Origin of the sequence: Pseudomonas sp. PSB18, assembly GCF_014596565.1 — a bacterium.
Taxonomy (GTDB): Bacteria; Pseudomonadota; Gammaproteobacteria; order Pseudomonadales; family Pseudomonadaceae; genus Aquipseudomonas.
This window is the reverse complement of record NZ_NOIN01000002.1, coordinates 114,145-171,815: the sequence shown is the minus strand read 5'-3', so window position 1 is coordinate 171,815 and position 57,671 is coordinate 114,145. Positions and strand designations below refer to the sequence as shown.

Here is a 57,671-nt window from a genome sequence, read left to right as displayed (position 1 = left end):
ACCAGCCGGGCGTTGGCCGTGCCCTTGGCGATCAGCGTCAGGTCGTCGCGCGGATAACCTTCATCGGAAAACGCCGGGCTCAAGGAACCGCTTACCTGCTCGCTCAGCCCCACGGCGGGGCTGAAGGTGGACTCGTCGGCGTAGAATTTCTGCAACGGGCTCTGTTTGCTGGCAATCGCCCGGGCCGAGAACCCGCCCCAACTGAGCATGCCCATGATCTCTTCCAGCGCGGCCGGTGCCAGGTAGGCGCGATACTCACCGGGTGGCAGTGTGCGCAGCGGCCGGCCGAGAAACGCCAGTTGCTCGCGGGCCTGGGCAAAGCGCTTGGCAAATCCTTCGCTGCTCCACTCATGGCCGGCGTAGCTGGCTTTCACCGCCTGGCCGTTTTCGTGGAACAGGCTGAAGTCGAAGTTGAAGCTGTTGGCCTGATGCCAGCCAAACGCCCCCGAAGAACTGGCGAAACCGCGGCTGATGGGGCCGGCGGCGTAGATCCCCACCAGGTCCAGGCCTTCGGCGGCCCGGGTGATTTCGGCCACGGCCTGTTCGGTCTCCGGCAGCGGGTGGTCCTGTACATTGTTGCTCTGCCAGTGATTGTGGTTGAGCAGCAGATAAGGATCCCGCGGCAACAGCGGCAGGGTATCGCGCAGTTGTTGCAGGCCTTCGCTCAAGCGTTGCAGGTCGGTATCGATCTCGCCGGACAGGGTGATCTGCAGATCGGCATGGCGCCCGTCATTGATCAGCTTGAAGCTCACATTGGCCTGCTGCACCTGACCGGCCTGGCGCACCTTGCCATGGTTGAAGCGCACGAAGGCCGAGGATTCCGCGGCGTAGCCCAGGGTGAATTGTTCGGTCCCCTGCAACGCAGCGTGTAACCAGTCGACCAGTGTCTTGAACGCCCCGGCCTGATTGTTGACAGTACTCATCAAGCGTCCCCCCCAAACACATCAACCTTGCTGAACACGCAGGCCGGCGACGCATGGCCGACGCGGATGACCTGGTTCGGCTCGCCCTTGCCACAGTTCGGCGTGCCCAGCACCTGGGAGGTACTGGCATCGCCCACGGCCCGCAGGCTCTTCCAGAATTGCGCGGAAATGCCGCGGTAGTTGGGATTCTTCACCACGCCCTTGAGCTCGCCGTTCTCGATCAACTGGCCCCATTCGCAGCCGAACTGGAATTTGTTGCGGGCATCGTCGATGGACCAGGAGCGGTTGGTGCGCATCAGCACGCCGTGCTCGATGCCCTGGATCAACTGTTCCAGGGATTGATCGCCCGGCTCGATGTTCAGGTTCGCCATGCGGTCGATGGGAGGGCGGTTCCAACCGCAGGCGCGGCTGTTGGCGACACCGTCCAGGCCTGCGCGAAACTGTGACAGCGCACCGCCCAATGGGCGCAGCAGCAAACCTTCGCGAATGAGGAACTGCTTGCTGGCGGCGCTGCCGTCGTCGTCATGGCTGTAGCTCGCCAGTTCCTCGGGAATGTCCGGGTCGAACGTCACGTTCAGCAGCTTGGAGCCGTACTGCAAATGGCCGAAGTCGCTGGTCTTGACGAAGCTGGTGCCGGCGTAGTTGCGCTCGTCCCCCAGGATGCGGTCCAGCTCCAGCGGGTGGCCGATGGACTCGTGGATCTGCAGCATCATCTGGTCGGGCATCAACAGCAGGTCCCGCGGGCCTTGCGGTGTGTTTGGCGCCATCAGCAATTGCAGGGCCTGATCGGCGATTTTCGGCCCGGCACCGATGAGGCCGCAACGGCGGATCACATCGAAGCCACCTTGCTGGCCGAAGTTCTCGCGGCCCAGGGTGCGGGTCTGGCTGTCATGACCGTCGAAAGCGGTGACGTCCAATGCCGGGTAGACGAAGCGTTGGGCTTGGCGCAATTCGGCACCGGCACTGTTGAGGTAGATCTGTTCGACCTGGGTCAGGCCGATACTGACCTGCCAGTTCACCAGGCGCTCGTCCTGTGGCACCGCCGCCGATTCGTCGCCGAGTAATTGATAGCAATCGCTCAGGGAGGGGAACGCCTGGTCGAAGTGCGGCGAGAAATAGTCGGCTCGATCGCTGGCAACCGCCTGTTCGCGCAGGTCGAGCAGGGCGTGGGGCTTGAGTCTGCGGGCTTGTTGCTCGGCCCGTTCCAGGGCCGCTTGCAGACCGGCCTGGGACAGGTCATTGGTGGCCGCATAGGCTTCGACACCGTTGACCCGCACGGTGAGCATCGCTCCCTCGTCACGGCCCAGGCTGGGCGGTTCGGCGATGTTCTTGCGCACCGACAGGTGCTGGCCGGACTCGCGCACGTAACGCAGGGAAAAGAATTCAGCGCCCGTGCGCAAGGCAGCAAAACGCTGCTTGAGCTGGGGGTGGAAGTCGAACATGAAACCTCCTTGTCTGGAGTGGCGGTGCAACGAGGTGCGGCGCATTGACGCAGCGGCTCTAGAGTAGGCCTGAGCGGGGGAGGGATCAAGGTAGAGAGGGATACTGAGTGTCAGGGCTACCGCCATCGCGAGCAGGCTCGCTCCCACACTGGATCTTAGTGGTCACAAGAGTTGTGTCCTTCGGAGATCCCTGTGGGAGCGAGCCTGCTCGCGATAGCCGCGCTGCGGTGTTACTGCGCGGCCGGCGCCACTTCACGCACTGGCTTGCCCTTGACCGGTGCATCGCCGGCCACATAGTACGGCGCGGTACTGCGGGGCAGTGGCTTGCGGCCGCGGATCTTGTCGGCGATTTTCTCGGCGATCATGATTGTCGGCGCGTTCAGGTTGCCGGTGGTGATGATCGGCATGATCGAGGCATCCACCACTCGCAGGCCTTGCATGCCATGCACGCGGCCTTCACCGTCCACCACCGCCATGTCGTCGGTACCCATCTTGCACGAGCAGGATGGGTGGAAGGCGGTTTCGGCGTGCTCGCGAATGAACTGGTCCAGTTGCTCATCGGTCTGCACCTCGATGCCCGGGCTGATCTCGCGCCCACGGAACGGATCGAGTGCCGGCTGCTGCATGATCTCGCGGGTCAGGCGGATGCCGTCGCGGAATTCCTGCCAGTCCTGCTCGGTGGCCATGTAGTTGAACAGGATGCTCGGGTGTTGGCGGGGATCCTTGGATTTCGCCTGGATCCGGCCCCGGCTTGGCGAGCGCATGGAACCCATGTGCGCCTGGAAACCGTGCTCCTTCACACCGTTGCTGCCGTTGTAGTTGATCGCCACCGGCAGGAAGTGATACTGGATGTTCGGCCATTCGAATTCCGGACGGCTGCGGATGAACCCGCCGGCCTCGAACTGGTTGCTGGCACCGATGCCGGTGCCGTTGAACAGCCATTCGGCACCGATGGCCGGCTGGTTGTACCAGAGCAGCGACGGGTACAGCGAGACCGGTTGGGTGCAGGCATATTGCAGGTAAAGCTCCAGGTGGTCCTGGAGGTTTTCGCCGACGCCCGGCAGGTCGTGGACTACCGGGATGTCGAGGCTTTCCAGCAGTTTGGCCGGGCCGACTCCGGAGCGTTGCAGGATCTGCGGCGAGGCGATGGCGCCGGAGCACAGCAGCACTTCCTTGCGGGCCCGGGCCTCGACGCGCTCCTCAGCGGCGCCCACCAGGTAACGCACGCCCACGGCACGCTTGCCTTCGAACAGGATCTTGTCGGTCAGGGCATGGGTGACGATGGTCAGGGTCGAACGCTTCTTGGCCACGTCGAGGTACCCGCGCGCGGTGCTGGCGCGTCGGCCATTCGGCGTGACGGTGCGGTCCATCGGGCCGAAACCTTCCTGCTGGTAGCCGTTGAGGTCTTCGGTACGGGGGTAACCGGCCTGCACGCCCGCCTCGACCATGGCGTGGAACAGCGGGTTGTTACCGGGCTTGGGCGTGGTCACGCTGACCGGGCCGTCGCCGCCGTGGTAATCGTTCGGGCCGATGTCCCTGGTTTCGGCTTTCCTGAAATAGGGCAGGCAGTCCAGGTACGTCCAGTCCTCGAGGCCGGGTAGTTTTGCCCAGTTGTCGTAGTCCAGGGCGTTGCCACGGATGTAGCACATGCCGTTGATCAGCGAAGAACCGCCCAGGCCCTTGCCACGACCGCATTCCATGCGGCGGCCGTTCATGTGTGGCTCGGGATCGGTTTCGTAGGCCCAGTTGTAGCGGCGGCCTTGCAGCGGAAACGCCAGGGCGGCGGGCATCTGCGTGCGAAAGTCCAGGCGATAGTCCGGGCCGCCGGCTTCGAGCAGCAGGACGGTGACGCCTTCGTCTTCGGTCAGGCGGGTGGCCAGGGTGTTACCGGCAGAGCCGGCACCAATGATGATGTAATCGAATTCTTGGGACATGAAATGCACCCTCTCTAATTGGGTTCAGGTCAGGGCCGGGGAGTGCTTTGCACTCCATCGCGAGCAAGCTTTGCTCCCACAGGTTTCTGATAGACACAGCAGTTGTGTTACAGCAGATTCCTTGTGGGAGCATGGCTTGCCCGCGATGACGGCCTCGCAGGCACCGCAGAAGCCGGGCTTTAGAACACCGACGCGTAATCGCCCAACTCAACCTGTACCGATTTGATGCGCGTGAAGTTGTTCAGCGAACTGATCCCGTTCTCGCGGCCCACGCCCGATTGCTTGTAGCCACCGACCGGCATCTTCGCGTCGGACTCGCCCCAGGCGTTGATCCAGCAGATACCGGCTTCCAGCTGATGGATGATGCGGTGGGCGCGGTTCAGGTCGCGGGTCACGACGCCGGCGGCCAGGCCGAACTCGGTGTCGTTGGCGCGGCGGATCACTTCTTCCTCGGTTTCATAGGTGAGGATGCTCATCACCGGGCCGAAGATTTCCTCACGCACGATGGTCATCTCGTCGGTGCAATCGGTGAATACGGTCGGAGCGACGAACGCGCCCTTGGCGAACTCGCCGTCGGTCAGGCGCTTGCCGCCACACAGCAGGCGTGCGCCTTCAGCCTTGCCCTTCTCGATATAGCCCAGCACGCTCTCCATGTGGGCGAAACTCACCAGCGGGCCGAAGTTGGTATTTTCGTCCTCAGGGTTGCCGATGCGGATGCGCGCTACGCGCTCGGCGATCTTGGCTTCGAACGCAGCCTTGAGATGGCTTGGCACGAACACGCGGGTACCGTTGGTGCAGACCTGGCCGGAGCTGTAGAAGTTGGCCATCATCGCGGTGTCGGCGGCGCGATCCAGGTCGGCGTCGTCGCAGATGATCAGGGGCGACTTGCCGCCCAGTTCCATGGTCACGTCCTTGAGCGACGAGCTCGAGGCGCTGGCCATGACTTTCTTGCCGGTGTCGGTGCCCCCGGTGAACGAGACTTTCTCGATGCGCGGGTGCTCGGTCAGCCAGGTGCCGACTTCACGGCCGCTGCCGGTCAACACGTTGAAGACCCCAGGTGGGACGCCGGCTTCGGTGTAGATCTCGGCCAGCTTCAGGGTGGTCAGCGAAGTGACTTCGCTTGGCTTGAAGATCATTGCGTTGCCGGCAGCCAAGGCCGGTGCGGACTTCCACAGCGCGATCTGGATCGGGTAGTTCCACGCGCCGATCCCGGCCACGATGCCCAGGGGCTCGCGACGGGTGTAGACGAACGAGGTATCGCGCAACGGGATCTGCTCGCCTTCGATGGCGGGCACCAGGCCGGCGTAGTATTCCAGCACGTCAGCGCCGGTGACGATGTCGACGTAGCGGGTTTCGGAGTAGGCCTTGCCAGTGTCCAGGGTTTCCAGGGCGGCCAGCTCATCGTTGCGCTCGCGCAGGATGTCCACGGCGCGGCGCAGGATCCGCGAGCGCTGCATGGCGGTCATGGCGGCCCAGATTTTCTGGCCCTTTTCGGCACTGATCACGGCGCGTTCGACGTCTTCTTTCGTCGCACGCTGCACTTGGGCAAGCACTTCACCGTTGGCAGGGTTGATGGCTTCGAAAGTGGCGTCGCCGCTGGCATCGCTGTACGCGCCATCGATGTAGAGTTTTTGCAGTTCGAAACGGGCCATAAAGTCCTCGCAAGTGCATAAGTGGTTGGCTGCCCCCGGGCGCGTCTTCTAAAGCTGACTACGCGGTTCGGCGGCGGTTCAGGAGTCGAGCGGTTCTGTGTGCTCTGGTGCCCCTGCCTTGCCCAGTTGGAAATCCATGTATTCGTAAGCGATCCGGTGTGCCTGGGCGGTGTCGAACGCGTCGCCCGACAGCGCCCCACGCAGCCACAAGCCGTCAATCAGCGCAGCCAGGCCCCGTGCCGCACTGCGTGCCTCGTCAAGAGGCAGGACGCGACGGAACTGGCAACACAGGTTGGAATACAGACGGTGATCGTTGATCCGCTGCAACCTGTGCAATGACGGGTGATGCATGCTGGTGGCCCAGAAGGCCAGCCAGGTTTTCATTGCCGGGCCATTGACCTGGCTGGCGTCGAAGTTGCCTTCGATGATCACCTTCAGATGAGCCCGTGGGCTCGAATCCTCAAGTGCCTGACGGCGCGCGGTGACGTTCTCGCTCAGCACCGTCATCAAGTACTGGGCCGTAGCCGCGATCAGGCCGTTCTTGTCCTGAAAGTAGTGACTGATGATGCCGTTCGAGACACCGGCCAAACGGGCGATCAACGCAATGCTGGCGTCCCCCATGCCGACCTGATCGACGGCCTGCAACGTGGCTTCGATCAATTGCTGGCGGCGGATGGGTTGCATACCGACCTTGGGCATTGGGTGCATTTCCTCGGATCATTCGGCGGACGGAGGTTGTCCGGCGGAGCGAGAAACAGTCTATTTTGTTTTGATTGAACGTTCAATCAATAAAAAATCGGACGTACTTCAAGGTTCAAAGATCGCTTTCCGGGAATGCAAAACCCTGTGGAAGCGAGCCCTGTGGGAGCCGAGCTTGCTCGCGATGGAGTCGACACGGTTCAACTGCAAACCGCGTCATCGTTCATCGCGAGCAAGCTCGGCTCCCACAGGCTCGCTCCCACAGGGTTGAGGTTTAGCCCAGGTTCTTGCCGAGCAGCGCGTGGTACAGCTCGCTGTCGCCGAGGATCCCGACCACTTTCTGGTTATCGTGGAGCACCAGTTTGTTACCGGTCTGGTAGCGGATCTGCAACGCGTCGCGCATGCCGATGTTGGAGTCCACCAGCGTCGGGCGACGGCCCAGGCCTTCGACGGGTTGCCCCTGGACCCAGTTCTGCAGGTCCAGTGCCGCGCCGTTCTGGCGTGCACCCTTGATGGTGTTGCCTTCGGCCAGGTCGAGCCAGGAGTCGCCACCCGGATCCAGGCACACCGAACCGTTGATGCGCTTGCAGTTGTCCAGGGTGCGCATCAGGCTGCGGCCGCACAGGACGTTGAGCGGGTTGGTATGGGCGACGAAGGTGCGCACATAGTCGTCCGCCGGGTTCAACACGATTTCTTCCGGCTTGCTGTACTGGATGATCCGGCCATCTTTCATGATCGCGATCCGGCTGCCCAGCTTCAGGGCTTCGTCGAGGTCATGGCTGACGAACACGATGGTCTTGCTCAACTTGCGTTGCAGCTCCAGCAGTTCATCCTGCAGGCCTTGGCGGATCAGCGGGTCGAGGGCCGAGAACGGTTCGTCCATCAACAGGATGTCGGCATCCATCGCCAGGGCGCGGGCCAGACCGACCCGTTGCTGCATACCACCGGACAATTCGTCGGGCTTCTTGTTACGCCACTGGGCCAGGCCCACCAGCTCAAGTTTCTCGTCCACCAGCTTGCGCCGTTCCTTTTCCGGACGGCCCTGCATTTCCAGGCCGAAGCTGATGTTCTCGCGCACCGTCAGCCAAGGCATCAGGGCGAATTTCTGGAACACCATGGCGATGCGTTTGGTGCGCATCATCTTCAGTTCGGCGGGGCTGCAGGAGGCGATGTCGATCTGCCGGCCTTCATGCTCGACGAACAACTTGCCACGGCTCACGGTGTTCAAACCGTTGATGCAGCGCAGCAGGCTGGATTTGCCGGAGCCGGACAGGCCCATCAATACGCAGATTTCGCCTTTCTCGATGTCCAGGCTGGCTTTTTCCACGCCGACGATTTGCCCGGTTTTCTTCAGGATTTCGTTGCGGGTCATGCCCTGGTCGAGCAGTTTGAGGGCCTCGCGTGGATCTTTGGCGAAGATCACATCGACCTGATCGAAGCGGATTATGCTCATGCGTCACCCCCTGCTTTTGCGTCGGGTTGTTTGCAGATACGGTCGAGCATGATCGCCAGCAGTACGATCGCCAGGCCGGCTTCGAAGCCCAGGGCGATATCGGCGGTGTTCAGTGCGTTGACCACGGGTTTGCCCAGGCCGTCGGCGCCTACCAGTGCGGCGATCACCACCATCGACAACGACAGCATGATGCATTGGGTGACACCGGCCGCGATGCTTGGCATCGCATGGGGCAGTTCGATACGCGACAGGAGCTGGCGACGGGAGCAGCCAAAGGCTTTGCCGGCGTCCATCAGTTCTTCCGGAACGTCGCAGATGCCCAGGTAAGTCAGACGGATAGGCGCGGCAATCGCGAACACCACCGTGGAGATCAGGCCCGGGACCACACCCAGACCGAAGAGGGTCAGGGTAGGAATGAGGTAGACGAAGGTCGGTACGGTCTGCATCAGATCGAGTACCGGACGCATCATGGTGTAGAACATCGGCTTGTGCGCGGCAACAATGCCCAGCGGCACGCCGATCACGACGCAGACCAGGGTGGCGAACATCACCTGGGCCAGGGTTTCCATGGTTTCCTGCCAGTAACCCAGGTTGAGGATCAGCAGGAATGAGGCAATGACGAATACGGTGAGGCCCCATTTGCGCTGGATGAAATGTGCCAGCAGGGCAATGAGGCCAATCAAGGCCAACGGGTTGAACCAGGTCAGCGCAAATGTCACGCCGTGAATCATCGTTTCCAGGAACAGTGCGATTGCGTCAAAGGTGCTGGCGCCATGTTGCGTCAACCATTCGACGAAGCCCGCAATGTACTGGCCCAAGGGTATTTTCTGATCAATCAGCATGGTAGTGAACGTCCGCATGCAAGGGATAAACAGCCCGGGCGGGTGAACCCGCCCGGCATAACTATTACTGTGCGAGCTTGGCTTTCACGGCTTCCAGGCCAGGTTTACCGTCAATGGTGGTCACGCCAGCGAGCCAGGTATCGAGTACCTGTGGGTTTTTCTGCAGCCACGCCTTGGCGGCAGCTTCAGGCTTCATCTTGTCGTCCAGGACGTTGCCCATCAGTTTGCTTTCCATGTCGACCGTGAACTCGAGGTTCTTCAACAGCTGGCCAACGTTGCTGCATTCCTGGGTGTAACCCTTGCGGGTGTTCGTCGCCACGGTGGCGGCGCCGAAGTCCGGACCGAAGAACTCGTCGCCGCCGGTCAGGTATTCAATGCTGAAGCGGGTGTTCATCGGGTGTGGTGCCCAGCCGAGGAACACCACGTCGGTGCCGCGCTTGGAGGCCCGGTCGACCTGGGACAGCATGCCCGCTTCGCTCGACTCGACGACCTTGAAGCCGGCGTCCTTCAGGCCGAAGGCGTTTTTGTCGATCATGCTCTGAATCAGGCGATTGCCGTCGTTGCCCGGCTCGATGCCGTAGATCTTGCCGTCGAGTTCCTTCTTGAACTTGGCAATGTCGGAGAAGTCATGCAGGCCTTTGTCGTACAGGGCCTTGGGCACCGCCAGGGTGTACTTGGCGCCCTTGAGGTTGGTGCGCACGGTTTCCACGGTGCCGGCGTCGCGGTAGGCCTTGATGTCGTTTTCCATGGTCGGCATCCAGTTGCCGAGGAATACGTCCATGTTCTTGCCGTCGGCCAGGGACTTGTAGGTCACCGGCACGGAAATCATGGTGGTCTTGGTCTTGTAGCCGAGGGCGTCAAGAATCACGCTGGTGGTAGCGGTGGTCACGGTGATGTCGGTCCAGCCGACGTCGGAGAAGTTAACAGTGCTGCACTGTGCGGGTTCAGCAGCGTTGGCCAGCATGGGAAGACTCAGCATGGCGGCCAACAACAACGACTTGGAACCTTTCATGAGTGGACTCCTGGTGTTTTATCGGCGGTGTCCGGTCGGATAACCGCGCTTTGTATTGGGTGTTGCGGTTGGGGCGCGTGAACACTGTCTTGACACGCGGCCTTGAAAACGAGCCGTAACCGATCATGTACCAGTGCAAATCTGTCGCCTACAGGGTGAGTCGTATCCAGTACAGGGAGGGTCGCATCCAGTGTTGGTGACGTCGTTTACAGATTTTTTCCGCCTCCGGCAGGTCTCTGACACGCAAAAAAACGGCGTAAAACCCCGTCATGAGACCGACGGCGTTGGTGGGCATAATTGCGTCGGTGTCAGACGTCGACCCTTCAGGCAAAAACCGGATGATGCGGCCATCCCGGCGTTGAGCGTAGCAGCTCCGTCACCGGACGCTCCTGCGCCCGGATATGCCCGTTCTGGAGGTTCTAGGCAATGGCAATCAGTGTGTTCGACCTGTTCAAAATCGGTATTGGCCCGTCCAGTTCTCACACGGTCGGCCCGATGCGCGCCGCGGCGCTGTTTGTCGAGGCGTTGCGGGCAAAGGCACTGCTGAACGACGTGTGCCGGGTCGAGGTGCAGCTCTATGGTTCGCTGTCGGCCACTGGCATCGGCCACGGTAGCGATACCGCCGTCATCATGGGCCTGATGGGCGAATGGCCAGATGCGATCGATCCGTCGCAGATTGCTCCGCGCATCGCACTGTTGCGCGAAACCGAAACCCTGCAATTGGACGGTCGCTTGCCGGTGCCTTTCGTATGGGCCCGGGACATGCGCCTGATCGACGAAAACCTGCCGTTCCACCCCAATGCCATGACGCTGGTGGCCGAAGGCGCCAGCGGTGAGCTGTTCCGCGACACCTATTATTCGGTCGGCGGCGGCTTTGTCGTCGATGAGGCCCAGGCCTCCAGCGGCGTAGCGGATCTGGACACCACCCAGCTACCTTACGATTTCTCCAGTGCCGAAGAACTGCTCACACTGTGTCGCACCCACAACCTGCGCGTAGCCGAACTGATGATGGCCAACGAGAAGGCCTGGCGCTCTGAGGAAGAAATCCGCAGCGGGCTGATGAAGCTCTGGCGGGCCATGCAGGAATGTGTCGAGCAGGGTCTCAAGCATGAAGGCATCCTGCCTGGCGGCCTGAACGTGCGCCGGCGTGCGGCCAAGTTGCACCGCAGCCTGCAAGAGTTGAACAAGCCGAATGTCATCGGTTCGACCCTGAGCGCGATGGAGTGGGTCAACCTCTTCGCCTTGGCGGTCAACGAGGAAAACGCCGCCGGCGGGCGCATGGTGACGGCGCCGACCAACGGCGCGGCGGGGATCATTCCGGCGGTACTGCACTATTTCATGAAGTTCAGCGAGGCCGTTACCGACGCCAACGTCGTGGATTATTTCCTCGGTGCGGCGGCGGTGGGCATCCTGTGCAAGAAGAACGCTTCGATTTCCGGTGCCGAAGTCGGTTGTCAGGGCGAAGTGGGCTCGGCCTGTGCCATGGCGGCAGCGGGCCTGGCGGAGATCCTGGGGGCCACGCCGGAGCAACTGTGCAACGCGGCGGAAATCGGCCTGGAACACAACCTCGGCCTGACCTGTGACCCGGTGGGCGGTCTGGTCCAGGTGCCCTGCATCGAGCGCAACGCAATCGCTGCGGTAAAAGCGATCAATGCGGCGCAGATGGCGCTGCGCGGTGATGGCCAGCATTTCATCTCCCTCGACCGGGTGATTCGCACGATGCGCGATACCGGCGCCGACATGCACGACAAGTATAAAGAGACGTCGCGCGGTGGGTTGGCGGTCAGTGCCGTGGAGTGCTGATAGAAGCGTTGTGGCGAGGGGATAAATCCCCTCTCCACAAAAGCCCCCGAAACTGCTCAATAAATGAACATTACGCCGTAAACCCGCCACTTTTTAGCGCGTCGCAATCAGATAAGACTCGTTCGTCGGGTTAGCCGTTGCGCAGCTATCAACCGTTCGTCCACCGCGCTTGGGGTGACACTGTTCCGAAAGTGGCGCAGCCCAGTTCCCACAAGTGCTACCGAAGTGCTCACTGCCCGCAGTGACAGGCGCCAGCCGCCCTTGATGACCCCGATAATCCACACTCGATATGCGCCTTATATAGACGGCTCGGCATGTCGTTTTCAGGATTTATTGAATACGTATTCAAGTTTAGGCATGGCAATTGCTCTATCAATATAAAGCCCGTCTCCTGTGTAGAGACCGAGGGCAATCACCAATAAAAAGAGCCTCCGCCTGAGGCCATCACCCGCTTTGTGTGAGGAGATACCGCGATGACGTCGACCCACTCCGGGGCTCAACCCCAGAACCGTGCGCCTCAGTCCATCGGCTTTTTGCTGCTGGACAATTTCACGCTGATTTCCCTGGCGTCCGCAGTGGAACCTCTGCGCATGGCTAACCAGCTATCCGGTCGCGAGCTGTATCGCTGGACCACCCTCACCGTGGATGGCGGGCAGGTCTGGGCCAGTGACGGTCTGCAGATCACCCCGGACGCTTCCATGCACAAGGCGCCTGCCCTGGATACTGTCATCGTCTGTGGCGGCATCGGCATCCAGCGCACCGTTACCCGTGAACACGTGTCCTGGCTGCAAGGCCAGGCCCGCCAGTCCCGTCGCCTTGGCGCGGTCTGCACCGGCAGTTGGGCACTGGCCTGCGCCGGCCTGCTCGATGGATTCGATTGCAGTGTGCACTGGGAATGCCTGGCAGCGATGCAGGAAGCCTTCCCGCGGGTGTCGATGAGCACCCGCCTGTTCACCCTCGACCGCAACCGTTTCACCAGCTCCGGCGGCACCGCGCCGCTGGACATGATGCTGCACCTGATCAGTCGCGATCACGGTCGTGAACTGTCGGCGGCCATCTCGGAAATGTTTGTCTATGAGCGCATTCGCAACGAGCAGGATCACCAGCGTGTGCCGCTCAAGCACATGCTCGGCACCAACCAGCCGAAGTTGCAGGAGATCGTCGCGCTGATGGAGGCCAACCTCGAAGAGCCGATCGACCTGGACGAACTGGCGGTGTACGTCGCCGTGTCCCGGCGCCAGTTGGAGCGGCTGTTCCAGAAATACCTGCACTGCTCGCCATCGCGCTATTACCTCAAGCTGCGACTGATCCGTGCACGGCAACTGCTCAAGCAGACGCCGATGTCGATCATCGAAGTGGCATCGGTGTGCGGCTTCGTCTCCACGCCGCACTTCTCCAAGTGCTACCGCGAATACTTCGGCATTCCACCGCGTGACGAGCGCGTCGGTTCCAACACCACGCAACAAGTGGCGATGATGCCGCTGCCGCAGGCCCTGGTACTGTCGCCGTTGTCCGGTCCGCTGTCGGCGTTGAGCCAGGCGCGTAACGAGTCGACGTTTGCCAGCGTGAGGCTGTAAACCGAGGCGTCCTCATCGCGAGCAAGCTTTGCTCCCACAGGCATGTCGATAAACCTGTGGGAGCAAAGCTTGCTCGCGATAGATTTTTTCAGGCGCTGTGGTTCTGCTGGTATTGCGCCAGTGCCGGCAACAGCTGCTTATCGATCGCCTGGCGCACGGCCGGCAGGATGGTGGCGCTGCTGGTGTACATCTCCTTGACCATCCGCCGCAGCTCATTGGCGCGAGCCTTGTCCAGGCCGCGCACCGCACATTCGCAGGCCTGTTCGGCGGTAGAACCGCTGGGTATCTGAAGGCCGAGAGCCTTGAGCTGGCCCAGCAGGTCTTCCTGGTCGATCAAATCGGCGTGCATCATGACGCTTTTCCTTGTTCATGGATGAGGGCGTGATCCGATTCTGGTAGCCACCCGAAGCGGCGGCAAGGGCAAATCGTCGCGATGACCTATATGGCTATGAGCGTGTCGTTTTCGGCTAACTGACGCTGATCGGGACTGGGCACACTGGCCTCAAGCTGAATCACGATGGTTTGGTCACCCTCGCGCTGACAGCTCCTCCAGTAACGCCTCCTGCCCCGATCATGTCACGGCTTGATCGGGGATTTTTTTGCCTGCGTGTCTGGTGCCGACGCCATCGCGAGCAGGCGCGGTCTAGCGCTGCAACACCAGGATCCGCGACAGCAACTCATCCCGATCCACATAACAGCCTTGGAAATGCCGCGCCCCGGTGGCCGGGTCGAAGGCGTTGCGGGCGTGGAGGGTGCGGCGGTTGTCGAAGCACCACAGCTGGCCGGGCTCCAGCCGCTGTGTCAGGCGAAACGACGGTTCGCGGGTCAGGGCGATGAAGCGTCGATAGGCACGATAGAGGCTGGGCATCTGCTCGACCGAGGTGTCGAACGGCCCGCGCAGGAAGTTCGCCATGCGGATTTCCGCAACCTGCCCCAGCGCATCCAGCGCGATGATGGGCGCCAGGCAACGATAGTCGCTGTGGCGGTCCTTGTTGCGAAACTCTACCGGGATCTCGCATAGCACGGCAAAAACCTCGGGGTCTTCCTGGCGCAGGGCTTCGGCAATGGCGAAACCGTCGACGAAAATGCTCTCGCCGCCCTCCGCGTCGTTGACCAGGCAGTGCAGGAACTGCAATCCCGGTTGCAATTCCCGGGTCGGCAAGTCGCTGTGCAATGGCAGGTTGAAGGCGGTGTAGGCGTTGCTGTCGGCATCGACCTTGGATTGCACATTGAACAGCACGCCGAAGTTGCTCTCGCGGATGAACGAGATGCGCTGGGCAAGCTGTTTCAGTGAACCGGGTTCGGTGGGCACGCCGCGGACCTGGGTCAGACCGATGTCCCGTACCGCCAGCAGCCATTGCAGCAGTGCGCTGTCATCCTCCATCAGCGCCGGGTAGTCGAATACCGGCAATTGCAGATCGTGTTTCCAGAGTTGGCGCTTGGCCTTGCCCGCCAGGCGCTCGGCTCTGGATTCATCATCGTAGGCGTGGGCGCGCAGCCAGCCCGGATCGAAACGGCTTTGGTGGCCGTCCTGCCAATCCACCCACAGGCTGCCTTCGTCGTCGAGGCGAATCGCGCCAAGCGCCAGGTCTTCAGGCACATCGACAATTTCCAGCACCTGTTCCCGGGTAACGGTATAGACGCAGTGGGGGCAGGGGCAGTTATCCCGCAGCCATTGATGATGAAACGGGCTGATCCGGCCGTCGGCCCAGGTGACCTGGATCCGGTCGGCGAAAGGGCTTGCCGCAGTCAACGCGCAGACCCAGGGGTAGCGACGGAAGTCGGCAATAGCGGCGGCGGTGTTCATGGCGATCTCCTTTTCGAGGCTTAACGAGCAGGGGGCAGGGCGATGACCCGACCGATGCAGGCCGACGGTGGCAGGTCGGACTGTTCGCTGATCAAGGCCTTGAGTTTGCCCAGGGTAGTCTCCATGAAGGGCGCCGAACGCGGGCCCGCCAGATCGACGTGCAGCAGCATCTGCTCGTTGCCCGCCAGCTCCTTGTCGCCGCCAACCAGGTGCAGGCTGTGGTAGAGGTGCAGGCGCTTGGCGTCGTGACCGATGATCTGCGTATGCACTTCGACGTTGGCGTCGACCTTCACTTCGTGCAGGTAATTGAGGTGCAGTTCGAGAGTGAACAACGAGTGGCCGCTGGCGTCGCGGTTCTGGCTGTCCATGTCGAGCATGTCCATCAGCGCGTCGGTGGCGTAGCTGAAAATCAGCAGGTAGTAGGCGTCGCGCAGGTGGCCGTTGTAATCGACCCACTCGGGGCGGATGTGGGTTTGGTAGGTGGTGAGGGTGGGCATGGTTCAGGTTCCGACAATTATGTTGGCTGGGCGGACGCTATCGCGAGCAGGCTCGCTCCCACAGGGTTCTACTGAGTGAAATCAACCATGTTCACACCGCCAGATACCTGTGGGAGCGAGCCTGCTCGCGATGAGGCCAGAGGGACAGGCCCGGAAATCAAGGTTTACTCAGTGAAGGACATGCCATACCTGGCCTTGGTGGCTTTCACCGCCTCCAGCACCGCCAGCAGGCAGTCGTCACGGTAGCGCTCCAGCGCCGCAATGCTGTGGCTGCCCAACTGATCGCTGGTGCCTTCCACCACATCATCGATCAGCTTCTCGGTCAGCTCGGGGGCCGGCAGGTAGGTCCACGGCAATTGCAGCGCCGGGCCGAACTGGGCCATGAAATGGCGCATCCCGGCGTCGCCGCCGGCCAGGGTGTACGTCAGGAACGTCCCCATGAACGACCAGCGCAAGCCGGCACCAAAACGGATGGCATCATCGATTTCCCCAGTGGTCGCCACGCCGTCGTTGACCAGGTGCAGGGCTTCGCGCCAGAGCGCTTCAAGCAGGCGATCGGCGATGAAACCGGGGACTTCCTTGCGCACGTGCAGGGGGCGCATGCCGAGCGATTCATAGACCTGCATGGCGGCCTGGATGGCTTCGGGCGCGGTGTTCTTGCCACCGACCACTTCCACCAGCGGCAGCAGGTACACCGGGTTGAACGGGTGACCGACCACACAGCGTTCCGGATGGGTGGAACCTTCGTAGAACTCGCTCGGCAGCAGCCCCGACGTGCTGGAGCCGATCAGCGCATCGGGCTTGGCGGCAGCGCTGATCTGGCTGTGCAGTTGGAGTTTGAGTTCCAGGCGCTCGGGGGCGCTCTCCTGGATGAAGTCGGCATCGCGCACGCATTCTTCGATGGTCGCGACAAAGCGCAGCCGGTCCTGGGAGGCGCCAGGCGCCAGGCCTTGTTTCTCCAGCGCGCCCCAGGCACTGGCCACGCGTTTGCGCAGCGCTGCCTCGGCGCCCGGTGCCGGGTCCCAGGCCACGACGTCCAGGCCATGGGCAAGGGCGCGGCTGACCCAGCCGCTGCCGATGACGCCACTGCCCAGGGCGGCGAAGGTCTTGATGTCGGTGATAAAGCTCATGGTGGTTTCCTGAAAAGGGTCGGTAATTTTCTGTGGGAGCAAGGCTTGCCCGCGATGACGGCGGCACATTCAACGCGGATGTCGACTGTTCAATCGCCATCGCGGGCAAGCCTTGCTCCCACAGAGGGGATGATGGAGGGAGCGGTCAGCCGCGTTGGGTCAGGCCCATTTTCTTGCGGCCTTCAGCGGGCGTGAGCACGCGGGCACCGAGGCGGCTGAGGATCTCGCCGGCTCGTTCCACCAGTTGGCCGTTGGTGGCGAGTACGCCCTTGTCCAGCCACAGGTTGTCTTCCAATCCGACCCGCACGTTGCCACCCAGCAACACCGCCTGGGCGGCCATTGGCATTTGCATGCGACCGATGCCGAAGCCGGCCCACACCGCGTCCGCCGGCAGGTTGTCGACCATGGCTTTCATGGTGGTGGTGTCGGCCGGCGCGCCCCATGGGATGCCCAGGCAGAGTTGGAACAGAGGGTTGTCCAGCAAGCCTTCCTTGATCATCTGCTTGGCGAACCACAGGTGGCCGGTGTCGAAGATTTCCAGCTCGGCCTTGACCCCCAACTCGGTGATGCGCCGGGCCCCGGCCCGCAGTTGTGCCGGGGTGGAGACGTAGATGGTGTCGCCGTCGCCGAAATTCAGGGTGCCGCAATCCAGGGTGCAGATTTCCGGCAGCAGTTCTTCGACATGGGCCAGGCGGGTCAGCGGTCCTACCAGATCGGTGTTGGGACCGAACTCCATCGGCCGCTCGCCGCCGCCGATCTCCAGGTCGCCACCCATGCCGGCGGTGAGGTTGACGATGATGTCCACGTCCGCCTCGCGGATGCGTTCCATCACTTCGCGATACAGCGCCACGTCGCGGCTGAACTTGCCGGTCTGTGGATCGCGGACGTGGCAATGGACCACCGTGGCCCCGGCCTTGGCGGCTTCGACGGCGGCCTCGGCGATCTGTTTCGGCGTGACCGGTACGTGAGGGCTCTTGGCGGTGGTGTCGCCAGCACCGGTGAGTGCGCAGGTGATGATGACGTCGTGGTTCATGGTGCGGTTTCCTTCAGGCGTAGTGAGTCACTGCGCAGCCAGTTGGGTGCCGCGCAGAGGAATAACGTTCGATCAGTTACTGGTCAGTTTCAGGTTGTCGGCGGCCGGCTTGCCGTCGAAGGTGGTCACGCCTTCGAGCCAGCGCTGCTTGTCCTGCGGATGGTCCTTGAGCCATTGCCGGGCCGATTCGAGCGGGTCCTTGTGATCCAGCAGCGGCTGCATCATCCGGCTCTCGTCTTCGGCGCTGAAGGTCAGATTGCTCAGCAACCGGCTGACGTTCGGGCACTGTTCGGCGTAGTTCGGCGCCGTGACGGTCCATACGGTGGCCATGCCTTCATTCGGGCCGAGGGCGTCGTCGCTGCCGGTGAGGTAGGTCATCTGTACGTTGACGTTCATCGGGTGCGGCGCCCAGCCGAAGAACACCACGGCTTCCTTGCGCCGCACGGCACGGTCCACGGCGGCGAGCATGCCGGCCTCGCTGGACTCCACCAGTTGGAATTTGCCCAGACCGAACTGGTTCTTGGCGATCATGGCTTTGATCTGGGTATTGGCGCCGGAGCCGGGCTCGATGCCATAGATCTTGCCGCCCAGCTCCTTCTCGAACTTGGCGATGTCGGCGAAGGTCTTCAGGCCCTTGTCGGCCAGGTAAGTCGGCACGGCCAGGGTGGCGCGGGCATCTTTCAGGCTGGGTTGCTCCAGCACCTTCACCTGCTTGGCCTCGACGAACGGCGTGATGGTCTGGGTCATCAGCGGGTTCCAGTAGCCCAGGAACATGTCCAGGCGCTGATCGCGGATGCCGGCGAAGATGATCTGTTGGGAGGCGCTGGTCTGTTTGGTCTGGTAGCCGAGGCCGTCGAGCATCACCTGGGTCAAGGCGCTGGTGGCGATGACGTCGGTCCAGTTGACCACGCCCAGGCGCACGTTCTGGCACGCGGCCGGTTCGGCTGCCAGGGTGGTGGAGCTCATGCCCAGGAAGGTGGTACCGCTGAGTGCAAGAACGCAGTAGCTGATCAGTCGTTTCATGTCGGGTTCCTCGGCAGCTTATTGTTATGGGGTCCGGTGTCTGTGCGCCGGTGATGCCAAGTTACGCAGCCGGCCCTTTCGCAAAACGCACTGCGGCGACTCGCACTTGCACTGCAGCGACCTCTTGAATGGCCCCTGCAAGTGGCGTATCAAGACTCCCACGCTACCCGTCGTCCGAGTGCGCCATGTCCCAGGATTTCTATTTTTTGCTGATGCCGGGTTTTTCGGCCATCGGCTTCATTTCGGCCATCGAGCCGTTGCGGGTCGCCAATCGCTTTCGTGGCGAACTGTACCGCTGGCATGTGCTGAGTGCCGATGGCGGCGCGGTCCTGGCCAGCAACGGCATGTCGGTCAACGCCGATGCTGCGCTGGAGCCGTTGAAGAAAGGCGCGACCCTGTGGGTGGTGGCGGGGTTCGAACCGCTGAAATTCGCCACACCGGCGTTGCAGCGTTGGTTGCATCGGCTGGACAAGGAGGGCGTGACCCTGGGTGGCATCGATACGGGCAGTGTGGTCCTGGCCGATGCGGGATTGCTGGAGGGGCACCGTGTGACCCTGCACTGGGAAGCCATCGAGGCGTTCAAGGAGTCCTATCCGCAGCTCAGCGTGACCCAGGAACTCTTCGAAATCGACCGCCGCCGCATCACCTGCGCCGGGGGCACTGCCTCCATCGATCTCATGCTGGACCTGATCGGCCAGGCCCACGGCGCTGACCTGGCGATTCAGGTCAGCGAACAGTTCGTGCTCGGCCGCATCCGTCCGCGCAAGGATCACCAGCGCATGGAAATCGCCAGCCGCTACGGCATCCGCAACAAGAAGCTGGTGCATGTCATCGGTGAAATGGAAGCCCACAGCGAGCCGCCTCTGAGCACCCTTGAGCTGGCCGAATCCATCGGTGTCACCCGTCGCCAGCTCGAACGGCTGTTCCGCCTGCACCTGAACGACACCCCCAGCAACTTCTACCTGCGCCTGCGCCTGGAAAAGGCCCGGCAACTGCTGCGCCAGACCGATATGAGCGTGCTGGAAGTGAGCATCGCCTGCGGGTTCGAGTCACCGTCGTACTTCACCCGCAGTTATCGGGCAAGGTTCGAGCGGTGTCCTCGGGAGGATCGGCGCAAGGTGGTCTGAGGGCCGAACACAGGAAATCTGCTTATTGCTTCATCAACGCCGCGCACGCCGCCTTGTACGCCTCATGCTGATATTTGTTCAGCGTCGCCGGCAGGGCGAAGTCGTGTTTTTTGTGTTGCGCGTTGATCGTCTGCGGTGAGAGCAGCGTCACGTCGCAACCTTCCAGCAACTGCAAGACCCCTTCAATCTTGAAGGTTGTCGGGCCGCCGGCGAACTCGCCTTTCTTGCTGCGCTTCTTGATGGCGATGCGCTCGATAGCGTTCTCGGTGACGAACGCCCGTACCCGGGCCGCGAAGGCCTTGACGTTGGCGGCTTCGTCATCATCGTCCAGGGCGATTTTACGGGTGCTCAGCGCGACGTGACTCAATGCCTGTTGATCCAGCGAAGCGACGGCGATGATCGCTTCGCTGCCTTTGATTTCGATGCCGCAGATAATCATTCGAGCCTTCGGAATGGGAGGTATGAGGTCCAAGTCTATCCAATCGGAGCCGGGGGACGTGGTGATTTTTCTCGCTTCAGTCCAGGGACTTGCGCAAATTCAGCATGATCTTGTCGAAGTAATCGACCCGGATAACGCCGAAGCGGGGGTACTCGAAATCCAGGATCACATACAACACGCAGACCATGACCACCGCATAGCCCAGGCTGTGCAACCAGTGACGCTGCGCCGTACCGGCCATGCCGTAGCCGATCAGCACGGCGCTGACCAGGGTCATGGTCACCAGCATCAGGTAGATGATCAGTGGCGGGTGGGTTTCGTGGGCCACCGCGCGGGTAGTGGTGATGTCGATCATTTCGTTCAGCGCCTGCAGCACACTGACGCCCAGGGTTGGCGTGGGCATCTGCTGTTGGGCGGCGATGGTGCGTTTCCAGATGGTGTGCTGCAACTCGTTGGCGCGGTCATGGGCGGTTTCGTCGATCTCGTCCTCGCGCAAGTCGCGGTAGTAATCGATCCGGGCGTCGACGTAATCCCTGAAGGCCTGGCGTACCGCCGGTTGCTCGCTGGCCGGCAGCAGGTCCAGGCGCAGCCAGGCGGTGCCCATCGCGTTGGTTTCGGCAACGATCAGCGTCCGCTGCTGATCCAGACGCGAGGCGGCGCCGGAGAAGGTAAAGGCAATCAGCAGCGCCAGCAGGCCGAACACCGCGCCTTCAATCGCCCCGATGCCCTGGCGGGCGCCCTCCGGATCCTGGGCAAGATGACGGTTGCCGATCCGGCGACCGGCCTCGATGCCCAACACGATGGCGATAAAAATGGCCACGCCGTAGAAAGGCAGGACGGTAAGCGCGTGCATACGAGAATCCCTTGATTGTCGTACTCGGCTCGTCTGTACGGCGGGACGCGACGATGCCCGTTGGGTGTCTCAAAGGGTGAAATTGTCCCGCCCCTGGATGGAGAAACTGCCCTGGATAACGCTTCCGGCGGGTCCGAAAGTGAAATTACCGAGGTAGGTTTCCTCCTCATGATTGAACATCACCGAGACGGAGCCGTTGTCGGCATCATTGGTCCGGAAGCGTGTCTGGCCGTTCTCCGCCCACATTGTCCAGTAAGTGACGTAGACCTTCCGCTCCCCGATCACCAGGGTCTCGTTGGTCACCTCTGGACTGAACACCATTTCGATTCCGCGAATGACCCGTTCGGCGGCCGTGTCCGGCACCTGGACGGCGGAAAGCGTCAGGCGTAGCTGTCGGTCCGTCGTGTAATAGTCGTAGGCAAAATTGGTCATGTTGGACTGGAAGGGCGCGCCGTCCTCCAGCTGGGCGACAACATTACCGGATGATGGGGTTTGCCGGGTCTGAGGCAAGATATGTTGAGTCAGCATGATCAGCTCCCTGGCGATTAGGCCGAAGTCACGTGAATTCCTGTCACGTGCTGATCCTAGGCTTCTCTGTTTGGCCCGCCAACTGTCAAAGTTGACAGTTGGCGGCTAGTGGACTGTGAGGCCGGTTCGGGGATTCGAACACTAGAGCTCCAGTTGATCGGCATGGATACCAAAGGCCGCGGCGATCTTCTCGCGAGTGGCCCGGCGGGGTTTTGCAACGGACTCCTGCTGGGCAAAGGCCGGTTGCGAAATGCCCAGGCGCTTGGCGACGTCGTCCTGGGTCAGGTTCAGATGTTCGCGCCAGGCACGGATGGGGGTTGCGTTGTCGACCATACGGTCGACAACTTCATGGGGAATCAGATGACTATTCACTAGCAAATTTACTCCTGCCCAATTGACTCCAAAAACTCCGACCGATCATCGCTCACCTGGGCCATGCAGTCGTTTTCGGCTATTTTGTACGCTTCACTGCCCGGTTTGGCCGGGAAGGCGGCGATGGCGCAATCGGCGTCGCGCTGCTTCTGCCACAGTTGCTGGGCGGCTTTGATCTTGCCGGTGATGTCGTTGAGCTGGGGTTTGTCGCTGCCGTAGCGGGTTTGCAGGCGTTCGTAGAGGCCTTGCAGGTTTTCGCTCAACAACTGTTCGGCGGCGGTCCTGCCGTAGACCGAGCAGGCCAGGGTCTGGACGTCGTTTTCGACGGCGTCGCAGGGATTCTGTTCGGTGTCTTCGGTCGCGTGGGCGACGGTGCTGATCAGTGCCAAAGCCAGGAAGATTGATTTCATTGCGTTGCCGCTCGAGTCCAGTGAAAACCAGTGATGCAGCGGATTCTGGCGCAAGCGTCGGGCAAAGAACAGACGGGGAGGGTGGGCCTCGCACGGCCCTTTGTCGTGGATTGACGCTTTCGGCAATTCCCCTGTCGTTTTTGCACCGGGTCGCCACGGCCCTCAGGCATATGCTGGCCCCAAAGCGCCGGCAGACGATTCGGCGCATGAAATCCGATAAAAGGGGACTGCCTGATGAGCCCAGCCGAATTGCACGCCGACAGCATCGTTATCGACGGGCTGATCATTGCCAAATGGAACCGCGACCTGTTCGAAGACATGCGTAAGGGCGGCCTGACCGCTGCCAACTGCACCGTGTCGGTATGGGAAGGCTTCCAGGCCACCATCAACAACATCGCAGCCAGCCAGAAACTGATCCGCGAAAACAGCGACCTGGTGATCCCGGTGAAAACCACCGCGGACATCCGCCTCGCCAAGGAACAGGGCAAGACCGGCATCATCTTCGGCTTTCAGAATGCCCACGCCTTCGAAGACCAGCTCGGTTACGTCGAGATCTTCAAGCAGCTCGGCGTCGGTGTGGTGCAGATGTGCTACAACACCCAGAACCTGGTCGGCACCGGCTGCTACGAACGCGACGGCGGCCTGTCGGGCTTCGGTCGTGAAATCGTCGCCGAGATGAACCGTGTCGGCATCATGTGCGACCTGTCCCACGTCGGTTCCAAGACCTCTGAAGAAGTCATCCTCGAGTCGAAGAAGCCGGTCTGCTATTCCCACTGCCTGCCGTCCGGCCTGAAAGAGCACCCGCGCAACAAGTCCGATGAAGAGCTGAAGTTCATCGCCGACCACGGTGGCTTCGTCGGCGTGACCATGTTCGCGCCGTTCCTGGCCAAGGGCATCGATTCGACCATCGACGACTACGCCGAAGCCATCGAATACACCATGAACATCGTCGGTGAGGACGCCATTGGCATCGGTACCGACTTCACCCAGGGCCACGACCAGGCGTTCTTCGAGATGCTGACCCACGACAAGGGCTATGCCCGCCGTCTGACCAGCTTCGGCAAGATCATCAATCCCCTGGGCATCCGCACCGTGGGCGAGTTCCCGAACCTCACCGAGACACTGCTCAAGCGCGGCCATTCCGAGCGAGTGGTGCGCAAGATCATGGGTGAGAACTGGGTCAATGTCCTCAAGGACGTCTGGGGCGAATAAACGCCGCTGCTGCACTGAATCCTTTACCTGCGGCCAACCGCGTCGCAGGCAACATCACGAATTTCCGGAGTCAAGTTTCAATGGCCAAAATCGCCCCTCAACTGCCTATCGAAGTCGACAGCGAAACCGGTGTCTGGACCTCCGACGCCCTGCCGATGCTCTATGTGCCACGTCACTTCTTCGTCAACAACCACATGGGCATCGAGGAAGTGCTGGGCGCTGACGCCTACGCCGAGATCCTCTACAAGGCCGGCTACAAATCCGCCTGGCACTGGTGTGAAAAAGAAGCCGAATGCCATGGCCTGGAAGGCGTCGCGGTGTTCGAGCACTACATGAAGCGCCTGTCGCAACGTGGTTGGGGCCTGTTCAAGATCCAGGACATCGACCTCGACAAAGGCACCTGCAGCGTCAAGCTCGAACACTCGGCATTCGTCTATGTGTACGGCAAGGTCGGACGCAAGGTCGACTACATGTTCACCGGCTGGTTCGCCGGTGCCATGGACCAGATCCTCGCCGCACGCGGCAGTTCGATCCGCACCGTGGCCGAACAGGTCTATGGTGGCTCTGAAGAAGGCCACGACGACGGCCTGTTCATCACCAAGCCGTTGTAAGTCGAGGATTGCGCCATGGCTTTTGAAGCAATGTTCCAGCCGATCCAGATCGGCAAACTGACCATCCGCAACCGCGTGCTCAGCACCGCTCACGCCGAGGTCTATGCCACTGACGGCGGGATGACCACCGACCGGTACGTGAAGTATTACGAAGAGAAGGCCAAGGGCGGCATCGGCCTGGCGATCTGCGGTGGTTCGTCGGTGGTCGCCATCGACAGCCCGCAGGAATGGTGGAGCTCGGTGAACCTGTCCACCGACCGCATCATTCCGCACTTCCAGAACCTGGCCGACGCCATGCACAAGCATGGCGCCAAGATCATGATCCAGATTACCCACATGGGCCGTCGCTCGCGCTGGGACGGCTTCAACTGGCCGACCCTGATGTCGCCGTCCGGTGTCCGTGAGCCGGTGCACCGTGCCACGTGCAAGACCATCGAGCCGGAAGAAATCTGGCGGGTGATCGGCAACTACGCCCAGGCCGCGCGCCGGGCCAAGGCCGGTGGCCTGGACGGCGTCGAGCTGTCCGCCGTGCACCAGCACATGATCGACCAGTTCTGGAGTCCGCGGGTCAACAAGCGTACCGACGAATGGGGCGGCACCTTCGAAGGCCGGATGAAGTTCGGCCTGGAAGTGCTCAAGGCCGTGCGCGCCGAAGTGGGCGACGACTTTTGCGTGGGCATGCGCATCTGCGGTGACGAGTTCCACCCGGACGGCCTGTCCCACGAAGACATGAAGCAGATCGCCAAGTACTACGACGACACGGGCACGCTGGACTTCATCGGCGTCGTGGGTTCGGGTTGCGACACCCACAACACCCTGGCCAACGTTATCCCGAACATGAGTTATCCACCGGAGCCGTTCCTGCACCTGGCCGCCGGTATCAAGGAAGTGGTCAAGGTCCCGGTGCTGCACGCGCAGAACATCAAGGACCCGAACCAGGCCACGCGGATCCTGGAGGGCGGTTACGTCGACATGGTCGGCATGACCCGCGCCCACATCGCCGACCCGCACCTGATCGCCAAGATCAAGATGGGCCAGGTCGACCAGATCAAGCAGTGCGTCGGTGCCAACTACTGCATCGACCGTCAGTACCAGGGCCTGGACGTCCTATGCATCCAGAACGCCGCGACCTCCCGTGAATACATGGGCGTGCCGCACATCATCGAGAAATCCACCGGGCCGAAACGCAAGGTGGTGGTGGTCGGTGCCGGCCCGGCCGGGATGGAAGCCGCTCGCGTGGCGGCCGAACGTGGGCACGACGTGACCCTGTTCGAGAAGAAGGAATTCATTGGTGGGCAAATCACCACCGCCTCGAAAGCCCCGCAACGGGACCAGATCGCTGGTATCACCCGTTGGTTCCAACTGGAACTGGCGCGGCTGAAAGTCGACCTGCGCCTGGGCGTGGCGGCCGACGCGGCGACCATCATGGACCTGCGTCCGGACGTGGTAGTACTCGCTGTCGGCGGGCATCCGTTCCTGGAACAGAACGAACACTGGGGCGCCGCCGAGGGGCTGGTGGTCAGCAGTTGGGACGTGCTTGACGGCAAGGTCGCACCGGGCAAGAACGTGCTGGTCTACGACACCATCTGCGAGTTCACCGGCATGTCGGTGGCCGACTTCCTCGCCGACAAGGGCAGCCAGGTCGAGATCGTTACCGACGACATCAAGCCGGGCGTGGCCATTGGCGGGACGTCGTTCCCCACCTACTACCGCAGCATGTACCCGAAAGAAGTGATCATGACCGGGGACATGATGCTGGAGAAGGTCTACCGCGAAGGCGACAAGCTGGTGGCGGTGCTGGAGAACGAATACACCGGTGCCAAGGAAGAGCGCGTAGTGGACCAGGTGGTGGTAGAGAACGGCGTGCGGCCGGACGAGGAAATCTACTACGCCCTCAAGGAGGGTTCGCGCAACAAGGGCCAGATCGACGTCGAAGCCCTGTTCGCGATCAAGCCGCAACCGTGCCTGGAGCAGAGCGGCGATGGCTACCTGCTGTTCCGCATCGGCGACTGTGTGGCGCAGCGTAATACCCACGCCGCGATCTACGACGCCCTGCGGCTGTGCAAGGATTTCTAACGGCTTGTGGATAACCCTGTGGGAGCAAGGCTTGCCCGCGATAGCAGCGATACGGAGCATCTGACTGACCGAGTCAATCCCATCGCGGGCAAGCCTTGCTCCCACAGGAATCGAGCAAGACATCCAGGTTTCTGTGCCTGCAAGACCTGAGGTCTTTGGGAGCTTCACCATGCTGAACACCCTTCTTCCCATCCTGCTGTTCGCCGCTCTGGGCCTCGCGGTCCTCGGCGCCTTGCGGCGGGTGAACATGTGGCGTCGGGGGCGACCGTCCAAGGTCAACCTGATCGGCGGCCTCTTTGCCATGCCCAAGCGCTACATGGTGGATTTGCACCACGTGGTGGCGCGGGACAAATACATTGCCAACACCCACGTTGCCACGGCCGGTGGTGCGGTGGCGTCGCTGGTGCTGGCGATCCTGGTGCACGGTTTCGGCCTGCATAACCGTTTCCTCGGCTATGCGCTGTTATTGATGTCGGCGGTGATGTTCGTCGGCGCGATCTTTGTCTACCTGCGTCGGCGCAATCCGCCGTCGCGCCTGTCGAAAGGGCCGTGGATGCGCCTGCCGAAAAGCCTGTTGGCGTTCTCGGCGTCGTTCTTCCTGGTGACCTTGCCGGTGGCCGGCATTCTCCCGGAGAACTTCGGTGGTTGGCTGTTGGCGGCGATCCTGGGCGTCGGCGTGTTGTGGGGCGTGTCGGAGCTGTTGTTCGGCATGACCTGGGGCGGGCCGATGAAGCATGCCTTTGCCGGTGCCCTGCACCTGGCCTGGCACCGTCGTGCCGAGCGCTTTGGCGGCGGTCGCTCCACTGGTCTGAAGCCGCTGGACCTGAACGATCCGGCCGCACCGTTGGGTGTGGAAAAACCCAAGGACTTCACCTGGAACCAGTTGCTCGGCTTCGACGCCTGCGTGCAGTGCGGCAAGTGTGAAGCAGCCTGTCCGGCGTTCGCCGCCGGCCAGCCGCTGAACCCGAAGAAACTCATCCAGGACATGGTCGTCGGCCTGGCCGGCGGCACCGATGCGAAGTTCGCCGGCAGCCCGTATCCGGGCAAACCGGTGGGCGAGCATGGCGGTAATCCTCACCAGCCGATCGTCAACGGCCTGGTGGATGCCGAGACGCTGTGGTCCTGCACCACCTGCCGTGCCTGCGTCGAGGAATGCCCGATGATGATCGAGCACGTCGACGCCATCGTCGACATGCGCCGGCACCTGACCCTGGAAAAAGGCGCCACGCCGAACAAGGGCGCCGAAGTGCTGGAAAATCTCATCGCCACCGATAACCCTGGCGGCTTCGCCCCGGGTGGCCGGATGAACTGGGCGGCGGACTTGAACCTGAACCTGCTCAGCGAGAAGAAATCCACCGACGTACTGTTCTGGGTCGGTGACGGTGCCTTCGACATGCGCAACCAGCGCACCTTGCGCGCCTTCGTCAAAGTGCTGAAGGCCGCGAACGTCGACTTCGCCGTGCTCGGTCTTGAAGAGCGCGACAGCGGCGACGTGGCCCGACGCCTCGGTGATGAAGCGACGTTCCAACTGTTGGCCAAGCGCAATATCCAGACCCTGGCCAAATACAGTTTCAACCGCATCGTGACCTGCGACCCCCACAGTTTCCACGTGCTGAAAAATGAATACGGCGCCTTCGATGGCAACTACCTGGTGCAGCACCACAGCACCTACCTGGCGGAAGTCATCGACGCCGGCGCGCTCAACCTCGGCCAGCACAAGGGTGACAGCGTGACGTATCACGACCCGTGCTACCTGGGCCGCTACAACGGCGAATACGAGGCGCCACGCCAGGTGCTGCGCGCCCTGGGGATCGAGGTCAAGGAAATGCAGCGTTCCGGTTTCCGTTCGCGTTGCTGCGGCGGTGGCGGCGGTGCGCCGATCACCGACATCCCGGGCAAGCAGCGGATCCCTGACATGCGCATGGAAGACATCCGCGAAACCGGCGCCGAGCTGGTGGCTGTGGGCTGTCCACAGTGCACCGCGATGCTCGAAGGTGTGGTCGAGCCCCGGCCGATGATCAAAGACATCGCCGAGCTGGTGGCCGATGCCCTGCTCGAAGAGGCAGCGCCGAGCAAGTCTGCGGCCCCGGCCAAACGTGAACCTGCGGAGGTGCATTAATGAGCGACATCATCCGCCGCGACCCTCGCGCCGAGTGGATCGCCCGCAACCGCCTGCACCCGCTGCACGCGGCCATGCAACCGGTCCAGCACAGCTGGATGGGGCCCAACGGCATCGTTCGCAAGAATGTCCATGGCGTCGGCTTCATCGGCCCCAACGGTATCAAGCGTATCGACCGCAGCGGCGCCCAGCAGGGCGGCACGGCCAAGCGCAGCGCCGCGACTGAAGTGCAACTGCCGTTGCATCAAGTGCCGCAACCGGCATTCCACATCTGTGTGGTGCCGGACATGGTGGGCGGACGCCTCAGCAGTCACGACCGGGATCTGTTGGGCCTGGCTCATCAGCTGGCCGGTACGGACGGTGCCGTGCTGGCAGTGGTCTTCGGCGAGCATAAGGAAAGCGCGTTCGCCACGGCCGGCGTCGACCGGCTGTTGGTGCTGGACGGCGAGGAATTCAGCGGTTATGCACCGGAACAACGTGTGCAAGGCCTGCGCGCTGTGGATAACCAGTTCAATCCGCGGCATTGGTTGCTGCCTGACAGCCGCAGCGGTGGCGCCGAACTGGGCCGGCGCTTCGCCGCGGCCTTGGGCGAGCGTCCGGCTACCCGCGTCTGGCAGGTCAAGGGTGAGGAATGCATCGGTCGCGCCGGCGCTGGCCTGCAAGACTTGGCCCGGCCTTTGGCCCGGTTGATCCTGGCGGCGGCCGAATGTGCCGAACCGGTCAGCGAAACCCGACACGAGGCGTTGCCGGTGGAGTTATCCACAAGCGTGGCCCGTAGCCTGTCGCGCATCGAGGACCTGGGGGCGGTGGCGGTGGATCCGGGCGCGATCCCGATGGCCGAAGCCGAATTCATTTTCTCCGGCGGCAACGGGGTCAAGGACTGGGCGCTGTTCCATCAGACCGCTGCGGCCCTGGGGGCCACTGAAGGCGCTTCGCGGGTGGCGGTGGACGATGGTTTCATGGCCCGGGACCGTCAGGTCGGCGCCAGTGGTACCTGGGTCACCGCACGGGTTTATGTGGCCGTGGGGATTTCCGGGGCGATCCAGCACCTGCAAGGCATCGGTGCCTGCGACAAGGTGGTGGCGATCAACCTCGACCCGGGTTGCGACATGATCAAACGGGCGGATCTGTCGGTGATCGGCGACAGCGCGGCGATTCTCCAGGCGCTGATCGCGGCCGTAGAGGCTTACCGCAACGAAGCCAAACGCGATGCGGCTTAAGTTAAGGATTCAACCATGACGATTCAAGTGATCAGCCTCGTCTCTATCGGTGCCCACCCTACCTCCGGTCGGCCAAGGCGTGCCGATCAGGACGCCCGGGCCGTGGAGCTGGGCTTGCAACTGGCCGGAAGCGACCTGCAAGTGCTGCATGCCGGCGACGTGGCCGAACCGGCCCTGCGCGCTTACTTGGGCATGGGCCTGGACGAGCTTCGCGTGCTGGAAAACCCGGCGGGGGCGGACGCGCTACCGGCCCTGACCGATTACCTGCGCGACGCGGGGCCCCAGGTGGTGCTCACCGGTAGCCAGGCGGAGACCGGCGAAGGCTCGGGAATGCTGCCGTTCCTGCTGGCGGAGAACCTGGGATGGCCATTGGTGGTGGGGTTGGCCCAGGTGGAATCCATCGACAACGGCGTGGCCCTGGTGCTACAGGCGTTGCCTCGTGGTCAACGGCGACGGCTGAAGGTGCGCCTGCCATTTCTCGCCACTGTGGATAACGCGGCGCCAAAGCCTCGCCAAAGTGCCTACGGTCCGGCCCGACGTGGCGCCTTGCATGCCGAAGAAGTCGAAGTGATCGACGACGAGTTGCTTGCGGCGGCAACGCTGCAGCCGGCCAAACCACGCCCCAAGCGCTTGAAAGTCATCAAGGCCAAGAGCGGCGCCGATCGCATGAAAGCCGCCACGGCCAAGGCCAGCGGTGGAGGCGGACAAGTGCTCAAGGGCCTGAGCCCGGAGGCCGGTGCCGAGGCGATTCTCAAGTTGCTGATTGAGGAAGGGGTGGTTCGCTAATCCCACATCCCCGCAAAACCCCATGTGGGAGCGAGCCTGCTCGCGATAGCGGCGTGTCAGCGACAACACAGTTGTCTGATATCCGGCTATCGCGAGCAGGCTCGCTCCCACAGAGGATGGGGTTTACTCACAACTCCTGCACGCGCCTGTGGATAACCTCAAAAGGCGTCTGATAGCTATTGGAATCCCCTTTCATGGACATTGTATTTCGTCCGGCTTCACCCGCGGATACGCCCGAGATTGCTCGCTTGTTCCAGATTTCCTCCGAAGGTGCTTCCGATTACATCTGGAGCCAGCTGGCGGCGCCTGGACAGGAGCTCGTGGAGGTGGGCGCGGCTCGCTACGCACGTGAGGATGTTGATTTCTCCTACCAGAACTGCGTCATTGCAGAGGCTGAAGGTCGGGTCATCGGGATGATGCACTGCTACGTGATGCGTCATGACCCGCTGGCGACGCCCGTCACTGATCCGGTCCTGGCGCCTTACGCTGATATGGAAATTCCCGATACCCTCTACATATCGAGCTTGGCCTTGCATGAAGGCTGGCGCAACAAGGGGCTGGGCGTGCGCTTTCTTGAGCTGGCACAACAGCGGGCCGATCGATTGAAACTCAAGGGGCTGAGCCTGATCGACTACGCTGCGAACACCGGCGCCCGGCGCTTCTATGAACGCCATGGCTTTGGCATCGTTAAAACCTGTCAGATTGTTCCGCATCCGATGATTCGGGTGACGGGAGATGCGTATCTCATGCATCGGCCGTGACCGTTGCAAGGCGTGGGGAGCGAGCGGGTGCTCCCCACGGACCGTTACCCACAATTACTGTATACCTACCTGTGGATAACCTGTTCGCTCCTTGCTATGCCCCTCGCCAGTCAAGCCTTCCAAGGCTGCGCTCAAAAAATGATCAGTCCAACTCACGGTTTTTATTGGCTTTTTCCGATCAATGAAGACGTAGGGTGAGTCATATTTGCCCCCAATACTTGTTGGCGCTTTTGTGGATAAGTTGTTCGCTGTCCTCTGCAAGCCATGCGGAACGGGCCTTTCGAGCACTTGGTCATTAACTGATCAAATCGCCTATGCTTTCTGGAATTTCCCTGAGTAACCTGGATTTACGTGCCGTTGCAGGGGTTTTCCACAATACCGTCAAATTTACCCCCAAACACTGTTGGCGCTTCTGTGGATAAGGTGTTCGCTGCTAGCTGCAAGCCTTATAGATCAAGGCTTTCTGAGGTTTGATCAAAAAGTAACCGATATGACGGAAAAAGCTTCTGTGTGCATAAGTCACGGTTTTTTCTTGATTTTGTCTGTACACGGTCGAGGCCGCGGCGTACTTGTCCCCATTAGCTGTGGGTGGTCATGTGGATAACTTGTTTGTGAAAGGCTGCGGACCCCGTCGCGTATAGTCCGAAACGCGATAGATCAAATTTCATACAGTTCTAAGGAACTGCCTTGACGCGTGGCGGTCGTGTGTCTTCACTCCAAACCACAAGGACATCAGCGTTTTTATCCACATCCGGTTCAGGGAGAGCACAGGATGGATAGCCGACACCCTCACGCGTACCTCCCCTCATCGGTGAATTGCACCCCGACGCCGCCCATGTTGTTGCCCCGACGCATTCGTCGTCGCGCCGCCAACCAGCGTGCGCGTCAATAGCGTTCACCTGCACCTCGTTTCCCTCGCAACACCGTTGACTGCCGCGCGTCCCCTCTACGGGACAGTGGCCAGGCGTATGTGCGCCTTCGATTTACAGGCAACCGCAGAGTTGCCCCTTCTGCCTGAGAGGACTTGGACATGACACGGATCTCGACCCCCATCAGCGATATCAAGGAGCATTACGACGTTATCGTCATCGGCTCCGGTTACGGAGGTGGTATCGCCGCTTCACGGTTGTCCCGGGCCGGGCGCAGGGTGTGCCTGCTGGAACGGGGCCGGGAGATGCAACCGGGGGAATACCCCAACACCATGCTGGCGGCCACCGAGGAGTTGCAGGTGCATGACCCGGATGGCCACATCGGCTCGCGCACCGGGATGTTCGACCTGCACGTCAATGCCCAGCAGAACGTGGTGGTGGGCTGCGGCCTGGGCGGCACTTCGCTGATCAACGCCAACGTCGCGCTGGAGCCGGAGCCCGGCGTGTTCGAAGACCCGCGCTGGCCGTTGGAAGTGCGCGAACACCGTGACACGCTGCTCAAGGATGGCTACGAGCGCGCCCGCGAGATGCTCAAGCCCAACCCTTATCCGGCCTCGGCGCCGAATCTGCCCAAGCTCGACGCCCACAAGAAATCGGCTGATTACCTCAAGCAAGGTGCGCATTTCTACAAGCCGCCGATCAACGTCACGTTCGACAAGCTGCCCAACAACCTCAACCACGTCGGCGTCGAGCAATTGCCGTGCAACGGCTGTGGCGACTGCGTCTCCGGTTGTAACAACAAGGCCAAGAACACCACGCTGATGAATTACCTGCCGGATGCCTGGAACCATGGCGCGGAAATTTTCTGCCAGGCCGAGGTGCGGCACCTGGAGCGCGACGGCAACGGTTGGATCGTGCACTTCCAGTACCTGGATAGCGGCCGCGAACTGTTCTCGGCGCCGACACTGTTCGTGCGCGCCGACATTGTGGTGGTGTCCGCCGGCACCCTGGGCTCCACCGAGATCATGCTGCGCTCCCGGGACAAGGGCCTGCCGATGTCCAATCAACTGGGCGAGAACATGAGCGGCAACGGCGACATCCTCGGGTTCGGCCACAACTGCGACCAGACCATCAACGGCATCGGTTTTGGTGCTCACTCGGCCAAGGAACTGGAGCCGGTGGGGCCGTGCATCACCTCGATTATCGACATGCGTACCGAGGGCGACTGGCGCAGCCGCATGGTCATCGAGGAAGGTTCTATTCCCGGCGCGCTCGGCCGGCCGATGGTGCCGAGCATGGCGGCGTTCGCGGAAATGATCGGCGTGCCCACCGACACCGGCTTCGGCGCCAGCCTCAAATACAAGGGGCGGGAAGCCGAAAGCTTTTTGCGCGGTCCGTATCATGGCGCGCTGCATAACATGCAGACCTACCTGATCATGAGTCATGACAATGGCAAGGGCCGCATGGTGCTCGACAACAAGGACCAGTTGCGCATCGACTGGCCCGGTGTCGGCGAACAGGAGAACGTCACCCTCGGTAATGAGCGCCTGCACCAGAGTACCAAGGCGCTGGGGGGGATCTGGGTCGAGAACCCGATCTGGACCAAGTTGCTCAAGCACAGCATTGTCTCGGTTCACCCTCTGGGCGGTTGCGTGATGGGCGAGGACGCGACGCAGGGCGTGGTCAACCACAAGGGCCAGGTGTTCAGTGGCGCCAGCGGCACGGATGTCTATCCCGGCCTGTACGTGGCCGACGGCGCGGTGATTCCGACTTCCCTGGCGGTCAACCCGCTGCTGACTATTTCGGCGGTGAGCGAACGCAACATGGGGTTGCTGGCGGCCGATCGCGGCTGGCATATCGACTACACGCTGCCTTCGGCCCCGAAAAAGTCGGTGGCGGCGCCCACCCTCGGCGTGCAGTTCACCGAAACCATGAAGGGCTACTTCTCCACCGCCTTCACCCAGGCCCAGGGCACCGACCTCTCGCTTTACGAAGCGGCGGCCAAACGCGGAAAAACCGACAACTCGACCATCGAGTTCACCCTGACTATCACCGCCGATGATCTCAATCGCATGATCAAGGAGCCGGAACACGCCGCCACGCTGGTGGGGACTCTGGATGCGCCCATGCTTTCGCCACAGCCGCTGATCGCCAGCAACGGCGTATTCAACCTGTTCGAGCAATACCAGGAACAGGTGGGCGTGCGGCACATGAACTACGACATGAAGCTGACCGCCGAGGACGGCAGCGACTATTACTTCAGCGCCTTCAAGACCGTGCCCGAGGACAACGGTGTGCTGAACATCTGGCATGACACCAGCACCCTCTATGTCACCCTCTATCGTGGGCCGGACAAGACCGGCGCGGTGCTCGGCTCGGGGGTGATGCACATCCTGCCGGCGGACTTCGCCAAGCAGATGACCACCATGAAGGTGCTCAACGCCCGTAACGAACGCGAACGGGTCGAGGCCCTGGCGCGGTTCGGCAAGTTCTTTGCCGGCATCCTGTGGGAGAGTTATGGCGGGGTGTTCGCCGGGGATATCTACTTCAATCCGGATGCGCCACCGCGGATCAAGCGGCCACTGGACGCACCGGCACCGACCGTGCACTTCTTCGAGACCGAAGACAACGTCCAACTGCGCCTGACCCGCTATCAGGCGGGCAGCAAAGGCCCGGTGATGCTGGTTCACGGCCTGGGCGTGGGCTCGAATATCTTCTCCACCGATACCATTCACACCAACCTGCTGGAGTACCTGTGCAAGCACGAGTACGACGTCTGGCTGCTGGACCTGAGGGTGAGCATCCTGCTGCCCGCCAGTAAGCATGAGTGGAACGGCGACCAGGTGGCCCAGTACGACTTCAAGGCAGCCATCGAACAGATCCAGCAGGCGACTCTTGCCCGCGACGTGCAGTGCGTGGTGCATTGCTACGGGGCGACGACCTTCTTCATGTCGATGCTGGCGGGGCTGCAAGGCGTGCGCTCGGTGGTTTGCTCGCAGATAGCCGCCGATACGGTGGTCGCCACCGCCACCGGTCTGAAGGCCGGTCTGCACCTGCCGGGCATGCTCGACGCCATCGGCATCAAGTCCCTGACCGCCTACGCCGACACCAAGGAGAACTGGTTCAACAAGCTCTACGACAAAGCGCTGAACGGCTATGCCCGGATCGAGGCCCAGGGCTACTGCACCAACCCGGTCTGCCATCGCATCACCTTCATGTATGCGTCGCTGTACCGCCACGACACCCTCAACGAAACCCTGCATGACAACCTGCATGAACTGTTCGGCGAGTCGAACATGCACACCTTCGAGCACCTGGCGCTGATCGTGCGCAAGGGGCATCTGGTGGACTTCAAGGGCAACGACGTCTACATGCCGCATTTCGATCGGTTGAAATTACCGATCTGCTTCATCAGCGGCGCCGACAACCAGTGCTACTTGCCGCAAAGCACCCTCAAGACCTATGAGCGACTGTGCGACATGCACGGCCCGCAGCTGTTCAGCCGCCACGAGGTACCGGGCTACGGCCACATCGACTGCATCTTCGGCAAGGATGCGGTGATGGATGTGTATCCGATCATCCTTCAGCACCTGGAGAAGACTGCGCTCGGCTAGCCGGGATCGTTCCCACGCTCTGCGTGGGAATGCCGCCACGGACGCTCCGCGTCCGCTTTTATGACGCAGAGCGTCATGGGATGCATGCCCACGCAGAGCGTGGGCACGATCTGGGGAAATGCTATGAACACTTACATCCGCTGGTACCAACGCATCATCTGGGTCGGGATTGTCATGAACATGTTCTTCGCGATTCCGGCGCTGTTCGCGCCGGCGTTGCTGACGTCCATGCTCGGGCTGCCGCCTGTGCTGTCCGATCCCTGGCTGGAAAACACCGGCATGTTGCTGGTGGGGATCAGCCTGTTCTACATGCCCTCGGGCTTCAATGCACCGCGTTTCGTGGTGAATTCGTGGTTGTGCGTGCTTTCGCGGCTGGTGGCGGTGGTGTTCTGGATCTACCTGATCAACACCAACAACCAGGGCTCGTTGTTCGTGCCGATGCTGATGGGCGACCTGAGCATGTTCCTGATACTGGGCGTGCTGCTGTACCTGGGCAGCCCGGTTGCCAATCGCCCGCTGGCCTTGCTCTGTACGGGTTGCCGGGAGTGGCGTGAAGGCTGGAGACGGCACTGGCAGAGTCCGCGCTTCAGGACCGGCACGCTGGTCGTGGTACTGGTGCTGGGTTTCATCGGTTACCAGACCTGGTACCAGATGATCCGCGAGGTACCGCAGCCGGACTTCGCTTCCGACGAAGACCATTACAAGTACGCGGCCATCGGCCTCGGCATCGAGGCGCGGATTCCTTACTACCTGTTCGCCGTGCTGCCGCAGATGTGCCCGGAAAAGATGCCCAAGCCCGGTGGCTACGAAGTGTTCGGTTTCCTCTACGAAAACGGTAAGGACCTGCCCATCGGCATGGCCAAGCGGCAACTGGGCTACCCCACCGTGGAGCCGAACTGCGCCCTGTGCCATACCGGCTCTTACCGGGCCAACGCCACTGACGTAGCGGTTCCGGTCGCCACCGCGCCGGCCAATACCTTGCAACTGCAAGCCTTCCAGTGGTTCGCCTACGATTGCGCCAGCGACCCGAAATTCACCCCCGATGCGATCATGGCCGCGATCAACGGCAAGTTCCAACTGGGCTTTTTCGAGAAGCTGTACAACCGCTACCTGATCATCCCGATGGCCAAGAGCGCGCTGCTCAAGCAGAAACAGGCCTACGCCTGGCAGAAACTGCGCCCGGCCCAGGGTCCCGGACGGACCGACACCTTCAACCCGACCAAAATGGTGGTGTTCGGCTTCCCGGATGACTCCACCATCGGCACCGTGGACCTGCCCCAGGTCTGGAACCAGAAACCTCGCGAATCGATGTACCTGCACTGGGACGGCAATAACAACAACATTCACGAGCGTAACTACGCCGCCGCCATGGCCGTGGGTGCGACGCCTGAATCGGTGCTGCCACCCAGCTTCAATCGGGTGACCAACTGGTTGCTGGGGCACAAGGCACCGGCCTGGCCGTTCGCCCTGGATCAGGCGAAGGTGGCCCAGGGCAAACCGATCTGGGAGAAGAACTGTGCCGGTTGCCACGACTTCGGCCGCACCGACACGGGCCAGGTCACCACCAACATCGACCAGTTGGGCACCGACCCCCATCGCCTGGACTCCTTCACCACCGGGTTGGTGACAGCGTTCCACAGCTTCAAGAAACCGCCATTCGACTTCAACGCCTATCGCAAGACCCAGAGCTACAGCAACACCCCCACCGACGGCGTCTGGTTGCGTGCACCGTACCTGCATAACGGCTCGGTGCCGACCTTGTGGGATCTGCTGCTGCCGCCGGAACAGCGTCCGCAAGTGTTCTACACCGGCTCCGATATCTACGACCCGCAGAAAGTCGGTTTCATCACCAGCGGCGCGCAGATGAAGGCGTCGGCGGATTTCAAGTACGACACCCGCCTGGAAGGCAACCACAACGGCGGTCACCTGTATGGCACGCAGCTGTCGGACACCGACAAACGGGCCCTGATCGAATTCATGAAGACCCTGTAGCCCAGGGCACTACGAAGGAGCGTCCACATGTCATTACTGCACCATTGGGAACATGAGTTCGACAAGGTCAAGGTCCGCCTGCACGGGTTGGTCACGCGACTGGAAATGTCCTGGAAAAAACTCGTCAACGACCTGGAGCCCGAGGAGTTCGAGGCCATCGTCAAACTATTGCAACGGGGCCATGACCAGGCCCGGCACGCGATCGAACATGGCGACCTGCCGGACGACGAACCGGCTGTGCCTTGGGAATTGGCCCACGGTCTGTCGATCCTGAAGATCGGCAATGCCAAGCCTTTGCCGCAAAGCGAAGACGAATTGCCGACCCGGGTGCTCAAGGACGGCACTTTGCTGGGGTGTCGCAAATGGGAGCTGCTGGACCTGTTGTGGAGCGAGGCGTTGCTCAAGTGGATCGAGAACCTGCGCCATCACGCGACGTTCGGCACGACCCCGGCACTGGTGAAAATGGACAGCGATGTGGTGCTGGCCATCGCTGGCGACTGGGGCACCGGGCCGTTCGACAGCCACGCCCCGGCGGTGGCGGTGGCCAATCAGATGCAACTGGCCCAGGCTGATTTCACCATTCACCTGGGGGATGTCTACTACGCCGGTTCCCATTCCCAGGAAGACGTCGACATGGTCGGCTGGCCCCAGGGCAAGCATGGCTCGTTCACCCTCAACTCCAACCACGAGATGTACAGCGGCGCCCATGGCTATTTCAAGGAACTGGCCAAGCGTTTTCCGGTGCAGCAGGGCACCAGTTACTTCGCCTTGTACAACGACGACTGGCTGGTGGTCGGCCTCGACAGCGCCTATGCCTCGGACGCCATGAACCTGTACATGGACGGCACGCTCAACGCCCAGCAGATCGACTGGATGAAAAGCCTGCCCAAGCGCAAGAAGCTGATGGTGCTCAGTCATCACCAGGGGTTCGATATTTCCGGGCACAACAAGACCGCGCTGTACCAACCGGTGTGCGATGCGCTGGGGCGTGAGCCGGATTACTGGTATTGGGGCCATCTGCACAACGGCATCTGCTACGCGACTCAAGGCGGGTTGCACGCACGTTGCGCCGGGCATGGGGCGATTCCCTATGCCACCACCAGCGAGTTGAACGGGCACGCCCGGGTGCTGTGGTCGGAGACGGAACTGGCCGGGGATGAGGTGTATCCGGAGCGGGTGCTGAACGGGTATGTGAAGGTGCGGCTGGTGGGCGAGAACATCGAAGAGACGTTCTACGGGGAAGATGGGTCGGTGCGGTGGTCTTCGAAGTAATGGGTTGATAGGAAGGCCGCTATCGCGAGCAGGCTCGCTCCCACACCGGATCTCCATTGCACTGGAGACCCCCTGTGGGAGCGAGCCTGCTCGCGATGCTTTTTGCCTTAGGCCTGGACCTTGATGCCCTTGAGGTACGGCGCAGGCTCGGCGCCCAGGTTGTTCAACATGCGGCCGCTGTACCAGTCCACGAAGTTCACCACGCCGAACTCATAGGTCTTGGAGTATGGGCCCGGCTGGTAGGCGGTGGAGTTGATGCCGCGCTGGTTTTCTTCGGCCAGGCGACGGTCCTGGTCGTTGGTGGCGTCCCAGACTTCGCGCATGCGCGCCACGTCGTAGTCCACGCCTTCGACCGCGTCCTTGTGCACGATCCACTTGGTGGTGACCATGGTTTCCTGGGCGCTGATCGGCCACACGGTGAACACGATGATGTGGTCGCCCATGCAGTGGTTCCACGAGTGCGGCAGGTGCAGGATACGCATCGAGCCCAGGTCCGGGTTCTTGATGCGGCCCATCAGCTTGGCGCAGCCCTGCTTGCCATCCATGGTCATCGACACGGTGCCCTTGAGCAGCGGCATGCGCACGATGCGGTTACGCAGGCCGAAGCTGGCGTGGGCGTAAGGGATCTTCTCGGCTTCCCAGGCGGCGGCGGAAGCGGCCACGTGGTCCTTGAACGCCTGGTCGGCGCGCGGGTCGGTGACGTCGTCCCATTCCAGCAGGGTCTTGAGCAATTCCGGGTGGGAGCCGCCGCAGTGGTAGCACTCGCGGTTGTTTTCCAGCACCAGTTTCCAGTTGGCTTTCTCCATCAAGGTGGTTTGCACCGCCACCTTGGTGTTTTCCATGTCGTAGGGTTCCATGTAATGGGCCAGGGTCGACAGGAAGTCATCGATGGCCGGCGGGTTCTCCGCCAGGCTGATGAAGATGTAGCCACCGGCGGTTTTCACGTTTACAGGCTTGAGGCCGTATTCCTTCATGTCGAAGTCGGCGCCCATTTCGGTGCCGGCGAACAGCAGGCGACCGTCCAGCTCGTAGGTCCACTGGTGGTAATGGCAGACCAGCTTGGCGACCTTGCCCTTTTCGCTGGTGCACAGGCGCGAACCGCGGTGACGGCAAACGTTATGGAACGCGTGGACCACACCGTCGGCGCCGCGGATCACGATGATCGGGTTCTTGCCCACTTGCAGGGTCAGGTAGTTGCCCTTGGCCGGGATCTCGCAGGTCATGCCGGCGATCAGCCATTCCTTATGGAAGATCTCCTGCATGTCGATGTCGAACAGGCGCTCGTCGCTATAGAATGGCTGCGGCAGCGAGTAGGTACGCTCGCGTTCCTGCAGCATCTGCACGGTGGCCTTGCGTGCGGGTTCCAGTGGATCGCCCAGGCTCAGGGTTGTGGTCACGTCCATCGTTGTATCCTCATGGCCATCTGTGTGGCCGGCGAAATGGCTAATCGGTTGTGCTACGCAAGGCAGAAAACGTTGTTTGTCTGTTGGGGCGAGTGTGGGGCCGCGCAGGGGGCGAACCTTATCCATGGGCGACATGGCCCAATCTGTTCCCGACGCGCAAGCCCCGGTGGTTGGGGGCTGGTCGCGATAAGTATGTGAATGTCGCGAATAGGTAAACGACGCTTTCGAGCCCTGCGCACAATCGCCAACATGAAGGCCGACAGTCGGCCGTGGAGACCAGCATGTCCAATAATTTCCTGAACCCGGTCACTACCCAGACCTGGGCCAATGGCCGACATATCGTGCGTTGCGTCAAAGTCATCCAGGAAACCTGGGATGTGCGCACATTCTGCTTCATGGCCGACCAGCCGATCATGTTCTTTTTCAAGCCGGGGCAGTTTGTCACCCTGGAGCTGGAAATCGAAGGCCAGCCGATCATGCGCTCCTACACTATTTCCAGCTCGCCGTCGGTGCCCTACAGCTTTTCGGTGACCATCAAGCGCGTGCCGGGGGGCAAGGTTTCCAACTGGCTGCACGACACCCTGCACGAAGGCCAGGAGCTGGCAGTGCACGGGCCGGTGGGGCTGTTCAATGCCATCGACTTCTCCAGCCCGAAGGTGCTCTACCTCAGCGGCGGCGTCGGCATCACCCCGGTCATGTCCATGGCGCGCTGGTACTACGACACCAACGGCAACGTCGACATGGTGTTCATCCACAGCGCCCGCTCGCCCAAGGACATCATCTATCACCGCGAGCTGGAGCACATGGCGTCGCGGATCGACAACTTCAGCCTGCACCTGATCTGTGAAAAACATGGCCTGGGCGAACCCTGGGCCGGTTACCGCGGTTACCTGAACCACAAGATGCTGGAACTGATGGCGCCCGACTTCCTCGAGCGCGAAGTGTTCTGCTGCGGCCCGACGCCTTACATGAACGCGGTCAAGCGCTTGCTGGAAAACGCCGGCTTCGACATGAAGCGTTACCACGAGGAATCCTTCGGCGCCACGCCACCGGAAGCCCGCGCCGACGCGGTGGAACAGGCCGAGCAGGCTGCCGATGCCCCTGAGGTCGATGCCGCGGACCTGCACCTGGTGGAATTCACTTCCTCCGGCAAGAGCATCCGCGTGGCGCCGGGAGAAACCGTCCACGCCGCCGCCGCCAAGCTCGGCATGATGATCCCCAAGGCCTGCGGCATGGGCATCTGCGGCACCTGCAAGGTGTTGAAGCTGGGTGGGGAAGTGGAGATGGACCACAACGGCGGGATCACCGAGGACGACGAGGCCGAAGGCTACATCCTGTCGTGCTGCAGCGTGCCGAAGGGGGATGTGCGGATCGATTTCTGATCCGGCAAGTCGGCGGTCTTTCCCGCTGATCGTTCCCACGCTCTGCGTGGGAATGCTGCCAGGGGCGCTCCGCGTCCCAGCTCCCCGGCCGTCTGCACGCTACCGTCGTTGAATCCCGATCAAGCCTTTCATCCCCGCATGATTGCGTGCACTGGAATACCGCCAATGTTGATAGGCGGAAAGGGTGCGTGGCAGGTGAGAACAGTCAGTTCGTTTTCAGGCGTCGAACGCGGAGCGTCCGTGGAGGCATTCCCACGCAGAGCGTGGGAACGATCGGTGTGGTGTCGGCGACCTTCCTGTTGATCGTTCCCACGCTCTGCGTGGGAATGCCGCCAGGCCTCCGCGTCCCAGCTCCCCCGGCCGTCTGCACGCTACCGTCGTTGAATCCCGATCAAGCCTTCCATCCCCGCGTAATTGCGGGCACTGGAATACCGCCAATGCTGATAGGCGAAAAGGGTGCGTGGCAGGTGAGAACAGTCAGTTCGTTTTCAGGCGTCGAACGCGGAGCGTCCGTGGAGGCATTCCCACGCAGAGCGTGGGAACGATCGGTGTGGTGTCGGCGACCTTCCTGTTGATCGTTCCCACGCTCTGCGTGGGAATGCCGCCAGGCCTCCGCGTCCCAGCTCCCCCGGCCGTCTGCACGCTACCGTCGTTGAATCCCGATCAAGCCTTCCATCCCCGCGTAATTGCGGGCACTGGAATACCGCCAATGCTGATAGGCGAAAAGGGTGCGTGGCAGGTGAGAACAGTCAGTTCGTTTTCAGGCGTCGAACGCGGAGCGTCCGTGGAGGCATTCCCACGCAGAGCGTGGGAACGATCGGTGTGGTGTCGGCGACCTTCCTGTTGATCGTTCCCACGCTCTGCGTGGGAATGCTGCCAGGGACGCTCCGCGTCCCGGCTCCCCCGGCCGTCTGCACGCTACCATCGTTGAATCTCGATCAAGCCTTCCATCCCCGCGTAATTGCGTGCACTGGAATACCGCCAATGTTGATAGGCGGAAAGGGTGCGTGGCAGGTGAGAATAGTCAGTTCGTTTTCAGAAGCCGAACGCGGAGCGTCCGTGGAGGCATTCCCACGCAGAGCGTGGGAACGATCGGTGTGGTGTCGGCGACCTTCCTGTTGATCGTTCCCACGCTCTGCGTGGGAATGCCGCCAGGGACGCTCCGCGCCCCAGCTCCCCCGGCCGTCTGCGCGCTACCATCGTTGAATCTCGATCAAGCCTTCCATCCCCGCATAATTGCGTGCACTGGAATACCGCCAATGTTCCGGTAATTCCACATACCCACGCTTCACCGGGTTGAAGTGGATGTAATCCAGCTTTTGGCGCATGACCGTTTCGCTATGAATCTGCTCCGCATGTGAGCCTTCCTGCCAAAGCTGATACACCCGGTCCTGCTTATGTGCCCGCTTGCTGAACCTCAGGCGTTGCAACGCTCGTTGTGCGCCTTTGCTCTGCAGGTCATCGATGATCTGGCGTGCCGTAAATGATTTGAACTGGCGCAAGCACTTGTTCAGGTTCGGTGCCTGGGCGACGAAATGCAGATGATTCTCCAGAACGACATAACCCAGCAGTTGCAGGTTCTGGTTGGCTTGCTGGTAACGCCAGCAATCGAGCAGGTGATCGACGAGGTAGGGCCGTACAAACAGCGGCAGCCACTCCATGAGCGTGCAGGTGAGAAAGTGCGGTTTGTCAGGTTCGGTGATGACGTAGCGGCTCCGGCCCATGGGGACATTCCTTTGTTGCGCGTGGAATGCTCATGTTGCAGTTTCCGATTCATTTCGTGATAGACGAAAAGGGTACGTGGCAGGTGAGAATAGTCAGTTCGTTTTCAGAAGCCGAACGCGGAGCGTCCGTGGCGGCATTCCCACGCCGAGCGTGGGAACGATCGGTAGCCCAGGCGCCGGCTTCAGGCGCTCATCACTTCCCGAATATCCGCCGCCAACTCCCTTACTCGCGCCTCTTCGGTATCCCACGAGCACATGAACCGTGCGCCGCCCTTGCCGATGAAGGTGTAGAAGCGCCAGCCGCGGGCGGTGAGGGCGGCGATGGCGGGTTCCGAGAGTTGCAGGAACACGCCGTTGGCCTGAACCGGGAACATCAGTTCCACGCCAGGGATGTCGCTTACCAGTTGTGCCAGTAGCTGGGCGCAGTGGTTGGCGTGGCGGGCGTGCTTGAGCCAGGCGTCGTTTTGCAGCAGGCCGACCCAGGGGGCGGAGAGGAAGCGCATTTTCGATGCCAGTTGCCCGGCCTGTTTGCAGCGATAGTCGAAGTCCACCGCCAGGTCATGGTTGAAGAACAGGATGGCTTCACCCACCGCCATGCCGTTTTTCGTGCCGCCGAAGCACAACACGTCCACCCCCACTTTCCAGGTCAGGTCTGCCGGCGAACAGCCGAGGAAGGCGCAGGCATTGGAAAACCGTGCGCCGTCCATGTGCAGGTTCAGCCCCAGCTCCTTGCAGGTGGTGCTGATGGCGCGGATTTCGTCCGGTGTATAGATGCTGCCGACTTCCGTCGCCTGGGTCAGTGTCACGACCCGGGGCTTGGGGTAGTGGATGTCCTGGCGCTTGAGGGCGATTTCGCGGATCGAATCAGGCGTCAGCTTGCCGTTTTCAGTGCGTGCCAGCAGCAGCTTGGAACCGTTGGAAAAGAACTCCGGCGCGCCGCATTCGTCGGTTTCGACGTGGGCGGTTTCCGAGCAGATCACGCTGTGGTAACTCTGGCACAGCGAGGACAGCGCCAGGGAGTTGGCCGCGGTGCCGTTGAACGCGAAGAACACTTCGCAGTCGGTTTCGAACAGGGCGCGGAAATCGTCCGCTGCCCGGTGGGTCCATTCATCGTCGCCGTAGGCGCGTTGGTGGCCCTGGTTGGCTTCTTCCATGGCCGCCCAGGCTTCGGGGCAAATGCCGGAATAGTTGTCACTGGCGAACTGTTGACTCTTGTCGGTCATGGCCTTGCTCCTGGAGTAGAGGTCCTGGGTAAAGATCCCTGGCAGAAATTCCCGGGTGGGGAGCTTCATGGTTCGGCGTGTTTGATCAACGGCGCCGTGGTCGATATTGGTGCGCACTTTACCCAAGATTAGCGGGGGAACACACCGGATGTTTCTGTCAGGAAATCACAAAGCCGCCGAACGACTGTGCACATGAACCGGCGCGACGGGGCCTTGGACCTGCTCAAGTGGCTGGCTTTGTTGGCAATGGTGCTCGATCATCTGCGATATGTCGGGTTCTCCGCCGATTGGCTCTATGTGCCGGGGCGCCTGGCGTTTCCCGGGTTCTGCTTGGCGATGGCGGCGAACCTGGCGCGGGACGGGGCCGGTGTCATGCCGTGGCGTTATCTGGGCTGGCTGTTGCTGTTCAGCGCGGTCAGTGAAATCCCTTATCGATTGTTCATTCCCGACCCCTCTACGTTGAATGTATTACCGACACTGGTCCTGGGGCTGCTGGTGGCACGTGGCTGGCGGGCCTCGACATGGGAGGTCCGGTGCCTGGCGGTGGGGGCTTTGCTGCTGGCGGCACTGTGCTCTTCACATCTGATGTTCGGTTTCTTTGGCGTGCTGCTGCCCCTGGCGATGTTGCTGGCGTTTCGTCGGCCTTGGTACTTCGCATGGTTACCAGGGCTGGTGTGCCTGGCGGCCAATCAGTGGCGGGTGCTTTATGGCGCCGCATGGTTGGGGAGTGGGGTGGCGGTGTGGGGCATGCTGGCCTGCCTGTTTGCGCCAGGGCTCGGGTTGTTGCTGTTGCGACGGGCGGGGCATTTTCATCCGCCGGCAATGCGACGCTGGGCGTATGCCTTGTATCCCGGACACTTCCTGGTATTGCTCGCGGTGCGCCAGGTCATCCAGTAACGCCTGTGGAACAGTTGTGGGAGCAAGGCTTGCCCGCGATCCAGGCGCCTGGTTGGCCGAGCGACCGCGTTGTTTTCATCGCGGGCAAGCCTTGCTCCCACAGCTTTGTTCTCTCCACACCTTCAACTCTGCAAGTGCATGTCGTAAACGCGCCTTTGCGTGGCGTCCATAGGCATTTGACCTGCCTGCGCCAGCCATACCATCGCATCCAAAGGGCACTGTCGAACGGGCGGTGCCTCACCAAGACAAAAAGGCGTACCGACGCCGCTGGGAGAGACGCGATGTTCAGCAAGCAAGACCAGATCCAAGGTTACGATGATGCACTGCTGGCGGCGATGAACGCCGAAGAGCAACGCCAGGAAGATCACATCGAACTGATCGCGTCAGAGAACTACACCAGCAAGCGTGTCATGCAGGCCCAGGGCAGCGGCCTGACCAACAAATACGCCGAAGGCTATCCAGGCAAGCGCTACTACGGTGGCTGCGAGCATGTCGATAAGGTCGAGGCCCTGGCCATCGAGCGTGCCAAGCAACTGTTCGGCGCCGATTACGCCAACGTCCAGCCGCACTCCGGTTCTTCGGCCAACAGCGCCGTATACCTGGCCTTGCTGCAAGCTGGCGACACCATCCTGGGCATGAGCCTGGCCCACGGCGGTCACCTGACCCACGGCGCCAAAGTGTCGTCCTCGGGCAAGCTCTACAACGCCGTGCAGTACGGCATCGACACCACCACCGGCTTGATCGACTACGACGAAGTCGAGCGCCTGGCGGTCGAGCACAAGCCGAAAATGATCGTTGCCGGTTTCTCGGCCTATTCCAAGACCCTGGACTTCCCACGCTTCCGCCAGATCGCCGACAAGGTCGGTGCGCTGCTGTTCGTCGACATGGCTCACGTCGCTGGCCTGGTGGCCGCCGGTCTGTATCCGAACCCACTGCCTTACGCCGACGTGGTCACCACCACCACCCACAAGACCCTGCGTGGTCCCCGTGGCGGCCTGATCCTGGCCAAGTCCAACGAAGAGATCGAGAAGAAGCTCAACGCCGCGGTATTCCCGGGCGCCCAGGGCGGCCCGCTGATGCACGTGATCGCCGGTAAGGCGGTGTGCTTCAAGGAAGCGCTGGAGCCTGGCTTCAAGGCCTACCAGCAGCAAGTGATCGAAAACGCCCAGGCCATGGCTGGCGTGTTCATCAAGCGCGGCTACGATGTAGTGTCCGGCGGTACCGATAACCACCTGTTCCTGGTCAGCCTGATCCGTCAGGGCCTGACCGGCAAGGACGCCGATGCCGCCCTGGGTCGCGCCCACATCACCGTCAACAAGAACGCCGTACCGAACGACCCACAGTCGCCCTTCGTGACCTCGGGCCTGCGTATCGGTACTCCGGCGGTGACCACGCGCGGCTTCAAGGTTTCCCAGTGCGTGACGCTGGCCGGCTGGATCTGCGACATCCTCGACAACCTCGGCGACGCCGATGTCGAGGCCAATGTCGCCCAGCAAGTGGCAGCCCTGTGCGCGGACTTCCCGGTTTATCGCTGAGTCGGTTTTGGAGTAATGACTATGCAACGCTATTCGGGCTTCGGCCTCTTCAAACACTCTCTCAGCCATCACGAAAACTGGCAGCGGATGTGGCGCACGCCGACGCCGAAAAAGGTCTACGACGTGGTCATCGTCGGCGGTGGCGGGCATGGTCTGGCGACCGCCTACTACCTGGCCAAGGAACACGGCATCACCAACGTGGCCGTGGTCGAGAAAGGCTGGCTGGGCGGCGGTAACACCGCGCGCAACACCACCATCGTGCGCTCCAACTACTTGTGGGACGAATCGGCCCACCTGTACGAACACGCGATGAAACTCTGGGAAGGCCTGTCCCAGGATTTGAACTACAACGTGATGTTCTCCCAGCGCGGTGTGTACAACCTGTGCCACACCCTGCAGGACATCCGTGACTCCGAGCGTCGGGTCAACGCCAACCGCCTCAACGGTGTGGACGGGGAGCTGCTCAACGCCAAACAAGTGGCCGACGAGATCCCGTACCTGGACTGCTCGAAGAACACCCGCTACCCGGTGTTGGGCGCCACCGTCCAGCGTCGCGGCGGCGTGGCCCGTCACGATGCCGTGGCCTGGGGCTTTGCCCGTGCCGCCGATGCCCTCGGTGTGGACTTGATCCAGCAGACCGAAGTGATCGGTTTCCGCAAGGAAAACGGCGTGTGCATCGGTGTGGAAACCAACAAGGGCTTCATCGGCGCCAAGCGCGTCGGCGTAGTGACCGCCGGTAACTCGGGGCACATGGCCAAGCTGGCCGGCTTCCGCCTGCCGGTCGAATCCCACCCGTTGCAAGCGTTGGTGTCCGAGCCGATCAAGCCGATCATCGACAGCGTGATCATGTCCAACGCCGTGCACGGCTACATTAGCCAGTCCGACAAGGGTGACCTGGTGATCGGTGCCGGTATCGACGGCTGGGTCGGCTACGGCCAGCGCGGTTCGTACCCGGTGATCGAACACACCATCCAGGCCATCGTCGAGATGTTCCCGGTGCTCTCGCGGGTGCGCATGAACCGTCAGTGGGGCGGCATCGTCGACACCACGCCGGATGCCTGCCCGATCATCTCCAAGACGCCGGTGCCGAACATGTTCTTCAACTGCGGTTGGGGTACCGGTGGCTTCAAGGCCACCCCGGGCTCGGGCAACGTGTTTGCCGCCAGCCTGGCCAAGGGTGAAATGCACCCACTGGCCGCACCGTTTTCCATCGACCGTTTCCACAACGGTGCGCTCATCGACGAACACGGCGCTGCTGCCGTCGCCCACTAACAGGAGAAATCCCTATGTTGCACATCTTCTGTCCTCACTGCGGCGAACTGCGCTCCGAAGAGGAATTCCATTCGTCCGGCCAGGCGCACATCCCGCGTCCACTGGACCCGAACAGCTGCACCGACGAGGAGTGGGGCGACTACATGTTCTTCCGCGACAACCCTCGCGGCCTGCACCATGAGTTGTGGATTCACGCCGCCGGTTGCCGCCAGTACTTCAACGCGACCCGCGACACCGTGACCTACGAAATCCTGGAAACCTACAAGATCGGCCAAAAGCCGCAATTCACCGACAAGGCTGACAGTCCGAAAGCGGCCGCACAGGCTCTGGGAGAGAAGGTATGAGCCAGATCAATCGCCTGTCCAACGGCGGACGGATCGACCGCAACAAAGTGCTGAGCTTCACCTTCAACGGCCAGACCTATAAAGGCTTCGAAGGCGATACCCTGGCCGCTGCATTGCTGGCCAACGGCGTCGACATCATCGGCCGCAGCTTCAAGTATTCCCGTCCACGGGGCATCTTCGCCGCCGGTGCGGAAGAGCCGAACGCGGTACTGCAGATCGGCGCCACCGAAGCCACGCAGATTCCTAACGTGCGTGCCACGCAACAGGCGCTGTACCAGGGCCTGGTCGCCACCAGCACCAACGGCTGGCCGAGCGTGAACAACGACATGATGGGCATTCTCGGCAAGGTCGGCGGCAAGCTGATGCCGCCGGGCTTCTACTACAAAACCTTCATGTACCCGCAATCGTTCTGGATGACTTACGAAAAGTACATCCGCAAGGCCGCCGGCCTGGGTCGCTCGCCGACCGAGAACGATCCGGATACCTACGACTACATGAACCGTCACTGCGACGTGCTGATCGTTGGTGCCGGTCCTGCCGGCCTGGCCGCCGCCTTGGCCGCCGGCCGCAGCGGTGCGCGGGTGATCGTGGCTGACGAGCAGGAAGAGTTCGGCGGCAGCCTGCTGGATTCTCGTGAAAGCCTGGACGGCAAGCCGGCGACCGAATGGGTCGCGTCAGTCGTGGCTGAGCTGCGCTCGATGCCGGAAGTGTTGCTGTTGCCTCGTGCAACGGTGAACGGCTACCACGACCACAACTTCCTGACCATCCACGAACGCCTCACCGACCACCTCGGTGACCGCGCGCCGATCGGCCAGGTGCGTCAACGCATCAACCGCGTCCGCGCCAAGCGCGTGGTGCTGGCCACCGGTGCTTGCGAGCGTCCGCTGGTCTACGGCAACAACGACGTGCCGGGCAACATGCTGGCCGGTGCAGTCTCTACTTATGTGCGTCGCTACGGCGTGGCACCGGGCAAGAAACTGGTGCTGAGCACCAACAACGACCACGCTTATCGCGTTGCGCTGGACTGGTTCGACGCCGGCCTGCAAGTCGTTGCCGTCGCCGATGCCCGCAGCAACCCACGCGGCGCGCTGGTGGAAGAGGCCCGCGCCAAAGGCATCCGCATCCTCACCGGCAGTGCCGTGATCGAGGCCCGTGGCAGCAAACGCGTGACCGGTGCTCGCGTTGCCGCGATCGACGTCCGCGGACAAAAAGTCACCAGCCCCGGCGAATGGCTGGACTGCGACCTGGTCGCCAGCTCCGGCGGCTACAGCCCGGTGGTCCACCTGGCTTCGCACCTGGGCGGCAAGCCGATCTGGCGTGAAGACATCCTCGGTTTCGTACCGGGCGAAGCACCGCAGAAACGCGTATGTGTCGGCGGCGTGAATGGCGTCTACAGCCTCGGCGACACCTTGGCCGATGGTTTCGAGGGCGGCGCGCGCGCGGCCAGCGAAGCCGGCTTCAAAACCGTGGAAGGGGTGTTGCCTAAAGCCCTGAGCCGCCACGAAGAGCCGACCCTGGCGCTGTTCCAGGTGCCGCACGAAAAAGCGACCGCACGGGCGCCGAAGCAATTCGTCGACCTGCAGAACGACGTCACCGCCGCTGCTATCGAGCTCGCTACCCGCGAAGGCTTCGAGTCGGTGGAACACGTCAAGCGCTACACCGCACTGGGCTTCGGTACCGACCAGGGCAAGCTGGGCAACGTCAACGGCCTGGCCATCGCGGCCCGTTCGCTGAACGTGAGCATCCCGCAGATGGGCACCACCATGTTCCGTCCGAACTACACGCCGGTGACATTCGGCGCGGTCGCCGGCCGGCACTGCGGGCACATCTTCGAGCCGGTTCGTTTCACCGCGCTGCATGCCTGGCATGTGAAGAACGGCGCTGAATTCGAAGACGTCGGCCAGTGGAAGCGTCCTTGGTATTTCCCGAGGAACGGCGAAGACATGCATGCCGCGGTCAAGCGCGAATGCAAGGCGGTGCGCGACAGCGTCGGCCTGCTGGACGCCTCGACCCTGGGCAAGATCGATATCCAGGGCCCGGATGCCCGTGAGTTCCTCAACCGCATCTACACCAACGCCTGGACCAAGCTCGACGTGGGCAAGGCCCGCTACGGCCTGATGTGCAAGGAAGATGGCATGGTGTTCGACGACGGCGTGACCGCCTGCGTCGCTGACAACCATTTCATCATGACCACCACCACCGGCGGTGCGGCCCGTGTGCTGCAATGGCTGGAGATCTACCAGCAGACCGAATGGCCGGACCTGAAGGTGTACTTCACCTCGGTCACCGACCACTGGGCAACCATGACCCTGTCGGGGCCCAACAGCCGCAAGCTGTTGAGCGAAGTCACCGACATCGACCTGGATCGTGACGGCTTCCCGTTCATGACCTGGAAAGAAGGCCTGGTGGGTGGCGTACCGGCGCGGGTGTTCCGGATCTCGTTCACCGGTGAGCTGTCGTACGAAATCAACGTGCAGGCCGACTACGCCATGGGCGTGCTCGAGAAGATCGTCGAGGCCGGCAAGAAGTACAACCTGACCCCGTACGGCACTGAAACCATGCACGTACTGCGGGCCGAGAAGGGCTTCATCATCGTCGGCCAGGACACCGACGGCTCGATGACCCCGGACGACCTGAACATGGGCTGGTGCGTGGGCCGTACCAAACCGTTCTCGTGGATCGGCTGGCGTGGCATGAACCGTGAAGACTGCGTGCGTGAAAACCGCAAGCAACTGGTGGGCCTCAAGCCGATCGACCCGAATGTCTGGCTGCCGGAAGGCGCGCAGTTGGTCTTCAACCCCAAGCAGGCGATCCCGATGACCATGGTGGGTCACGTGACCTCCAGCTACGCACACAACTCCCTGGGCTATTCATTCGCCATGGGTGTGGTCAAAGGGGGCTTGAAGCGTATCGGCGAGCGGGTCTTCTCGCCGCAGGCTGACGGCAGCGTGATCGAGGCAGAGATCGTTTCTTCGGTGTTCTTCGATCCGAAGGGCGATCGGCAGAATATTTGATACCTGATCGTTCCCACGCTCCGCGTGGGAATGCATCCCGGGGCGCTCCGCGCCCCAAAGCGGACGCAGCGCGTCCATGGCGGCATTCCCACGCAGAGCGTGGGAACGATCAATTCAAGAGACAGGTGCTATATGACAGCAGCCAATGTTTACCAACAACGCCCAACCACCGGGGCCAAAGCCGAGTCGTCGCTGCATCATGCCGACCTCGCCAGCCTGGTGGGCAAGGGCCGCAAGAACGCCGGCGTGACCGTGCGCGAGAAAAAACTCCTGGGCCACCTGACCATCCGTGGCGATGGCCACGATGCAGCCTTCGCCGCGGGCGTGCACAAGGCCCTGGGCATCGAATTGCCGGGCGCGTTGAGCGTGATCGTCAAGGGTGAGACCAGCTTGCAATGGATGGGGCCGGATGAATGGCTGCTGGTCGTGCCGACCGGTGAAGAGTTCGCCGCCGAGCAGAAACTGCGTGAAGCCCTGGGCGACCTGCACATCCAGATCGTCAACGTCAGCGGCGGCCAGCAGATTCTTGAGCTGTCCGGCCCGAACGTGCGCGACGTGCTGATGAAATCCACCAGCTACGATGTACACCCAAGCAACTTCCCGGTGGGCAAGGCCGTGGGTACGGTGTTCGCCAAGTCGCAACTGGTGATCCGTCACACCGCCGAAGACACCTGGGAACTGCTGATCCGCCGCAGCTTCTCCGATTACTGGTGGCTGTGGCTGCAGGACGCGTCGGCTGAGTATGGCTTGAGCGTGCAGGCCTGATTGATCATTCCCACGCTCTGCGTGGGAATGCATCCCGGGACGCTCGGCGTCCCCAAAGGCGGACGCAGAGCGTCCATGGCGGCATTCCCACGCAGAGCGTGGGAACGATCAGAGGAGTATCACGAATGAGCCGCGCCCCAGATACATGGATTTTGACTGCCGACTGCCCCAGCGTGCTCGGCACGGTGGACGCGGTGACCCGCTTTCTGTTCGAGCAAGGCTGCTACGTCACCGAGCACCACTCTTTCGATGACCGGCTTTCCGGGCGTTTCTTCATTCGTGTGGAGTTTCGCCAACCCGATGGTTTCGACGAGCAGGATTTCCGTACCGGCCTGGCCGAGCGCGCCGAAGCCTTTGGCATGGTCTTCGAACTGACGCCGCCCAACTACCGACCGAAAGTGGTGATCATGGTGTCCAAGGCCGATCACTGCCTCAACGATTTGCTCTACCGCCAGCGCATCGGCCAGTTGTCCATGGACGTGGTCGCGGTGGTGTCCAATCACCCGGATCTCAAGCCGCTGGCCGACTGGCACCAGATTCCCTACTACCATTTCCCCCTGGACCCGAACGACAAGCCGGCCCAGGAGCGGCAGGTGTGGCAGGTGATCGAAGACACCGGCGCCGAGCTGGTGATCCTCGCCCGCTACATGCAGGTGCTGTCGCCGGAGTTGTGTCGCAAGCTCGATGGCAAGGCGATCAACATCCACCACTCCCTGCTGCCGGGCTTCAAGGGTGCCAAACCGTATCACCAGGCCTACAACAAAGGCGTGAAACTGGTTGGCGCCACGGCGCACTACATCAACAACGACCTGGACGAAGGCCCGATCATCGCCCAGGGCGTGGAAGTGGTGGATCACAGTCATTACCCCGAGGATCTGATCGCCAAGGGGCGCGATATCGAAGGGCTCACATTGGCCCGGGCCGTGGGGTATCACATTGAAAGACGGGTTTTCCTGAACGCCAATCGTACTGTCGTTCTTTAGATGCTTGGCGGCGCTCTGGGGCCCGTTGGCGAGCAGTTCTTCTTTGATAATCCCAGTACTAATCCGAGCACAAACGCGCTGCCTGCCTGGGTGACGCAGTTCCACAAAAACAACAGCGAGGTGAAAGCATGTCTGGTAATCGTGGTGTCGTCTATCTCGGCAACGGCAAGGTCGAAGTACAGAAGATCGACTATCCAAAAATGCAGGACCCGCGTGGCAGAAAGATCGAGCACGGCGTCATCCTGCGCGTGGTATCCACCAACATCTGCGGCTCCGACCAGCACATGGTGCGCGGCCGTACCACCGCCCAGACCGGCCTGGTTCTGGGTCACGAGATCACCGGTGAAGTGATCGAGAAAGGCAGCGACGTCGAGAACCTGAAGATCGGTGACCTGGTGTCGGTACCGTTCAACGTCGCGTGCGGTCGTTGCCGTTCCTGCAAGGAACAGCACACCGGCGTCTGCCTGACCGTCAACCCGGCCCGTGCCGGTGGCGCCTACGGTTACGTGGACATGGGTGATTGGACCGGCGGCCAGGCCGAATACGTGCTGGTGCCGTATGCCGACTTCAACCTGCTGAAACTGCCGGACCGTGACAAGGCCATGGAGAAGATCCGCGACCTGACTTGCCTTTCCGACATCCTGCCTACCGGTTACCACGGTGCAGTGACTGCCGGCGTGGGTCCTGGCAGCACCGTGTACATCGCGGGTGCCGGTCCGGTCGGCCTGGCTGCTGCGGCTTCTGCTCGACTGCTGGGTGCTGCGGTGGTGATCGTCGGCGACGTCAACTCCATCCGCCTGGCTCACGCCAAGGCGCAGGGTTTTGAAGTTGTCGACCTGTCCACCGACACACCGTTGCACGAGCAAATCGCCGCGCTGTTGGGCGAGCCTGAAGTCGATTGCGCCGTTGACTGCGTAGGCTTCGAAGCCCGTGGTCATGGTCATGACGGCGTCAAGCACGAAGCCCCGGCCACCGTGCTCAACTCGTTGATGCAAGTGACCCGTGTCGCCGGCAAGATCGGTATTCCTGGCCTGTACGTCACCGAAGATCCGGGCGCGGTCGATGCCGCCGCCAAGATCGGTGCCCTGAGCATCCGCTTCGGCCTCGGCTGGGCCAAGTCCCACAGCTTCCACACCGGCCAGACCCCGGTGATGAAGTACAACCGCGCGCTGATGCAGGCGATCATGTGGGATCGCATCAACATCGCGGAAATCGTCGGTGTGCAGGTCATCAGCCTGGACGACGCGCCGAAAGGCTACGGCGAGTTCGACGCCGGCGTGCCGAAGAAATTCGTGATCGACCCGCACAAGCTGTTCAGCGCGGCGTAAGGCTGTAGGCAAGACGGAAAAAGGGCGACAGTGATGTCGCCCTTTTTATTGGGTCCCAGCGGCTAATGCCAGTCAGTTAAGCCACAAACCCGTGGGAGCAAAGCTTGCTCGCGATTGCGGTAAGTCAGTCAGCAACAATGTTGACGGGTCCATCGCTATCGCGAGCAAGCTTTACTCCCACAGGCGTTGCGCCGTTTGATCCTTAACTGACTGGCATTAGACTCAGCGGCTCATTTTTTGTCTTTGGTCAAGGTGAACTCTCGCTTATAGAGCTCATTGCCTTGATTATCTTCCTGAGGATCCCCCCTATAGCTACAGCTGTCTCCCGTGGCGCTAATGGAGATTGCCTTGGGGTTGTGTTTCAAGAAGTTGTCTGAAGCTGATTGAAATTGTTCTCCCACCCAAGCGCCTCCGCTTGGGTCGGTCGCTTTGTATCTGAAACCTTCGTTATGTGGAGGTGGATTACTGGAGGAGGCTGTAAAAGACTCTATGGTGTTCGGCTGAGGACATAATGCGATATTCGCCGCGTGGACAAGGCCAGGCAAAGCCACGAGCGAAAACATCCCGGCGAGCATTATTTTGCACATTCGATGTACTCCGTGACTTGATGACAGTCTGGATGTTCATCGATAGGCAGGCCCTCGACTACTGTCAGAGCTGACAGCATTCAAGGCCGATAAGAGATAGGCCCGCTCGTTTATATACCCATAAGTTGTTCGTTTCATTCCCCGTCAGCATGGATAACCCAACTCAGGGCTGGGTTACAGTGGCCGTTTTGACCCGCTCGCAGAAGTCAGGGTAGAAACCCCAGACATTCGTATCCCGACATTCATGCTGGGCCTGGGCAAGCGCATCCCTGTCGAATGTGAGGCTGCGGGGCATGCTGGCGAAGGTGATGTAGCCGTCCCTTTGGGTCTTGATCGCGTCGAATCCCTGCATGTCGTAAACCAGTTCAACGTCGTCGTCGGCAAGGAGCCGGGCCTTGACTGTCACCTGGGCGTACTGCTTGCCCCCAGGGGCGTTATTGAGCGCAGCCAGGCCGTGGCCGACGATACGCAGCAGGCGCGGCACCCAGCCTTCGTCATTCTCGGTGGCTGCGTCCGGACGATAGGTGATGGTAAGCGTTTGCTGGTCGCGGGTTACCGCGGTCAGAGACGGGTCGGAGCGCTTGATGCGGTGCTCGATGGTCAGCCAGGTCTTCTGCTCTTCGCTGACGCCATCGGCAACTTCCGGATTCAGCGGTCCTCGCTGGCATTCGTTGACACCCAGTGCAATCAGCATGCCCGCCAGGATGACCGCGAGGGTGGCACCACCAATTTTTACGTCCATAGGCACACTCTTCAAAGGAAGGCGCACTGTACGGTATCAGCGGACTCCGGGTCATCTGCCGGCGGCGGGTGAGCGCTAGATCAATCAGAAACTCAGGTTGAAGTCGTCAGCATCGATGAGCTTGCACACCTGAAGGGCAAGATTTTCGCAGCGCCGGTTCGTCCACTCTGAAAAAGGCGGCTGTACTTGAAGATACTGGAGAGCCAGATTTACGGATGCGTATGCGCAAGTGAGGGTTGCTCTTCCCGAAGTTTGTGGATCGTCAATGTCATGGAGAGCAAACTCGGCACCGTTGAGTTTCATGGATGCGGGATCGACCATTTTAATAGCGCCCTGATCGGCCCACTCCCGGTCATCCTGTACTTCTATGGACTTAACATCCGAGAGTTTGAGGTGTTCACGAACCTCCGCAATGGCAGGACAGGTCATTTCACCGGCCCTGACATGGTGAATAAACAGTAGAAGTAACCACGTGCATCCCGTCAGAGTATTTTTCATGTCCAGGCTCCATTGGTTCACATTGAACATGGTCCCCATTGGAGCCGATCGAGCTACTGTCAATCCTGACAGTTTTTTATGCCTATTTATAATTAGCGCACAGCCTTCATAGCGCTTTGGCGATAGTCGTCCTCTATGCAGGAAACATCGGGGGACGGTTGTAGCTTGATCCGAAGACGGTCGGACTGTGTGGGCGGGGAACAATCCTTGCCGCCCTCAGTCCAACCCACGATTTTGTGCCGCCCTCATCGGGCGGCTTTTTCATGGCTCAAGAGGACGTTCGCAATGAAGGTTTCACGCGGTTTCGCACTGTCTTGCCTGCTGTCGCTGGCGGCCAGTCCGGCCTTCGCGCAGTTCAGCCTCAGTGATGCGGCCAATGCGGTGGCGGCCATGCAAGGCGGTCAGGGTGAGCAGGGGAAGGGCGCCGTGGCCGCCGCGCCCGAGGCCGCCGGGCTCCTCAACACATTGGGTTCGGAATTGAAGATCACACCGGAACAGGCCGTCGGCGGTGCCGGTGCGATGTTGGGGCTGGCGAAGAATCGTCTCAGCGAACCGCAGTTTTCCGAGTTGAGCCAAAGTGTGCCGGGCCTGGACCAGATCGCCGGCAACAGCGCCATCGGCGGGCTCAATGGCCTGGGCGGCCTGCTCGGTGGCGGTTCGCAGAAGAATGCCTTGCTCGATGGTCTGCTGGGTAACGTCAAGGACACCAATGACTTGAACAACGCCTTCAGTGCGTTGGGCATGGACAGCGGCATGATCGGTCAGTTTGCCCCGGTGATCCTCCAGTACCTCGGTCAGCAAGGCGTAGCCAGCTCCTTGCTGCAGAACCTCGGTGGCATCTGGGGCACCGGCGCCGGTATCTGATCAGCAGCGCTCGTCAAGCAAG

Annotated in this window: 47 protein-coding genes and 1 pseudogene (2 of these 48 only partly in view); 23 read left to right on the top strand and 25 right to left on the bottom strand. The window is 61.7% G+C overall.

Annotated features, from left to right (window positions below; all coding sequences use genetic code 11):
- The 8 genes from CGA22_RS04845 to CGA22_RS04810 form a co-directional block, all read right to left on the bottom strand.
- Positions 1-923, bottom strand: the 5' portion of a protein-coding gene (locus CGA22_RS04845; protein WP_041021827.1) for a TldD/PmbA family protein. 415 nt of this gene lie to the left of the window's left edge; only the first 923 of its 1,338 coding nucleotides appear in the window; the start codon lies at positions 921-923; its stop codon lies off the left edge, out of view.
- Complete coding sequence (locus tag CGA22_RS04840; RefSeq protein ID WP_041021826.1) at positions 923-2,365, bottom strand: TldD/PmbA family protein; 1,443 nt, start codon at positions 2,363-2,365, stop codon at positions 923-925. Before CGA22_RS04840 ends, CGA22_RS04845 begins: the two co-directional genes overlap by 1 nt.
- Before the next feature lie 230 nt (positions 2,366-2,595).
- Positions 2,596-4,299: a choline dehydrogenase gene (gene betA, locus CGA22_RS04835; protein WP_041021825.1), complete on the bottom strand. Its 1,704-nt coding sequence runs from the start codon at positions 4,297-4,299 to the stop codon at positions 2,596-2,598.
- 179 nt (positions 4,300-4,478) lie between these two features.
- On the bottom strand, positions 4,479-5,951 hold the full coding sequence (betB, locus tag CGA22_RS04830) for a betaine-aldehyde dehydrogenase (protein ID WP_041021824.1): 1,473 nt from the start codon (positions 5,949-5,951) through the stop codon (positions 4,479-4,481).
- Between the two features lie 78 nt (positions 5,952-6,029).
- The gene (gene betI, locus CGA22_RS04825) at positions 6,030-6,650 is read right to left on the bottom strand and encodes a transcriptional regulator BetI (protein ID WP_041021823.1); all 621 of its coding nucleotides are present in this window, start codon (positions 6,648-6,650) and stop codon (positions 6,030-6,032) included.
- A 274-nt stretch (positions 6,651-6,924) separates the two neighbouring features.
- On the bottom strand, positions 6,925-8,103 hold the full coding sequence (choV, locus tag CGA22_RS04820) for a choline ABC transporter ATP-binding protein (protein ID WP_041021077.1): 1,179 nt from the start codon (positions 8,101-8,103) through the stop codon (positions 6,925-6,927).
- A complete protein-coding gene (gene choW / locus CGA22_RS04815) occupies positions 8,100-8,945 on the bottom strand; it encodes a choline ABC transporter permease subunit (protein WP_041021078.1) in 846 nt (281 codons plus the stop codon). The genes choV and choW overlap by 4 nt, the downstream gene beginning before the upstream one ends.
- A 64-nt stretch (positions 8,946-9,009) precedes the next feature.
- A complete protein-coding gene (locus tag CGA22_RS04810) occupies positions 9,010-9,957 on the bottom strand; it encodes a choline ABC transporter substrate-binding protein (RefSeq protein WP_041021079.1) in 948 nt (315 codons plus the stop codon).
- Between the two features lie 426 nt (positions 9,958-10,383).
- Here CGA22_RS04810 and CGA22_RS04805 point away from each other — a divergent pair, with 426 nt between their 5' ends.
- Together CGA22_RS04805 and CGA22_RS04800 are read left to right on the top strand one after the other, a co-directional pair.
- Entirely contained in the window at positions 10,384-11,760 is a 1,377-nt protein-coding gene (locus tag CGA22_RS04805; RefSeq protein WP_041021080.1) for an L-serine ammonia-lyase, read from the top strand.
- 473 nt (positions 11,761-12,233) lie between these two features.
- The gene (locus tag CGA22_RS04800) at positions 12,234-13,337 is read left to right on the top strand and encodes a GlxA family transcriptional regulator (protein WP_024776554.1); all 1,104 of its coding nucleotides are present in this window, start codon (positions 12,234-12,236) and stop codon (positions 13,335-13,337) included.
- Between the two features lie 88 nt (positions 13,338-13,425).
- Here CGA22_RS04800 and CGA22_RS04795 read toward each other — a convergent pair whose 3' ends face one another.
- The 6 genes from CGA22_RS04795 to CGA22_RS04770 form a co-directional block, all read right to left on the bottom strand.
- The gene (locus CGA22_RS04795) at positions 13,426-13,689 is read right to left on the bottom strand and encodes a hypothetical protein (RefSeq protein WP_024776555.1); all 264 of its coding nucleotides are present in this window, start codon (positions 13,687-13,689) and stop codon (positions 13,426-13,428) included.
- Between the two features lie 291 nt (positions 13,690-13,980).
- Positions 13,981-15,144, bottom strand: coding sequence for a gamma-butyrobetaine dioxygenase (locus tag CGA22_RS04790; protein WP_041021081.1), 1,164 nt, complete (start codon positions 15,142-15,144; stop codon positions 13,981-13,983).
- 20 nt (positions 15,145-15,164) lie between these two features.
- A complete protein-coding gene (locus CGA22_RS04785; RefSeq protein ID WP_041021082.1) occupies positions 15,165-15,641 on the bottom strand; it encodes a thioesterase family protein in 477 nt (158 codons plus the stop codon).
- 164 nt (positions 15,642-15,805) lie between these two features.
- The gene (locus tag CGA22_RS04780; protein ID WP_041021083.1) at positions 15,806-16,771 is read right to left on the bottom strand and encodes an L-carnitine dehydrogenase; all 966 of its coding nucleotides are present in this window, start codon (positions 16,769-16,771) and stop codon (positions 15,806-15,808) included.
- Positions 16,772-16,916: 145 nt separating this feature from the next.
- A complete protein-coding gene (locus CGA22_RS04775) occupies positions 16,917-17,804 on the bottom strand; it encodes a 3-keto-5-aminohexanoate cleavage protein (protein WP_041021084.1) in 888 nt (295 codons plus the stop codon).
- A 72-nt stretch (positions 17,805-17,876) separates the two neighbouring features.
- The gene (locus tag CGA22_RS04770) at positions 17,877-18,827 is read right to left on the bottom strand and encodes a choline ABC transporter substrate-binding protein (RefSeq protein ID WP_041021085.1); all 951 of its coding nucleotides are present in this window, start codon (positions 18,825-18,827) and stop codon (positions 17,877-17,879) included.
- A 185-nt stretch (positions 18,828-19,012) separates the two neighbouring features.
- Here CGA22_RS04770 and CGA22_RS04765 point away from each other — a divergent pair, with 185 nt between their 5' ends.
- On the top strand, positions 19,013-19,954 hold the full coding sequence (locus tag CGA22_RS04765; RefSeq protein WP_188258494.1) for a GlxA family transcriptional regulator: 942 nt from the start codon (positions 19,013-19,015) through the stop codon (positions 19,952-19,954).
- Positions 19,955-19,976: 22 nt separating this feature from the next.
- Here CGA22_RS04765 and CGA22_RS04760 read toward each other — a convergent pair whose 3' ends face one another.
- The 5 genes and pseudogenes from CGA22_RS04760 to CGA22_RS04740 all read right to left on the bottom strand — a co-directional run bounded on the left by CGA22_RS04760 (position 19,977) and on the right by CGA22_RS04740 (position 22,556).
- Positions 19,977-20,393 (bottom strand): DUF3010 family protein, encoded by a 417-nt coding sequence (locus CGA22_RS04760; protein WP_041021570.1) that lies wholly within the window; start codon positions 20,391-20,393, stop codon positions 19,977-19,979.
- A gap of 76 nt (positions 20,394-20,469) precedes the next feature.
- On the bottom strand, positions 20,470-21,246 hold the full coding sequence (locus tag CGA22_RS04755) for a DUF4239 domain-containing protein (protein ID WP_188258493.1): 777 nt from the start codon (positions 21,244-21,246) through the stop codon (positions 20,470-20,472).
- A gap of 69 nt (positions 21,247-21,315) precedes the next feature.
- A complete protein-coding gene (locus CGA22_RS04750; RefSeq protein WP_041021571.1) occupies positions 21,316-21,774 on the bottom strand; it encodes a hypothetical protein in 459 nt (152 codons plus the stop codon).
- Positions 21,775-21,915: 141 nt separating this feature from the next.
- Positions 21,916-22,137: pseudogene (locus CGA22_RS04745) on the bottom strand (helix-turn-helix domain-containing protein); the annotation flags it as partial.
- 17 nt (positions 22,138-22,154) lie between these two features.
- Positions 22,155-22,556 carry a lysozyme inhibitor LprI family protein gene (locus CGA22_RS04740; RefSeq protein WP_041021572.1) on the bottom strand — a complete coding sequence of 134 codons (402 nt, stop codon included), beginning with the start codon at positions 22,554-22,556 and terminating at the stop codon, positions 22,155-22,157.
- Positions 22,557-22,790: 234 nt separating this feature from the next.
- Between CGA22_RS04740 and CGA22_RS04735 the strand changes: the two genes are divergently transcribed.
- From CGA22_RS04735 to CGA22_RS04690, 10 genes are all read left to right on the top strand, one after another.
- The gene (locus CGA22_RS04735; RefSeq protein WP_024776566.1) at positions 22,791-23,768 is read left to right on the top strand and encodes a dipeptidase; all 978 of its coding nucleotides are present in this window, start codon (positions 22,791-22,793) and stop codon (positions 23,766-23,768) included.
- A gap of 80 nt (positions 23,769-23,848) precedes the next feature.
- The gene (locus CGA22_RS04730) at positions 23,849-24,379 is read left to right on the top strand and encodes a DUF5943 domain-containing protein (RefSeq protein WP_041021573.1); all 531 of its coding nucleotides are present in this window, start codon (positions 23,849-23,851) and stop codon (positions 24,377-24,379) included.
- A 15-nt stretch (positions 24,380-24,394) separates the two neighbouring features.
- Positions 24,395-26,455, top strand: coding sequence for a dimethylglycine demethylation protein DgcA (gene dgcA, locus CGA22_RS04725; protein WP_041021574.1), 2,061 nt, complete (start codon positions 24,395-24,397; stop codon positions 26,453-26,455).
- A 169-nt stretch (positions 26,456-26,624) separates the two neighbouring features.
- A complete protein-coding gene (gene dgcB, locus CGA22_RS04720; protein WP_041021575.1) occupies positions 26,625-28,574 on the top strand; it encodes a dimethylglycine demethylation protein DgcB in 1,950 nt (649 codons plus the stop codon).
- Positions 28,574-29,794, top strand: coding sequence for an electron transfer flavoprotein subunit alpha/FixB family protein (locus CGA22_RS04715; RefSeq protein WP_041021576.1), 1,221 nt, complete (start codon positions 28,574-28,576; stop codon positions 29,792-29,794). The genes dgcB and CGA22_RS04715 overlap by 1 nt, the downstream gene beginning before the upstream one ends.
- 15 nt (positions 29,795-29,809) lie before the next feature.
- Positions 29,810-30,580: an electron transfer flavoprotein subunit beta gene (locus tag CGA22_RS04710; RefSeq protein ID WP_041021577.1), complete on the top strand. Its 771-nt coding sequence runs from the start codon at positions 29,810-29,812 to the stop codon at positions 30,578-30,580.
- A gap of 194 nt (positions 30,581-30,774) precedes the next feature.
- Positions 30,775-31,341: a GNAT family N-acetyltransferase gene (locus CGA22_RS04705; RefSeq protein WP_041021578.1), complete on the top strand. Its 567-nt coding sequence runs from the start codon at positions 30,775-30,777 to the stop codon at positions 31,339-31,341.
- 1,030 nt (positions 31,342-32,371) lie between these two features.
- On the top strand, positions 32,372-35,824 hold the full coding sequence (locus CGA22_RS04700) for a GMC oxidoreductase (RefSeq protein ID WP_041021579.1): 3,453 nt from the start codon (positions 32,372-32,374) through the stop codon (positions 35,822-35,824).
- A gap of 123 nt (positions 35,825-35,947) precedes the next feature.
- Entirely contained in the window at positions 35,948-37,816 is a 1,869-nt protein-coding gene (locus CGA22_RS04695; protein WP_041021580.1) for a hypothetical protein, read from the top strand.
- Positions 37,817-37,843: 27 nt separating this feature from the next.
- Positions 37,844-39,088, top strand: a complete 1,245-nt coding sequence (locus CGA22_RS04690) for a metallophosphoesterase family protein (RefSeq protein ID WP_041021581.1) — start codon at positions 37,844-37,846, stop codon at positions 39,086-39,088.
- A gap of 107 nt (positions 39,089-39,195) precedes the next feature.
- Here the strand turns inward: CGA22_RS04690 and gbcA are convergent, their stop codons facing one another.
- Positions 39,196-40,491 (bottom strand): glycine-betaine demethylase subunit GbcA, encoded by a 1,296-nt coding sequence (gene gbcA, locus CGA22_RS04685; RefSeq protein WP_188258492.1) that lies wholly within the window; start codon positions 40,489-40,491, stop codon positions 39,196-39,198.
- 281 nt (positions 40,492-40,772) lie between these two features.
- On the opposite strand from gbcA, the gene gbcB reads away from it, so the two are divergent.
- Entirely contained in the window at positions 40,773-41,873 is a 1,101-nt protein-coding gene (gene gbcB, locus CGA22_RS04680; protein ID WP_041021583.1) for a glycine-betaine demethylase subunit GbcB, read from the top strand.
- 1,193 nt (positions 41,874-43,066) lie between these two features.
- Here gbcB and CGA22_RS04675 read toward each other — a convergent pair.
- Both CGA22_RS04675 and CGA22_RS04670 read right to left on the bottom strand, forming a co-directional pair.
- The gene (locus CGA22_RS04675) at positions 43,067-43,597 is read right to left on the bottom strand and encodes an REP-associated tyrosine transposase (RefSeq protein WP_041021268.1); all 531 of its coding nucleotides are present in this window, start codon (positions 43,595-43,597) and stop codon (positions 43,067-43,069) included.
- A gap of 182 nt (positions 43,598-43,779) precedes the next feature.
- Entirely contained in the window at positions 43,780-44,820 is a 1,041-nt protein-coding gene (locus CGA22_RS04670; protein WP_041021269.1) for a low specificity L-threonine aldolase, read from the bottom strand.
- Between the two features lie 192 nt (positions 44,821-45,012).
- On the opposite strand from CGA22_RS04670, the gene CGA22_RS04665 reads away from it, so the two are divergent.
- The 8 genes from CGA22_RS04665 to fdhA all read left to right on the top strand — a co-directional run bounded on the left by CGA22_RS04665 (position 45,013) and on the right by fdhA (position 54,958).
- Entirely contained in the window at positions 45,013-45,717 is a 705-nt protein-coding gene (locus CGA22_RS04665) for a TraX family protein (protein ID WP_188258491.1), read from the top strand.
- A 281-nt stretch (positions 45,718-45,998) separates the two neighbouring features.
- Positions 45,999-47,252: a serine hydroxymethyltransferase gene (gene glyA / locus CGA22_RS04660; RefSeq protein ID WP_024779447.1), complete on the top strand. Its 1,254-nt coding sequence runs from the start codon at positions 45,999-46,001 to the stop codon at positions 47,250-47,252.
- Positions 47,253-47,273: 21 nt separating this feature from the next.
- Complete coding sequence (locus CGA22_RS04655; protein ID WP_024779446.1) at positions 47,274-48,524, top strand: sarcosine oxidase subunit beta family protein; 1,251 nt, start codon at positions 47,274-47,276, stop codon at positions 48,522-48,524.
- A 14-nt stretch (positions 48,525-48,538) separates the two neighbouring features.
- The gene (locus tag CGA22_RS04650) at positions 48,539-48,868 is read left to right on the top strand and encodes a sarcosine oxidase subunit delta (RefSeq protein WP_024779445.1); all 330 of its coding nucleotides are present in this window, start codon (positions 48,539-48,541) and stop codon (positions 48,866-48,868) included.
- The gene (locus tag CGA22_RS04645) at positions 48,865-51,882 is read left to right on the top strand and encodes a sarcosine oxidase subunit alpha (RefSeq protein ID WP_188258490.1); all 3,018 of its coding nucleotides are present in this window, start codon (positions 48,865-48,867) and stop codon (positions 51,880-51,882) included. Before CGA22_RS04650 ends, CGA22_RS04645 begins: the two co-directional genes overlap by 4 nt.
- Before the next feature lie 132 nt (positions 51,883-52,014).
- Positions 52,015-52,647: a sarcosine oxidase subunit gamma gene (locus tag CGA22_RS04640; protein ID WP_041022257.1), complete on the top strand. Its 633-nt coding sequence runs from the start codon at positions 52,015-52,017 to the stop codon at positions 52,645-52,647.
- A 125-nt stretch (positions 52,648-52,772) separates the two neighbouring features.
- Positions 52,773-53,630 (top strand): formyltetrahydrofolate deformylase, encoded by an 858-nt coding sequence (gene purU, locus CGA22_RS04635; protein ID WP_188258489.1) that lies wholly within the window; start codon positions 52,773-52,775, stop codon positions 53,628-53,630.
- Positions 53,631-53,758: 128 nt separating this feature from the next.
- Positions 53,759-54,958 (top strand): formaldehyde dehydrogenase, glutathione-independent, encoded by a 1,200-nt coding sequence (fdhA, locus tag CGA22_RS04630; RefSeq protein ID WP_041022259.1) that lies wholly within the window; start codon positions 53,759-53,761, stop codon positions 54,956-54,958.
- Positions 54,959-55,708: 750 nt separating this feature from the next.
- Here fdhA and CGA22_RS04625 read toward each other — a convergent pair.
- Positions 55,709-56,287 (bottom strand): hypothetical protein, encoded by a 579-nt coding sequence (locus CGA22_RS04625; protein WP_041022261.1) that lies wholly within the window; start codon positions 56,285-56,287, stop codon positions 55,709-55,711.
- A gap of 84 nt (positions 56,288-56,371) precedes the next feature.
- Positions 56,372-56,785, bottom strand: coding sequence for a hypothetical protein (locus CGA22_RS04620; protein ID WP_041022296.1), 414 nt, complete (start codon positions 56,783-56,785; stop codon positions 56,372-56,374).
- Positions 56,786-57,070: 285 nt separating this feature from the next.
- On the opposite strand from CGA22_RS04620, the gene CGA22_RS04615 reads away from it, so the two are divergent.
- Positions 57,071-57,649 carry a DUF2780 domain-containing protein gene (locus tag CGA22_RS04615; protein ID WP_041022262.1) on the top strand — a complete coding sequence of 193 codons (579 nt, stop codon included), beginning with the start codon at positions 57,071-57,073 and terminating at the stop codon, positions 57,647-57,649.
- Here CGA22_RS04615 and CGA22_RS04610 read toward each other — a convergent pair whose 3' ends face one another.
- Positions 57,650-57,671: the 3' end of an acyltransferase gene (locus tag CGA22_RS04610; protein ID WP_041022263.1), read on the bottom strand. 866 nt of this gene lie beyond the right edge of the window; 22 of the gene's 888 nt are visible here — the last part of the coding sequence; its start codon lies beyond the right edge, outside the window; its stop codon occupies positions 57,650-57,652.

Excerpts from the sequence above, each read along its gene's own strand:
- CGA22_RS04770 (WP_041021085.1), bottom strand. The coding sequence starts at position 18,827 with ATGAAACGACTGATCAGCTACTGCGTTCTTGCACTCAGCGGTACCACC.
- dgcA (WP_041021574.1), top strand. The coding sequence starts at position 24,395 with ATGGCTTTTGAAGCAATGTTCCAGCCGATCCAGATCGGCAAACTGACC.
- CGA22_RS04805 (WP_041021080.1), top strand. The coding sequence starts at position 10,384 with ATGGCAATCAGTGTGTTCGACCTGTTCAAAATCGGTATTGGCCCGTCC.
- CGA22_RS04665 (WP_188258491.1), top strand. The coding sequence starts at position 45,013 with ATGAACCGGCGCGACGGGGCCTTGGACCTGCTCAAGTGGCTGGCTTTG.
- fdhA (WP_041022259.1), top strand. The coding sequence starts at position 53,759 with ATGTCTGGTAATCGTGGTGTCGTCTATCTCGGCAACGGCAAGGTCGAA.
- CGA22_RS04700 (WP_041021579.1), top strand. The coding sequence starts at position 32,372 with ATGACACGGATCTCGACCCCCATCAGCGATATCAAGGAGCATTACGAC.
- CGA22_RS04645 (WP_188258490.1), top strand. The coding sequence starts at position 48,865 with ATGAGCCAGATCAATCGCCTGTCCAACGGCGGACGGATCGACCGCAAC.
- glyA (WP_024779447.1), top strand. The coding sequence starts at position 45,999 with ATGTTCAGCAAGCAAGACCAGATCCAAGGTTACGATGATGCACTGCTG.
- gbcB (WP_041021583.1), top strand. The coding sequence starts at position 40,773 with ATGTCCAATAATTTCCTGAACCCGGTCACTACCCAGACCTGGGCCAAT.
- CGA22_RS04695 (WP_041021580.1), top strand. The coding sequence starts at position 35,948 with ATGAACACTTACATCCGCTGGTACCAACGCATCATCTGGGTCGGGATT.
- choV (WP_041021077.1), bottom strand. The coding sequence starts at position 8,103 with ATGAGCATAATCCGCTTCGATCAGGTCGATGTGATCTTCGCCAAAGAT.
- CGA22_RS04650 (WP_024779445.1), top strand. The coding sequence starts at position 48,539 with ATGTTGCACATCTTCTGTCCTCACTGCGGCGAACTGCGCTCCGAAGAG.
- CGA22_RS04750 (WP_041021571.1), bottom strand. The coding sequence starts at position 21,774 with ATGCTGACTCAACATATCTTGCCTCAGACCCGGCAAACCCCATCATCC.
- CGA22_RS04760 (WP_041021570.1), bottom strand. The coding sequence starts at position 20,393 with ATGATTATCTGCGGCATCGAAATCAAAGGCAGCGAAGCGATCATCGCC.
- CGA22_RS04710 (WP_041021577.1), top strand. The coding sequence starts at position 29,810 with ATGACGATTCAAGTGATCAGCCTCGTCTCTATCGGTGCCCACCCTACC.
- CGA22_RS04785 (WP_041021082.1), bottom strand. The coding sequence starts at position 15,641 with ATGCCCACCCTCACCACCTACCAAACCCACATCCGCCCCGAGTGGGTC.
- CGA22_RS04625 (WP_041022261.1), bottom strand. The coding sequence starts at position 56,287 with ATGGACGTAAAAATTGGTGGTGCCACCCTCGCGGTCATCCTGGCGGGC.
- choW (WP_041021078.1), bottom strand. The coding sequence starts at position 8,945 with ATGCTGATTGATCAGAAAATACCCTTGGGCCAGTACATTGCGGGCTTC.
- betA (WP_041021825.1), bottom strand. The coding sequence starts at position 4,299 with ATGTCCCAAGAATTCGATTACATCATCATTGGTGCCGGCTCTGCCGGT.
- CGA22_RS04775 (WP_041021084.1), bottom strand. The coding sequence starts at position 17,804 with ATGAACCACGACGTCATCATCACCTGCGCACTCACCGGTGCTGGCGAC.
- CGA22_RS04790 (WP_041021081.1), bottom strand. The coding sequence starts at position 15,144 with ATGAACACCGCCGCCGCTATTGCCGACTTCCGTCGCTACCCCTGGGTC.
- CGA22_RS04765 (WP_188258494.1), top strand. The coding sequence starts at position 19,013 with ATGTCCCAGGATTTCTATTTTTTGCTGATGCCGGGTTTTTCGGCCATC.
- betB (WP_041021824.1), bottom strand. The coding sequence starts at position 5,951 with ATGGCCCGTTTCGAACTGCAAAAACTCTACATCGATGGCGCGTACAGC.
- dgcB (WP_041021575.1), top strand. The coding sequence starts at position 26,625 with ATGCTGAACACCCTTCTTCCCATCCTGCTGTTCGCCGCTCTGGGCCTC.
- CGA22_RS04655 (WP_024779446.1), top strand. The coding sequence starts at position 47,274 with ATGCAACGCTATTCGGGCTTCGGCCTCTTCAAACACTCTCTCAGCCAT.
- CGA22_RS04615 (WP_041022262.1), top strand. The coding sequence starts at position 57,071 with ATGAAGGTTTCACGCGGTTTCGCACTGTCTTGCCTGCTGTCGCTGGCG.
- CGA22_RS04795 (WP_024776555.1), bottom strand. The coding sequence starts at position 13,689 with ATGATGCACGCCGATTTGATCGACCAGGAAGACCTGCTGGGCCAGCTC.
- CGA22_RS04735 (WP_024776566.1), top strand. The coding sequence starts at position 22,791 with ATGAGCCCAGCCGAATTGCACGCCGACAGCATCGTTATCGACGGGCTG.
- CGA22_RS04705 (WP_041021578.1), top strand. The coding sequence starts at position 30,775 with ATGGACATTGTATTTCGTCCGGCTTCACCCGCGGATACGCCCGAGATT.
- CGA22_RS04730 (WP_041021573.1), top strand. The coding sequence starts at position 23,849 with ATGGCCAAAATCGCCCCTCAACTGCCTATCGAAGTCGACAGCGAAACC.
- betI (WP_041021823.1), bottom strand. The coding sequence starts at position 6,650 with ATGCCCAAGGTCGGTATGCAACCCATCCGCCGCCAGCAATTGATCGAA.
- CGA22_RS04840 (WP_041021826.1), bottom strand. The coding sequence starts at position 2,365 with ATGTTCGACTTCCACCCCCAGCTCAAGCAGCGTTTTGCTGCCTTGCGC.
- CGA22_RS04800 (WP_024776554.1), top strand. The coding sequence starts at position 12,234 with ATGACGTCGACCCACTCCGGGGCTCAACCCCAGAACCGTGCGCCTCAG.
- CGA22_RS04620 (WP_041022296.1), bottom strand. The coding sequence starts at position 56,785 with ATGAAAAATACTCTGACGGGATGCACGTGGTTACTTCTACTGTTTATT.
- gbcA (WP_188258492.1), bottom strand. The coding sequence starts at position 40,491 with ATGGACGTGACCACAACCCTGAGCCTGGGCGATCCACTGGAACCCGCA.
- CGA22_RS04690 (WP_041021581.1), top strand. The coding sequence starts at position 37,844 with ATGTCATTACTGCACCATTGGGAACATGAGTTCGACAAGGTCAAGGTC.
- CGA22_RS04715 (WP_041021576.1), top strand. The coding sequence starts at position 28,574 with ATGAGCGACATCATCCGCCGCGACCCTCGCGCCGAGTGGATCGCCCGC.
- CGA22_RS04780 (WP_041021083.1), bottom strand. The coding sequence starts at position 16,771 with ATGAGCTTTATCACCGACATCAAGACCTTCGCCGCCCTGGGCAGTGGC.
- purU (WP_188258489.1), top strand. The coding sequence starts at position 52,773 with ATGAGCCGCGCCCCAGATACATGGATTTTGACTGCCGACTGCCCCAGC.
- CGA22_RS04810 (WP_041021079.1), bottom strand. The coding sequence starts at position 9,957 with ATGAAAGGTTCCAAGTCGTTGTTGTTGGCCGCCATGCTGAGTCTTCCC.
- CGA22_RS04755 (WP_188258493.1), bottom strand. The coding sequence starts at position 21,246 with ATGCACGCGCTTACCGTCCTGCCTTTCTACGGCGTGGCCATTTTTATC.
- CGA22_RS04740 (WP_041021572.1), bottom strand. The coding sequence starts at position 22,556 with ATGAAATCAATCTTCCTGGCTTTGGCACTGATCAGCACCGTCGCCCAC.
- CGA22_RS04640 (WP_041022257.1), top strand. The coding sequence starts at position 52,015 with ATGACAGCAGCCAATGTTTACCAACAACGCCCAACCACCGGGGCCAAA.
- CGA22_RS04675 (WP_041021268.1), bottom strand. The coding sequence starts at position 43,597 with ATGGGCCGGAGCCGCTACGTCATCACCGAACCTGACAAACCGCACTTT.
- CGA22_RS04670 (WP_041021269.1), bottom strand. The coding sequence starts at position 44,820 with ATGACCGACAAGAGTCAACAGTTCGCCAGTGACAACTATTCCGGCATT.